Here is a 49,248-nt window from a genome sequence, read left to right as displayed (position 1 = left end):
CCCCCCCCCCCCCCCCCCCCCCCCCCCCCCCCCCCCCCCCCCCCCCCCCCCCCCCCCCCCCCCCCCCCACTACCGGTGCATGACCGGTGCGTGTTCAACGCGGTGGAATGGTTTCCAACGCCGCATCCGGGTCGGCCACCGGCGAAGGCGGACAAGCGGGAATCTCCGAGGGCGTGGCGAGTTCTTCGGCATGCACCGGTGTACTGATCATCTTCGCCTTGCGCCAGCCACCCCAGCGGTAATACGCCAGCGACAGCAGCATCGACACCAGCGAGCCGGCCGGGAAACTCCACCAGATCGCATCGGCACCCCAGTACGGCTGCAGGAATTCGGCGAACGGCACGCGCACGCCCCACAGCGACGCGGCCAGGATCAGCAGCGGCGGCAGCACCGCGCCGGTGGAGCGCACCACGCCGGAGATCACGAAGCTGACGCCGAAGAACAGGAACGAACCGATCACGATGTGGTTCAGGTGCCGCGCGATCTGCAGCGACTCGCTGCCCTGCGGCAGGAACAAGGCCAGCGAATACTGGTCCAGCAGCACCAGCGGCAGGATCAACGCGCCGGTCAGCAGGAAGTTGAACGCGATGCCTTGGCGTGCGGTACCGCGCACGCGATCCCAGCGCTGCGCACCGACATTCTGCGCGGCCATCGACGAACACGCCGCACCGATCGCCATCGCCGGCATCTGCACGTAGTTCCACAGCTGCAGCGATGCACCGTAGGCTGCGCCGGTGTCGGTACCGTACTGGTTGACCATGGTCATCAGCATGATCACCGACAGCGAGATCAGCACCATCTGCAGGCCCATCGGCACGCCCTTGACCACCAGCGCGCGCAGGATGGTCATGTCCAGCTTGAACAGGTGCATGTCGGCGCGGCCCAGCCACAGCGTGTGCCGCTTGTGCCGCATGTACAGCAGCAGGCCGGCCAGCGACAGCGTCTGCGACACCAGCGTGGCCCACGCCGAGCCGGCGATGCCCAGTTCCGGGAACGGCCCCATGCCGAAGATCAGCACCGGGTTCAGGGCGATGTCCAGCACCACCGAGACCAGCAGGAAGCGGAAGGGCGTGCGCGAATCGCCGGCACCGCGCAGCGCCGCACTGAGGAAGGCGAAGGCGTACAGCGTTGGCATCGCCAGGAAGATGATGCGCAGATAGGCCTCGGCCAACGGCAGCGAGGCGGCGGGCGTGCCCATCGCCGCCAGCAGCGGGTGGGCCAGGAACCAGCCGGCGATGGCGATGATCACCGACAGGCCGATGAAGAACGTGGCGCTGGTGCCGACCACGCGTCGTGCCTGGGCGATGTCGCGCGCACCGATGGCCTGGCCGATCAGGATGGTCGAGGCCATGCCGAAGCCGAACACCGAACCGATCAGGAAGAACATGATGTTGTTGGCGTTCGCGGTCGCGGTCAGTGCCGCTTCGCCAAGGAAGCGCCCCACCCATACCGCATTCACCGAGCCGTTCAGCGACTGCGCGATGTTGCCTGCCAGGATCGGCAGCGCGAACAGCAGCAGGTTGCGGCCGATCGGGCCGGAGGTCAGGTCAAGCGGCGCTTTGGCCATGGAGTGGTGATCGATTCCCGGGAGGCGCACACTAGCATCAAGCCGGTTTGCAGGATGTGGCAATGCATCAACCACAACAGGCGATGCGGATGATCGTGGCGGCCTTGATCGCAGCGGCACTGGCCGCATGTTCGTCGGGTGACCGGCTGGGCGATACCCAGGTGCGGCCGACCGACCGCCCCGAGTGCCTGGTCGGCAGCCAGCGCCAGGACCTGGCGGCCGGCACGCCGGCATTGATCGGGGGCAGCGGCTGCCGCACCGACCCCGACAATCCGCGCCCCCTGAACAAGCGAACGGAGTAGTCCCCACCGATGTCCGAGCTTTCCCCGTTGGCGCCCAGCGTCCGTCTGGACATCTGGTTGTGGGCGGCCCGCTTCTTCAAGACCCGCAGCCTGGCCAAACAGGCGATCGAGACCGGCAAGGTATCCGTGGCCGGGCAGCGTCCGAAATCCTCGCGCGCAGTACGCGTGGGAGAGCAGCTGCTGGTCGATCGCGGTGAAGAACACTTCGAGATCCAGGTGCTGGGCCTGAGCGACCAGCGCGGTCCGGCGCCGGTGGCGCAGCAGTTGTATGCCGAGAGCGAAGCCTCCAAGGCCCGCCGTGCCGAACAGCGTGCGCTGCGCATTGCCGCGCGTGATGGCTACCAGGCACCGGAGCACAAGCCGGACAAGCGCGCACGCCGGTTGATCCGTGCATTGGGTGATATCGACGCCCTGTGACGGCGCCGCCCGGGCGCTGGTAGTCGCCCACCTCGGTGGGCGTTGCGCCATGTGCCGACCAAGGTCGGCATCTACCGGGTAAAGACCCCGCAGCGGGGTCGGGTAGTCGCCCACCTTGGTGGGCGCAGTGCCATGTGCCAACCAAGGTTGGCAACTACCATATCCGGTCAACCGTGCAGGTCGTAGCGATCAAGCTCCATCACCCGCGTCCAGGCGGCGATGAAATCCTGCACGAACTTCTTCTCGCCATCGGCACTGGCATACACCTCGGCCAACGCGCGCAGCACGGCGTTGGAACCGAACACGAGATCCGCACGGGTGCCGGTCCAGCGCGCAGCGCCGTCGCTGCGGCCGCGGCCTTCATAGCTTTCGCGACCGGTCGCCTTCCAGGTGGTGCCCATGTCCAGGAGGTTGACGAAGAAGTCGTTGCTCAGCGTGCCGGGACGGCTGGTGAACACGCCGTGCCTGCCGCCGTCAGCATTGGCGCCGAGCACGCGCAGGCCACCGACCAGGGCGGTCATTTCCGGTGCGGTGAGGGTCAGCAGCTGAGCCTTGTCGATCAGCAGCGCCTCACCCGGCACGCTGTAAGCGCCCTTGAGGTAGTTGCGGAAACCATCGGCAGCCGGTTCCAGCACCGCGAACGATTCGACGTCGGTCTGTTCCTGGCTGGCATCGGTGCGGCCCGGAGTGAACGGCACGCTCAGGTCATGGCCGCCGGCCTTCGCTGCCTGCTCGATGCCGACGCCACCGGCCAGCACGATCAGGTCGGCCAGCGACACCTGCTTGCTGCCCGCGCCGTTGAACTCGGCCTGGACCTTTTCCAGCGCGGCCAGCACCTTGGCCAGCTGCTGCGGCTGGTTCACCGCCCAGTCCTTCTGCGGTGCCAGGCGCACGCGTGCACCATTGGCGCCACCGCGCTTGTCCGAACCGCGGAAGGTCGAGGCCGAGGCCCACGCCGTGGACACCAGCTCGGCCACGCTCAGGCCGGTCGCTGCGATCTTCTGCTTCAGCGCGGCGATGTCCTTGGCGTCGATCAACGGGTGCTTGGCTTCCGGCACCGGGTCCTGCCAGATGAATTCCTCGGCCGGAATCTCGGGGCCGAGATAGCGCGCACGTGGGCCCATGTCGCGATGGGTCAGCTTGAACCAGGCGCGGGCGAAGGCATCGGCGAAGGCCTGCGGATCAGCAAGGAATTTCCGCGAGATCTTTTCGTAGGCCGGGTCCATGCGCAGCGACAGGTCGGTGGTCAGCATGGTCGGGCGGTGCTTCTTCGACGGATCGTGCGCATCGGGAATCACTGCGTCCGCATTCTTGGCGACCCACTGGTGCGCGCCGGCCGGGCTCTTGCTCAGCTCCCATTCGTTGCCGAACAGGATCTCGAAGAAATCGTGGCTCCACTGCGCGGGGGTGCGGGTCCAGGTGACTTCCAGGCCGCTGGTGATGGTGTCGCCGCCCTTGCCACTGCCGAAGCTGTTGGCCCAGCCCAGACCCTGGCTTTCCAGACCCGCTGCTTCCGGTTCCTTGCCGACATTGTCGGCCGGGCCGGCACCATGGGTCTTGCCGAAACTGTGGCCACCGGCGATCAGGGCGACGGTTTCCTCATCGTCCATCGCCATGCGGCCGAAGGTGTCGCGGATGTCATGCGCGGCCAGCACCGGATCGGGATTGCCATCCGGGCCTTCCGGGTTCACATAGATCAGGCCCATCTGTACCGCGGCCAGCGGGTTTTCCAGTTTGCGCGAGTGCACATCGCCATCAGCGTCGTCATCGGACACCAGCACGCCGTGGTCCTCTTGTACGCCCTCCGAGCCGTGCTTGTAACGCACGTCGCCACCGAGCCAGGTGGTCTCGCGGCCCCAGTACACGTCCTGGTCCGGCTCCCAGGTATCGGGACGGCCGCCGGCAAAGCCGAGCGTCTTGAAGCCCATCGACTCCAGTGCGACGTTGCCGGTCAGGATCAGCAGGTCGGCCCAGGAAATGGCTTGGCCATATTTCTGCTTGATCGGCCACAGCAGGCGCCGCGCCTTGTCCAGGCTGACGTTGTCCGGCCAGCTGTTGAGCGGAGCGAAGCGTTGCTGGCCACGACCACCGCCACCACGGCCGTCATCGATGCGGTAGGTGCCGGCGCTGTGCCAGGCCATGCGGATGAACAGGCCGCCGTAGTGGCCGAAGTCGGCTGGCCACCAGTCCTGCGAGTCGGTCATCAACGCCTTCAGGTCGGCCTTCAGGGCGCTGTAGTCCAGCCCGTTGAAGGCCTTGGCGTAGTCGAAGCCCGCATCAAGGGGATTGGAGCGTGTGGAGTGCTGGTTGAGCAGATCCACGCGCAGCTGGTTCGGCCACCAGTCGCGGTTGGTCGTCGCATCACCGACGACGGCATGGTTGAACGGGCACTTCGCTTCGCTTTTCATGGGTCTCTACCTGTGGGCTGGCGAATGAGGGAATCAGATCGCTTACCCACCATAGGCATCGCCTAATGATGGGTAAATTCGATTGATTCAACCGATGCGATAGTGGCTGCCTATGGCTGGCGGCGCTTGCATCGTTGTGCGCGATCAGCGCTTGAGCAGGCCCGCGCCGAGCTTGAACAGATCGCTGGCGCCGAACTGGCCATCGCCGTCCTGATCGAGCGCACCGCCGAGCAGGCTGCCGATGCCGCCGCCGGATTGCTGTGCTTCCTGACCCAGGGCCTGGCTGAGCTGGCCGGCGTTGCCGCTCTGGGCAAACCGCTGGGCCAGGAACGACATGACGATGGGGGCCAGGATCGCCAGCAGCTGGCTGGACCTGCCGCTGTCCAGGCCGGTCTTCTGGCCCAGCACTTCGGCCGCCTGTGAGGTCTGCCCACCGAACACGTGGCCGAGGATGCCGGCACCGTTGGTGGCGTTGCCGCCGCCACCGCCCATCACCGCGCCGAGGATGCTGCCGATGTCGAAACCGCCGCCAGCACCGCCACCGCCGCCCGAACCAAGGTGGTCGCGCTGCAGGGCATTGAGGAGGGACTGCGCACCCTGCGGCTCGCTGGCGTTCTGGCCCATCGCGCCGAGCAGCAGCGGCAGCGCGCTGCCGACGGCCTGGGTAGCTTGGCTGCTGTCCAGGCCGAGCTGCTGCGAGACCTGCTGCAGGCCTTGGCCCTGCTGCAGCTGCTGGAAGAGGGATGCAGCAAGGGATTCGGTGTTCATGGCGGTCTCCGGTCTGTGAAGGACGAACCGCCCGAGCATAACGCCGTGTACACGACGGCAATGCGAAGGCTTCATGGCGGGCGTCCGCCGGGCAGGGCCGGCGGAACCTGCGGCCTGCCTTACAGCAGCGCCTTCAACCGGTACAGCGCTTCCAGTGCCTGCTTCGGGGTCAGCTCGTCCGGGTCGATCGCGGCCAGCGCCTCCTGCGCCTTGTTCGGGGGGGCGGCAAACAGCCCGAACTGCTGCGGGGCATCCAGCGCCTGCGGGGCGAGTTCGGCGGCATGGCTTTCGCCACCGCGTTGTTCCAGCTCGGCCAGGCGTCGGCGCGCCTGTGCCACGGTGGCACGCGGCAGGCCGGCCAAGGCGGCCACCTGCAGGCCGAAGCTGCGGTTGGCCGGACCGTCCTTCACTGCATGCATGAACACCAGTGCTTCGCCGTGCTCGACGGCATCCAGATGCACGTTGGCGATGCCGCTGCGGCCGCCCTCGTGCTGTTCGTCCGCCAACGCGGTCAGTTCGAAGTAATGGGTCGCAAACAGCGTGTAACAGCGGTTTTCGTAGGCGAGGTGGCGCGCTACCGCGTCGGCCAGGGCCAGGCCGTCGTAGGTGGACGTGCCGCGGCCGATCTCGTCCATCAGCACCAGTGAATGCGCGGTGGCGTGATGCAGGATGTAGCTGGTTTCGGCCATCTCGACCATGAAGGTCGACTGCCCGCGGGCAAGGTCGTCGCCTGCGCCGATGCGGGTCAGGATGCGGTCGATCGGGCCGATCAGCGCACGGCTGGCCGGCACGAAGCTGCCGATGTGGGCCAGCAGCACGATCAGCGCGTTCTGCCGCATGTAGGTCGATTTACCGCCCATGTTCGGGCCGGTGATGACCAGCATGCGACGGTCCGGGTGCAGGTCCAGGTCGTTGGGCTCGAACGGCTGGTCACGCACCGCTTCCACTACCGGATGGCGGCCGCGCTCGATCTTCAGGCACGGCTCGGCCTGCAGTTCCGGGCGCGCCCAGTCCAGCGCCTGCGCACGTTCGGCGAAGGCGGCCAGCACGTCCAGTTCGCTGAGTGCGGCAGCACACTGCTTGAGCGGCTCCAGCTGGGTGCCCAGCGTGTCCAGCAGCTGCTCGTACAGGTACTTCTCGCGCGACAGCGAACGGTCGCGGGCGGACAGCACCTTGTCTTCGAACGCCTTCAGTTCTTCGGTGATGTAGCGCTCGGCGTTGGTCAGTGTCTGCCGGCGGGTGTAGTGCACCGGCGCACGGTCGGACTGGCCCTTGCTGATTTCGATGTAGTAGCCATGTACACGGTTGTAGCCGACCTTCAGGGTGGCGATGCCGCTGCTCTCGCGCTCGCGCTGCTCCAGGTCGACCAGGAACTGGTCGGCGTGGGTCGACAGTCGGCGCAGCTCATCCAGCTCGGCGTCGAAGCCATCGGCCAGCACGCCACCGTCGCTGAGCTTGAGCGGCGGCATGTCGGCGATCGCGCTGGCCAGCAGGTGGGCGCATTCGTCGTGTTCGCCGAGCGCGGCGTGCAGGGTCTGCAGGCGCGGTGAATCCAGCGGTGCCAGCACCTCGCGTACGGCCGGCAGCAGGCCGAGGCCATCGCGCAGGGTGGAGAAGTCGCGCGGCCGTGCCGAGCGCAGGGCAACGCGGGTGAGGATGCGTTCAAGGTCGCCGAGGCGGCGGAACTGTTCGCGGATATCTGCGTCCGCGCCACGGTCGATCAGTGTTTCCACCGCGTGGTGGCGCTGCACCAGCACCTCGCGCAGGCGCAGCGGCCGATGCAGCCAGCGGCGCAGCAGGCGGCCGCCCATCGGCGTCACCGTGCTGTCGAGCACGCCGAGCAGGGTATTGCGGGTATCGCCGTCGATACGGGTGTCCAGCTCCAGATGACGCCGCGTTGCCGCGTTCATTGCGATCGCTTCGCCGGCGGTTTCCATCGAGATGGACGTAAGGTGCGGCAGGCGCTGCTTCTGGGTTTCCTCGACATAGCCGAGCAGGGCGCCGGCAGCGGCCGTGGCGCGCGGCTTGTCGTCGATGCCGAAGCCGCTCAGGTCATGCAGCTTGAAGAAGTTCAGCAGCTGGCGGCGACCACTGTCGGCGTCGAACAGCCATGGTGCGCGGCGACGCACGCCGCTGCGCTGGCGCAGGAACTCCGGCCAGTTCTCCTCATCCGGCACCAGCAGTTCGGCCGGCTCCAAGCGCGCGAGTTCGGCTTCCAGCGCGTCATCGGTGTCCACTTCGTTGACCAGGAAACGGCCGCCGGCCAGGTCGGCCCAGGCCAGGCCATAGCCGCTCTTGTTGCGCGACAGGGCCATCAGCAGGGTGTCGCGACGCTCGTCCAGCAGCGCTTCGTCGGTGACCGTGCCGGGGGTGACGATGCGCACCACCTTGCGTTCGACCAGCCCCTTGGCCAGTGCCGGGTCGCCGATCTGTTCACAGATCGCCACCGATTCGCCCAGCGCGACCAGTCGTGCCAGGTAGCCCTCGTAGGCGTGCACCGGCACGCCGGCCATCGGAATCGGTGCACCACCGGAGCTGCCGCGCTGGGTCAGGGTGATGTCGAGCAGGCGCGCGGCCTTGCGCGCGTCGTCGTAGAACAGCTCGTAGAAGTCGCCCATGCGGAAGAACAGCAGCAGGTCCGGGTAGTCGGACTTGGCTGCGAAGAACTGCTTCATGAGGGGCGTGTGCTCTGCACTGGCCTTGGATGCAGACGGTTTCGCTTTTGAATCAGTGGTTTGCAATTGAGCTTCCTACGTTTGTAGCGATCGATCCAGGTCACTGACGGCGAGTAACGGGGTTCTTCGTTGCGCCACGGTTGCGGCGGTCACTCAAAGAGCATCAAATCGATGTTGCGACGGATACACGGCGGATCGACCATGGATACGGTTGTTGCGGCGCAGGCAGATGCCCCGCGCCAGCGAGGCACCAAGTTTAAGCTGACCTGCCGCCAAATCTGCGAACTGAGCGTGGCCAAGAGCCCGCTCGACGGCAAGCAGGGGGGGGCATCGCCCCTCGACCACCCGCAGACCCCGGAAAGCCTTACCGCGTCTTGGACGGCAACCAGGGAGCGCCAACTGGCTTTCCGTCTATCTCGCTATGAGCGCGGAGAGCGCGAGCCTGACCATGAGACCCTGTCGATGCTCAGTGAGGCGTGGGCGTGCCACCGGTTTACTTCCATGGCAGTTCGGATGTGCTGGCCGAAGTCATTCTTCTTCTGGCCCGATTGCCCGCAGAGCGTCACATTGGGGTCCTCAATCTCATCAAGAAGCACTTGGATCCGAACGCGACCTAGCGCGGTGTGGTTAGTTGTTCCTTTTCGGAGGCGCGTCGCTGTCTCGTTGCTGTCCGAAAAGCGTGTGCTCCTGCACAAAAACCGTCATTCGGCTGTTCTAGGATGTGCAGGCCCCCAGTGATAGGGGGATGTTCGTTCCGCGCATTAGGGATTGATGTCGGACACAGCCCCTTGGCCGGATTTGCCAACCGCTGTTCACATGGAGTGTGCACCAATGGCGTCAGCCATGCCTCTACGCAGCCACAAGGCTGCCGTGATCGTCTCTTTATGCTTGGCATTGGGGGGGCTATCGACCGCAAGTGCAGCGACCTACTACGGTCCTCCCTACAAGGTTCAGTCGTTCCGCGGGGTTGGGTCGTTTGATAGCGTTGGTGCCGCGGTGAATTTCTTGGTGGGGAAAATCCAGGCTCCCTGCCAACAGGACCCGAAGTGCACCAAGCCGCCTGTTGTCACGGTTCGCTACGGAAACGACGGCTGGGCGGCGCGCATCTACGTGAATGGCAAGGCCAGCGACAGCGTTTTCGCCTCCGAGATCAGCATTGGGCAGCCCCAGAAGAACTTTGGGGGCTGCCAAAAGCGGTGCTCGGCCGGGCTTGGCTCAGCCACGGACGGAACAGGTGCCCGAGGCGCGAGGAACAGCGCTGCCGCAGCCAATGCCCGCGACCCAGGCAGTCCCTTCGAGGGCGACCCGATCAACACGGCGACCGGTAACTTCTACCGGCAGGAAACCGATTACGAGTCCCCTTCTGGACTGACGTTCCGTCGCTTCTACAACAGTTCCCCGCGTGCGCCAGGATCTTCCTTGGGGCCTCAGTGGCGTCACTTGTTCGATAGGCGCTTGGAGTTGTTCGAGTCTAATACCGGCGTGGCTGGCGAGCCCACCTACCTGAGGGCATTGCGGCCTGACGGCAGCTCGGAGTTGTTCACCAAGGTCAGCGGTGGATGGTCGTCGGATCCTGACGTGGCTGACGTGATGGTGGCCGGCCCAGATGGTGTGGGCTACGCGCTGCAGTTGGCAGCCAATCGCCAGACCGAAATCTATGACGCGGCAGGGCTTTTGAAAGAAGTCTTCGTCTCCGCAGGCAAAAAGCTGCTGTCCCTTCAGCATTCAGACGCCGCCACGCCGTCGGAAATTGCACCGGCACCCGGATTGCTGCTAGCGGTAACCGACGAACGCGGTCGCACCATGGGTTTCTCCTACGACGCCGCTTCTCGCCTGAGCAAGGTGACATTGCCGGATGGTGCGTCCCAGACATTCAGCTACACCACGGCAGGGCAGCTTGCATCGGTTGCTTATCCGGATGGCACGAGCAATGGCTATGTCTACAACGAGCCGGCCAACAGCCCAACCGTGGCCGGCACGTCGTTCCTTACGGGTATCGTGGACGAGAAGGGCATCCGCTACGAGACGATCAAGTACAACGCAGGCCACCGCGCCTACTACGCCGAATTCGCGGGTGGGGTAGACGCGACCACCATTGACTACGCCGCCTACATCATGAAAGGCGTCATGCCGGTAACGGTCAAGGGGCCGCTGGGCGCAACGTCAAACTATGGCTTTGTGGACACTGGGAAGGGGCGGATCATGCCGTCAGGCGGCTCTGCGGCTTGCGGCACCCAGTGCAATCAGCCCTACAAGGCCATGACCTATGACGCGAACGGCTACCCGGCGTCGGTCAAGGATTTCAAGGGAATCACTACAAGGACGACGTACACGGCAGACGGGCTGCTGGCCGAACAGGTTGACGCCGCCGATACCCCGCAGCAGCGCACCACGACGACCACGTGGGACGGCGCACTGCGTTTGCCCCTGAGCCGGGTGGTCAAAAACTCTGCGGGCGTCGCCGTTTCCAGCAGTTCATGGAAGTACAACGCGTTGGGCCTGGAGGTCGCGCGGTGCGAGGTGGATCCTGCCATTCCGGCTGCGGTCGGGTATGCGTGCGGAGCTGCGACCAATGCACCAGCTGGGGTTCGTCAATGGACCACCGCCTACTGCTCGGCGGTGGATGCCACCCAATGCCCGCAAGTCGGTCTTGTCCTTACCGAAGACGGGCCGCAGTCTGATGTTCAGGACGTTACCAAGTACAGCTACTACCTCACCGCGGATGAGTCGGGTTGCGGAGTTCTAGGGGGCTCCTGCCACCGTGCTGGTGACCTTCAGTCCGAGACCAATGCTGTAGGTCAAGTGACGACACGGCTGGCCTACGACCGCAACGGACGTGTCACGCGCGTTCGGGAAACGACGGGCACAATCCATGATTTTGGCTATTCCAGTCGAGGCAAGCTCACCTCGATAACCGAGCGGAACAGCGTGGACGGAGCTGCGTCTACCAGCGATCGAGTGACCACCTTGTCCTACGATCCGACAGGCAACGTCGCATCGATTGTTGACCCCGATGGAGTATCCCTCAGCTACACCTACGATGATGCGCACCGTGTCGTTCAGATCAATGACGGGGCCGGGAACAACATCCGCTATACCCTCGATGTGGCAGGCAATCGCACCAAAGAGGAGGTGTTCGACGCAGGTGGTGGACTGAAGCGTTCGCTCTCTCGCGTTTACAACAAGCTGGGGCAGCTGGTGTCTCAGAAGACGGCAGCGGGGAATTCAACCGACTTTACATATGACCTGGCGAACAACGTCCAGCTCATCACGGATGCCCTGAAGCGCAAGACGCAGTTTGATTACGATCCCTATGGAAGGCCCAGCAGGGTGCTTCAGGACGTTTCCGGGTTGGCGGTCGAGACGCGATACGAGTATGACGCAGAGGGCAGGACCACCTCGGTTATTGATCCCAAGGGCTTGGCGACTACCTACGGCTACTCGGGGCTTGGTGATTTGTTGAGCCGCCAGAGCCCCGACACGGGCGCGACCACTGCCAGCTATAACAGTGCAGGGCAGCAGACGAAGCAGGTTGACGCCAATGGCACGGCTAGCAGCTACACATACGATGCCCTGGGGCGCGTGGTGCGCAAGGTTTATGGGGACCAAGCAATTGTTGCGTCATACGTGTATGACCAAGTCGAGAACATATGCTCACCTGGTGAGTCGTTTGCAATCGGGCGGCTCTCATCCATGCAGGATGACGGCGCTAAAACCCAGTATTGCTACGATCGCTCCGGCAATGTGACGCGCAAGGTGCAGACGTCATCGGGGCAGAGTGTAGGCGTCAGCTATGCCTATACCAATGCTGGCCGACTTCGTTCTGTCACCTATCCTGACGGAACGGTGGCGGACTACAAGCGGGATGCAGCCGGCACCGTCACCGAGATCGGCGTGACTCGACCGGGTGCTGCTCGTGTCGTGTTGCTTTCCAGTGCAAAGCGCCATCCCTTTGGCCCCTCTGCGGGCTGGATCTACGGCAACGGGCGTACGCTGTCGCGAGACGTTGACCAGGACTACCGTCCGTCGGCGTTGAACGGCAGTGGCTCGGGTGCGCTGAATGCAGCCTTCTCATTCAGTGCCGTGGGCGAGTTGATCGGCCTCACCGCCGGTGGGACTGGGGCAACGTCTGTATCGCTGACCTACGACGCCTTGAGCCGATTGACTGCTTTCAAGGATGCGGCGACTGGCTCGATCATCGACAGCTACTCCTACGACGCCACAGGCAATCGCACGTCTGCGAAGGTCAATGGAGCTGACCAAGCTTACGTCTATCCGTCGGACAGTCACCGCTTGCAAAGCGTTGCGGGCGTGTCGCGTGCCTACGATACGGCCGGCAACACGCTTTCGATCCAAGGCGTGGAGCGCGAGTTTGCTTACAACGCAATGGGGCGCTTGAGTGCGGTGAAGCGAAACGGCACGGTTGCTGCGGAATACCATTACAACGATCTTGGCCAGCAGGTCATCCGGAAGATCGGAGGGAATTTGGTCCTGAGTCTCTATGACGAGCGTGGGCAGTGGTTGGGGGAATACGGTCAGGGAGGCGTAGCGCGTCAGCAGGTGATCTGGTTGGACGACCTTCCCGTCGGATTGCTGAGCGAGAGTGCCCTTTACTATGTCCAGCCGGATCATCTGGGTACCCCTCGCGTTGTCGTTGACCCAGCCCGTGACGTGGCGGTTTGGAGTTGGGATATGAAGGGGGAGGCGTTCGGTGCAACGGCCCCAAATGAGGATCCTGACCAGGACGGCAGTCTGTTTGAGTTTGCGATGCGCTTCCCTGGGCAGCTCTATGAAGGTGTTTCTGGTCTCAACCAGAACTACTATCGTGACTACGATCCGTCTGCTGGACGCTATGTGCAGAGCGATCCCATCGGAATTGCGGGTGGCATTGGAACCTACGGATACGCCGAGAATTCGCCCATCCAGCTTAGTGACAGATTTGGTCTAGCTAGCTGCTATTACTCGATCCGGGATGAGCGAATGGAGTGCTTCCCGTCGACAGAAGGAAAGCAATACCTTTCGATCAGGGTTGCCTCTGGAAACAATGGGGGCGGGATGCAGTGCAAGAACAACCCGGCTTGTACAAGCCTCCAAGGACGTGGCCCTATTCCGACAGGTAAATGGAACTGGACAAGTACCTGGACCAGCAAGCCCAATGGCCGAGCTTTGGAGCCTGCTCCAGAAACCAATACCTTTGGCCGATCCCTGATAAGGTCGCACAGCTGTGCAAACGCCTTTGGTCCGTCGCTGGGCCCGCACTTCTGTTCCGAGGGGTGCGTGACAGGTGCTGCCGCGGACCTGAAAAAGCTCAATGAGCTAATCGACGATGAGCCAGGGAGTACTCTGCAGGTGATGGATCAGTTTACGCGTCTTCCCCCAAGATTCTGGTGAGCCGATGAAAACCACTGTGCTGATTTCGTGCTTCGTCCTTTGTGTTCTATATGGCTCCTCGGTGTCCGCCCGGCCGCTGGCAGAGAGACTCGCGGCAGACATGGAGATGGCCGAACACTCTATTCTTGCCTCGCTGGTAGTGCACAAGAGTTCCGAGAGCAAGTCACTGTGCTCTCAGACGCCATATGCCTGTGTAGGAGCTGACGGTGCTGAGCTTGGTCTTGCCTTGATAGGGGGCAGTAGGAGTCCGGCTGCCCCTCGGAACTTGGTTGAACTGTCCCGCTTCCGTATGGACGGAGCGCTCTCCGAAGACTACAAGTGCTACGTCGCCGCGCAGGGCAATTCAATGGTTCAGGCTGCGTCGAGGCTGGATGCCAGGAAGCTGGCAGGTCAATGCCTCTCCGAACTTGCTGCTTTCAAGCGTCGGGCGGGCGGGGCGAAATTCGACGTGGCGCCTGAAAACATCTGTAGCTCAGTCGCGGACATCCAGAGTTCCCTGCGTGACGTGGTCAGGCTCGCCAAGGCCGGTAGTGACTGCGATGGCGTCTGAATCGGTCGTTTGACATGTACTACCACAACCGGTCGCGCTGTAACGGTTGGCGTGTTCCGCAGGCGGGATGCCGCAGGGGGGCGCCACTTCAGGCGCACACCAGTGCAACGTTCGGGTGGCTGGCGAAGATCTCCATCACGATGTCGAAGTAGGTCTGCCCCTCGCCACGTTGCAGGGCGTCCAGCTGGCGGCCGATGGTTTCGGCATTGAACGTACTCGGCTGCCGCAGCTTGTCTTCCAGCCACGCGCGCGTGGCCTCCAATCCCAGTGCCTCTCGGCTGCGGTCGATGTCGCGCCAGACCAGCGTGGCGGTTTCGTGCCCGGCCAGCGCGCCATAACCGCCGTACAGCAGATCGTCCAGCCCATCGAGACTGGGCCCGAGCTGCCAGGCTTCGCCGGCCATGAATACCCGGTTGATCTCCGCATAGAGGCTGGGGATATCAACAATGGCGGTGCCATTGATCTGCAGGAATACGGTCATGCGCCGACTGTAGCGTGGGCCGGCGAAAGGCGTTGTGCTGAACGCCGTTGCTTTGCGACGTGGCGCGCGCCCACGCATACTCTGGATCTCTGCCTGCGGTGTTCTGTCCCGTAGTCCTGGGCATTTGAAAATTTCCCTATAGAAATCCTTCGGGCGGCCGATAGCCTATGCGCCACTTCGCGTCGGGCGCGGTGGCATGCCGTTGCATACCCCCGGCGAACCTCGATTCAAGCCATCGGGTTGGCCCTTCTCCTTTCCGGGAGCAGGACCGCTGACGCGTGGCATCAACACGTGGAATTGATTGTGCAAGCAAGGAAGATGTCTGTGCGCGGTGCGCGCCGCAGTGGTGGAGGGTTGGTGCTTCTGGGCATGGCCTTCAGTGTTGCTGCCCAGCAGGTGGGTGACCCGGGCGCGCAGGAGCTGCTGCGCCAGCAGGAACGAGAACGCGTGCTGCGCGAGCAGCAGGGAAGCCGGCCCGATGTACGCCTGGAGAGCAGCCAGGGTGAACAGGGGGAGCGCCTGCCGACGCAGGAGCAGCCCTGCGTGCGCATTGATCGCATCGTGCTGGACGGCGAGGGTGCCAAGGACTTCCAGTGGGCATTGGCCGCAGCCGATCCACGCGAAGATCCCGCCAGCGGCCGCTGCCTGGGCACTGAAGGCATCAACGTGGTGATGAAGCGCGTGCAGAACGCGATCATCGCGCGTGGCTATGTCACCACCCGCGTGCTGTCGGCACCGCAGGATCTGAATACCGGCACGCTGACACTGTCGGTGGTGCCCGGGCGATTCCGCGAGGCGGTGTTCACCGAGGCGGATGGGCGGCATCCGGCCATCGCCAATGCGCTGCCGATCCGCAGTGGCGGCCTGTTGAACCTGCGCGACATCGAGCAGGGGCTGGAGAACCTGCAGCGCGTGCCCACCGTCACTGCTGACATCAAGATCGCACCTGCAGACGGCGAAGGCGCCGCGCCCGGGCAGAGCGACCTGAACATCGACTGGAAACAGCGTTCGCCGGTGCGTGCCAGCCTGACCCTGGACGATGCAGGCAGCCAGGGCACCGGCAAGCTGCAGGCCAACGCCACGCTGTCGTTGGACAACCCGCTGGGCCTGAACGAGCTGTTCTACGTCAGCGCGGGGCGCGGCGTGTTCAATGGCAAAGGCAAGGACACCAACAGCTGGACCGCGCACTACGACGTGCCCTACGGCTACTGGCTGTTCGGCGCCACGGCCAGTGCCTACGACTACAGCCAGACCGTGGTGGGCGCGTACGAAAGCTATGACTACAGCGGCCGCAGCGGCAACGCCGAGGCACGCGTGGATCGCCTGCTGCTGCGCAATGCCAAGACCAAGCTGGGCATCTACGGCCGCGGCTGGCAGCGCACGTCGAAGAACTACATCGACGATACCGAGATCGAGGTGCAGCGTCGCCGTACCTCGGGCTGGGAGCTCGGCCTGACCCACAAGCAGTTCATCGGTGCGGCCACGCTTGATGCCACGCTGGCATACCGGCGCGGCACCGGTGCCTTCCATGCACTGCGCTCCCCGGAAGAGATGGCCCGGGCGTGGGATCCAAGACTGCCGTTGGAAGGCACCTCGCGGATGAAGCTGATCACGGCTGACGCGCAGTTCAGCGTGCCGTTCCAGCTGGGCAAGCAGCGCCTGCGCTACACCGCTGCCTGGCGCGCGCAGTGGAACCGCACACCATTGTCGCCACAGGATCGCTTTGCGATCGGCGGCCGCTACACGGTGCGTGGCTTCGATGGCGAAAGCTCGCTCAGCGGCGAGCGTGGCTGGTCACTGCGCAACGATCTGTCGCTGGGTATCGGCGGCGGCCAGGAGTTCTACGTCGCCGCCGACTACGGCCGCATCGGCGGGCCATCGGCGCAATGGCAATCCGGCCGGGATCTGGCCGGCATGGCATTGGGCCTGCGCGGCGGCTGGCAGCAGCTTTCCTGGGACGGTTTCGTGGGCTCGGCCCTGCACAAGCCCTCCAACTTCCCGACTGACTACACCACCTTCGGCTTCAGCCTGGCGTGGCGCTACTGATCTGGCACAAGGATTCGTGAAATGAACAGCATCTATCGCCTGGTTTTCAACCGCGCGCTGCGCGTGTGGCAGGTCGCTTCGGAACTGGTGAAAGGCGGTGGCGGCCTGGTCGGCCAGGTCGCCGGCCGGCAGACGGCAGCCGTGTCGCCGCTCGGCTTCGCGCTGATGTGCGCGTTGGGATGGGTCAGCCTGGCGCCCGTGGCTGCAGCGCAATCGGTCGGCCACATCGTGTCCGATCCCAACGCGCCCGGCCGTGAGCGCCCCACCGTGGTCACCGCGCCGAACGGTGTGCCGATGGTCAACATCACCACGCCATCGGCCGGTGGTGTTTCGCGCAACCGTTACTCGCAGTTCGATGTCGGCCGCGAGGGCGTGATCCTCAACAACGCGCGTGGCCAGGTGCAGACGCAGCTGGGTGGCTGGGTGCAGGGCAATCCGTGGCTCGCCACCGGCAGCGCCCGGGTCATCCTCAACGAGGTCAACGGCCCGGCCAGCCGGCTCAATGGCTACGTGGAAGTGGCCGGACAGCGCGCCGAGGTGATCATCGCCAATCCTGCCGGCATCCAGGTCAACGGTGGCGGTTTCCTCAATGCCAGCCGCGTCACGCTCACCACCGGCACGCCGGTGTTCAGCGGCAGCGGTTCGCTGGAAGGTTATCGGGTCAGTGGTGGGGCAATCGAGGTCAACGGCGATGGCCTTGATGCCAGCCGCGCCGACTACACCGACCTGATCACCCGATCGCTGAAGGTCAACGCCGGCATCTGGGCCAACCAGCTGCAGGCGACCCTCGGCAACAACGTGGTCAGTGCCGACCACAGCCAGGTCAACGCTGCGACGGCCAGCGGCGAAGCGCCGACCTTTGCGCTGGACGTGGGCGCGCTGGGTGGCATGTTCGCCAACAAGATCTGGCTGGTCGGCAATGAACACGGCGTGGGCGTGCGCAATGCCGGCAGCATCGGTGCCCAGGCCGGCGAACTCGTGGTCACGGTGGATGGCCGGCTGGAGAACACCGGCGCGCTGCAGTCACTGCAGAACGTGCGCGTGCAGGCGAGCGGCGATCTGGCCAATGCCGGCACCATCGCTGCCACGCATGAAGCTGCGATCACCTCCGGTGGCACGCTGGACAACAGCGGCGGCAAGCTCAATGCACAGCGCCTGCAGCTGCAGGCACAGGCCCTGCGCAACCGTGGCGGTGCCATCGAGCAGACCGGCGTGCAGGCGTTGAGCCTCACAGCAGGCAGCGTGAGCAATCGCAGCGAAGGCCTGATCGGTGCGCTGGATGCGGTGGCGTCGGGCGGCTCCGGCGGTACCCCCAGTGGCACCTCGCCGGGAAGCGGCGGAACGCCAGGTACCGGTGCACCCGGAACCGGCACGCCCGGCACGGGTACCCCGGGTACACCGGGTACCGGCACTGGCGGCGGTACGCCGGTGACGCCGGCTGTTCCGTTGGCCGCCGGTGTGCTGGACATTGCCGGCACGCTCGACAACGACGGCGGCAGCATCAGCAACGGCGGTCGTGTTTCGCTGGTTGCGGGCAATGGTCTGGACAACAACGGAGGCCGCCTTGGTGTGGCCTCGCTGCGCGCCACGGGCGATCTGAACAACGATGGCGGCACACTGCAGGTGCACGGTGACGCTGCGCTGCAGCTGGGGGCGCTGTCCAACCAGAAGGGCGCGCTGAGTGTGGCCGGTGCGCTGCAGCTGCAGACACAGTCGCTGGACAACCGGGCAGGCGAGCTGCGCCATGCCGGCAGTGCCGAGTCGGCATGGACAGTGCAAGGCGCGTTCAACAACGAGGGCGGCCTGCTGGCGACCAATGCCGAGCGCCTGACGCTGGGGGCAGGTCGGGTCTTCAACGCCGGTGGCCGCATCGAGCATGCCGGTAACGGCGGCCTGTTGCTGACCACGGGCGACTGGACCGGTGCCGGCGGTCGCCTGAGCACGCTCGGTCGCCTGGACTGGACGGTGGGCAATGCGGACGTGCGCAATGGCACGCTCACTGCAGCGCAGTTCCAGATCGTCGCCGGCACGCTGGACAACCGCGGCGGCAGCCTGCTGTCGCTGGGCAACCAGGGCAGCATGCTGCGCGCCGGTACGCTGGACAACAGTGCTGGTGGCACCGTGGCCGGCAATGGCGAGCTGACCGTCTCGGCGGGGACGCTGGACAACAGCAAGGGCCTGCTGCAGCAGGCCGGCAACGGCGCGTTGCGTGTACACGCCGATACGCTGCGTGGCAGCGAGGGCCGCCTGCTCAGCAACGGTGACCTGTCGCTGACCGGTGGCCAGCTGGATGTGAGTGGCGGCACCACCTCGGCGCAGAGCGTGCAGATCCAGGCCGACGGCCTGCGCAACGCCGGTGGCCACATCGTGTCGCTCGGCAATTCCGAGTTGGCGCTGGATGTACGTGGCACCTTCGACAACCAGGGCGGGCAGGTGCTTGGCAACGCGGGCCTGCGCATCGATGCGGGCCGCATCGACAACCAGAAGGGCACGCTGCAGTCGGCCGGTAGCCAGGGCGCGACACTGACCGTGCGCGACGCACTGGACAACGGCGCCGGTGCGATCTCTGGCAATGGCCAGTTGCAGCTGCACGTCGGCAGCCTGCTCAACCAGGGCGGCAAGGTGCTTGCGGCGGGGAACGGTCTGTTGCAGGTGCAGGCCCGCGAACTGCTGGACAACAGCAACGGCGGCCGCCTGGCCGGCACGGGCGACGTGCTGCTGCAGGCGGCGCGGCTGGACAACCGCAGCGGTGCAATCGAGCACGCCGGCAGCGGCTCGCTGCAGATCCGTGCCGATGCGTTGCAGGGCGCAGCCGGGCGGATTCTCAGCCAGTCGTCGCTGATGCTTGACGGCGGCGAGCTGGTGCTGGGCGCCGGCAGTACCACCCAGGCAGAGCACATTGCGATCAATGCCGAACGCTTGGACAACGCCGGCGGCAATCTCAGCGCCACCGGCAGCGATGCACTGCAGTTGCGCGTGGCACAGACCGTGGACAACAGCGGCGGCACGATCGCAGGCAACGGCGCCCTGGATGTGCGGGCCGGTGAACTGCTCAACCGCAAGGGCACGCTCAGTGCTGCCGGTGCAGCCGACAGCACGTTGCAGGTCAACGGTACGCTGGACAACCATGAAGGCACCATCGCCAGCAATGCCAACCGGCTGACCCTCACTGCCGCACAGCTGGACAATACCGCCGGTGCCATCCGCCAGGCCGGCAACCAGGGCCTGGATATCACCACGGCCCGCCTGGATGGAAGCAAGGGCACGCTGGTCTCTGCGGCTACGCTGACCCTGCGCGCGGATGAGGTAGACCATCGCGACGCAACGCTGGGGGCTGATCGCTTCGACCTCGAGGCCGGAACGCTGGACAACACCGGCGGCCGCATCATCGCAAGTGGCGAGGGTGCCAGCCGCATCCATGCCACCACGCTGGGCAATGCCGGCGGTACGCTGGCCAGCAATGGTGACCTGACGCTGCAGGCGCAGACGCTGGACAACAGCGCAGGCAAGATCCAGCACGCCGGCAGCGGCCAGTTGCAGGTGCTCGCACAGACCCTGCTGGGGTCGGGTGGCAGCGTGCTCAGCAATGGCACGTTGGTGCTGGAGGGCAAGACCCTCGATCTGTCGAAGGCGACCACCTCGGCGCGCCGCATCGATATCGACGCCGATAGCCTGACCACCGCCGGCGGTGCGCTCACTGCCACCGGCGAAGAAGCACTGCGCCTGCGGGTGCAGGGGCTGCTGGACAATCGCGGCGGCTCGCTGGCCAGCAATGGTGTGCTCGACGTTTCCGCGCAGCAGCTGATCAATGCGCAGGGCACCCTGCAGGGTGCCGGCAGCGGCCGTTCCACCCTGGCCATCGGCCACGCACTGGACAACCAGAGCGGGCGCATCCTGCTGGGTGGCGCGGGCACGATCAATGCCGCCAGCCTCGACAACCTCGGCGGTACCGTCCACGCCGGTGGCAGCGAGCTGGTACTGGGCATCGACGGTCGCCTCGACAACGGCAGCCAGGGCCTGCTGTCCAGCGCCGGTGCGATGACGCTGGACGCTGCCAGCCTCGACAACCGGCATGGCACGGTGGTGGCAGGCAAGAACCTGCTGCTGACCACGGTTGCAGGCGTGGACAACAGCGATGGCGCGATGCAGGCCGGCGAGCTGCTGCAGCTGCAGGCCACTGGCCTCGACAACCAGCGCGGCACGCTGCTGGGGGGGCGGCTGACCGTCGATACCCGCGGCCAACGGCTGGACAACAGCGCAGGTACGCTGGGTACGCAGAAGGGTGCGCTGACCGTGCACAGTGGCGCGCTGCTCAACCAGGGTGGCCGGGTGCAGTCGGCCGCCGATCTCCGAATCGATACCGCTGGGCAGACCATCGACAACCGGGACACCGCCAGCAGTGGTGGCCTGTTGGCGGCGGGCACACTGCAGCTGGACGCTGGTGCGCTGGACAACCGAGGTGGCACGCTGAACGCACAGGGCGATGCGCGGCTGGTGCTGGCCAGTGCCGACAACAGCGCCGGCGGTACGCTTGCCAGCGCGGCGGGCCTGTCGCTGCAGGCGACGACGCTGGCCAACGGCGCCGGGCGCGTGCAGGCCGGGCGCAATCTCGACCTGACCCTGAGCGGGCACCTGGACAACACTGCCGGCGCGATCGCCGCCGGCCAGTTGCTGACCCTCACCGCAGCCAGCGTCGACAACCGCAACACCCGCGGCGGAGATGGCACCCGCGGCCTGCAGGCAGGCCAGCTGCAGTTCGGAACGCAGTGGCTGGACAACAGCCAGGGACAGATCGTCACCGATGGCGGCGCGCGGTTGCAGGTCAACGGCCAGCTGCAGAACAACGGGGGTGTCATCACCACCGGCGGCAACCTCGACAGCAGTGCCGACAGTGTTGCCAACAGTGGCGGCCTGCTGCGGGCCGATGGCAGCCAGACCCTGGTGGCACGCGCGCTCAGCGAGGACGGCCAGGTACACGCCCAGCGCGACTTGAGCCTGACCCTGCAGCAGGGCCTGAGCAACCGCGGCGAATGGGTGGCCAACGGCACGCTGGCCCTGCATCTGTCCGGCGACCTGGACAACCAGGGCGTACTGCGTGGCGGCAACCTCGATCTCAACGCGCAGAACATCACCAACGCGGCCAACGGCGAGATCTCCAGCGAAGGCATCACCCATCTCAATGCACGCGGCCAGCTGACCAATCGCGGCCTGATCGACGGCAAGGTGACCCACCTCGAAGCCGACGTGCTGGACAACCTTGGCACCGGCCGCATCTATGGCGACCACGTGGCGATCTCGGCCGGCGTGCTGAAGAACCATGCCGAGGATGCCAACGGTGCCACCCGCGTCGGCACCGTGGCCGCGCGCGAGCGCCTGGACCTGGGCGTGCGCGAACTGCAGAACACCGGCAAGGGCCTGATCTACAGCGGCGGCGACGCGGCCATCGGTGGATCGCTGGGGGCTGATCGCATTGCCGCGGGCACGGCCGGCAGGATCGACAACATCGGTTCGATCATTGATGTAAGCGGCAACCTGACGATCGATGCGGGCGTGATCAACAACATCCGTGAGAACGTGTCGGTCGTTTCGACAAAGACGATCGACACCACCGCGAGCATGACGGTTGCGTCGTGGCAGAAGAACAGCAAGAACACGGCGGGAACGGTCAGCGACACCAGCAACTACAAAGCATGGGAGTTCTACTACATCGCGCCGGAAGACGTGCTGCAGGATGAACCCTTCATTGCCGCCGACGGCACCCGGCTGGGCAAGGCGGTGATCCGCCTGACTGCGAACACCTCGCGCTTCTTCTTCGGCTCCGGCGGCTTGGGCTATGACGTGCGTGGCGAGCGCTGGCGCATGGATCCGGTGAACGGGACGGTCACGATCTACTACGTAAGCAAGGGTACTGCCGCCAATCCGGACCAGGTGGCAGGTGGCGATCCCTTCGATGTGCTCAAGTCCAAGGAGAAGTTCACCTACCAGACCGACCGTCTGACGTTCTCCAACGCGTACGGAACCTGCAGTACCACGTGCATCCAGTTCATCACCCCCGCCGGCTTCAACAACCCAGACGCGACCATCTTCGGGCGGCGCCAGCACACCCAGGAAACCAGCCTCAACGAGCAGAACCGCCTGGCGCACCATGTCGCCTACGAGGACCAGCTGCAGTCCGGCGTCGGCGCCGATGCGGTCATTCGATCGGGTGGCAACATGCGCCTTTCGGTAGATGATCTGAACAACCTCTACGCGCAGATCGCTGCCGGCGGCAATATGCAGATCGTTGGCCACGGCGCGGACAGCCGTGTGCGCAATGAAGGCGTGGAGCTGTTTCGAACGCATACGTTCAACAACACATCGATTGCCTACAACGGCACCCGCACGCAGTGGGAAGCAGCACCCATTTCCGAAAAGATCGGTCAACTGGGCGGGCAGATCACTGCCAACGGTACGCTCAGCATCGACGTCGGCGATCTGAGCAACCTCAACCAAGGGCGCAACGCACCCAACGTGCAGGATGGCGCGGCTATGGCCAACCTCAACGTGCAGGGGCCGAAGACGCTGCCGGACGGCCCTGGCCATAACGGTGCGCAGGGACCGGGCCACAGCGGAGGGACGGGGGCGGAACGCGCGCTGGCACAGGCGGCAGATGCCGCTGGCATGCAGCAGGGCGGCACGGTCGGGGGCATCGCCGGCAATGGCGCCGCATCCGGGGCGCGCGTGGTCGCCGCCGCCGGCGGCTCGCCGGACCGCATTGCGATGGGCGCGCCGGACACCCGTGCACCCACGGCCAGCCTGTTCAACGTCAACCGCAACGGCGGCAACTATCTGGTTGAAACCGATCCGCGTTTCACCGACCACAAGACGTGGCTGAGCTCGGACCACCTGCTGGGGCAGATGGGCTACTCGCCCGATACCGTGCAGAAGCGGCTGGGTGACGGCTACTACGAACAGAAGCTGGTGCGCGAGCAGATCGGCGAGTTGACCGGACGCCGCTTCCTGGACGGTTACGCCAGCGACGAGGCGCAGTACCGCGCGCTGCTGGAAGCCGGCGCTACCGTGGCCAGCGAATGGGGCCTGCGCCCCGGCGTGGCGCTGACCGAGGCGCAGATGGCGCAGCTGACCAGTGACATTGTCTGGCTCGTCGAGCAGACCGTGACGCTGGCCGACGGCAGCACCACCACCGCACTGGTGCCGCAGGTCTACCTGCGCCTGCGCCCGGGCGATCTGGATGGACAGGGGACGCTACTTGCAGGCGCCAACGTCGATATCAAGTTGGCCAATGGCCTGGTCAACACCGGTGACATCGCTGGCCGCAAGCTGGTGACCATCGATGCCGGCAACATCGAACACCTGGGCGGCAGCATTTCCGGACAGTACGTCGGGTTGGCGTCGGACAAGGACATCCGCATTGCCGGCGCGACCGTGACGGCGACCGATGCGCTGTCGGTGCAGGCGGCGGGCAATGTCACGGTGGCCTCGACCGTGGAGACCCTCGGCGCAGGTGGAACGCATGCGTTCGAGATTACCCAGCTTGATCGTGTCGCCGGACTGTATGTGACCAACCCAAGCGGCGATGGCGTGTTGTCGGTGGTGGCCGGCGGTGACATCAGCCTGCAGGCCGCGCAGATCCGCAATGCGGGCATCGATGGTTCTGTCCAGTTGGCTGCTGGTGGCAATCTGGCTCTGGGGGCACAGACCCTGAGCCGAAGCACCGACAGCACCTTCGATGACCGCAACCATGTCCGCACCAGCAAGACTACCCATGCGGTGACCTCCATCGAGGCGGGGGGCGACGTCGTGCTGGCCGCGGGCAAGGACATCAACCTGGCTGCGGCCCAGGTGCAGGCTGGTGGCGACATGGCGCTGCAGGCGGAGGGCGACATCACCAGCCAGGCACTGGTAGACAGCGAGAGCCGTGACTTCGCCAGTGCGGGCAAGCGTAGCTCGCTGCAGGTCAGTCAGAGCGACGAGACGGTGCGCGGGAGCCAGTTGCGGGCGGGGGGAGATATCGCTCTGAGTGCAGGGCGTGATCTCACCCTGATAGCAGCTGGCGTAAGGAGCGACCAAGGCATGCTCAGCATTGGTGCGGAGCGGGACGTCAATCTGCTTGCCGCGCAGGAGTCGCACACCTGGGAAAAGGATGCTCAGAGCAAGAAGCGCGGGCTCACATCAAGCACCCGAACCGCAACGCATGACGCCACGCAGGACGTCCTGGGAATCGGCACCACGCTCTCGGGAGAGAAAGTAATCATTGGAGCCGGCCGGGACATTACTGTTGAGGGGGCCAAGGTAGCGGCGACCGCCGACGTTCTGATGGCAGCCAAGGGCAATCTCAGCATTCTGGCTGCCGAATCAACTCATTCCGAACAACACAGCAGCGACCGCAAGAAATCTGGCCTTCTGGGAGGCATGAACGGCAGCTTCGGCGTGACGTTTGGGAGCCGTAGCAACGGAAACAGCAACTCGTTGACTGAAACGCTCGCCGAAGGAAGTCTCATTGGCAGCGCGCAAGGGAGCGTGACGCTCTCTGCCGGGCAGACCTTGCACCTGGGGGGATCGGATGTGCTGTCCAAGACGGGCATCACGATGATTGGCAAGGACGTGCTCATTGATGCTGCCGAGCAACAAACGACATACACCGACAATAGCTACTTCCGCCAGTCCGGTCTGAATATCGCGTTGGGCGGTGCCAGCGTTGATACCGCGCAAAGCGCGAGGGCGGTCTATGCGACCGCCAAGAGAGCAGATGAAGTCGAAGATGATCGCCTGAAAGCACTTTATGCGTACAAAGCTGCTCAAGGAGCGATAGCCGTCGCCGAAGCGGTTGGCCAGCAGTCGGGCAACGGCGAGGGCGGTGCCGGCTTGAATGTCAGAGTGACGGTTGGCAGCCAGCGGTCCCGCTCTGAGAGCGTGATGGAGCAGACAACGCACCGGGGCAGCCTGCTGAAGAGCGAGGGCGACGTTGTTGTTGCTGCGACCGGCGGCGACCTGACGATTGTCGGCAGCCAGATTTCCGGCCGCAATGTCGATCTGGCTGCAGCCAATGACCTGATCATCCGTAGCAGTGAAGATCGCTACTCTCAGGAGAGCCGAAACCAGTCGCTGGGCGGGGAGGTGGGCGTTGCCATCAGTGGCAGCAGTGGTGGAGGTGCCGCCATCGGTGTTTACGTGGGCGCGAACGCTGCGCGCGGCAAGGCGGACGGCGAGGGCACCCTCCACAACGAGAGCATCATCCAGGCCGGCGACAGGCTGACCTTCACCAGTGGCGGCAATACCACCTTGCAAGGCGCACAGCTCCTGGCCGACCAAGTGGTCGGACGTGTAACCGGCGATTTGACGTTGCGCAGCGAGCAGGACACAGACCGCTACAAGACCGAACAGCTGGCTGCGAAGGGCGAGGCGACCATCGGCTACGGCTTTGAGGGCAGCGCCAGCGGTAGTGCCAGCATGATCGACAGTGACTATCGCAGTGTTCGCGAGCAGACAGGAATCGCAGCGGGTAGCGGCGGATTCCAGCTGCAGGTTGGGGGCAATACCCACCTCGCTGGCGCTGTGATCGGCAGTACGGCGGATCCGTCGAAGAATCAGCTGTCTACGGGCAGCCTGTCGTTCGAGGAGCTGAAGAATCGTGCCGAGTTCCTTTCTGCGTCCGTCAGTGGCGGTACAAGCGGCGGTGGCAATCCCTCGGATGGCTTCTCGTTCGATCCGTCACTGGTGCCCGGTCTGCCGACAGGGGACAGCAAGAGTTCCACAACTCGCAGTGGCTTGGCAGATGGAACGGTCGAGATCCGCAGCGGTGACGACTCCGCACTGGCAGGTTTGCAGCGTGGCGTGACGGGCTTGGACAACGCCAATGGCTTTGCGCCGATCTTTGACGAGAGAAAGGTGCAGGAGAGGCAGGAACTGACCCAGATGCTGGGGGCAATCGGCTTTGAAGTGATCGGCAACTTGGCCGCAAACAAAACTGCCCAGGCAAATGCAGACCTGGAAGTGGCCCGTGCCAATGGCGATGCCGAGGCCGAGGCCGATGCGCTTCGCCGGATTGAGCAGTGGGGTGAAGGTGGACGCAACAAGGTGTTGTTGCACGGCCTGACCGGCGCAGCGGTGGCGGCATTGAGCGGTGGAGATATTGGTGGCGCTGCAGCTGGCGCAGCCGGTTCCGAGCTGGCCAAGGACGCGATGATCAGGTTCCTCACGGGGCAGGGAATGGATCCACGTAGTGCTGAGTTCAACAGTTTGATTGAGATCGCCAGCGCTGCCTTGGGGGGCGTGATAGGTGGCAGTGATGGTGCAGCGGTCGCGTTGCTGGGAGACCGGTTCAATCGTCAGTTGCATCCCGATGAAGTGGTGTGGATCAACACTCACGCGGCAGCGTTTGCCAAACAGGAAGGAATAAGTGAAGACGAAGCTCGCCGCAGGCTGATAGTTGAGGGGGCTTCACGCGTTGATGCAAGAGTCAATAAATTGATTGGTAATGAGAACGTGGATGACGCAGCCACAGCGTTCCTTAGCACCATGGGGGGGAGGTACGGGTTCGGCGCGACGGAGGTCGAGTACAACAATTTCAATCTCTATGGGAACGAGCTGCTCAAGGACGACGCGCTGTACCGGCAGGTCTTTAACTCCTTGCTCGCTGCTGGTGTCTCCAGAGATGATCTGAACTACACCTTTTTTGATCTGAATAACCTGAGAGGTACAGTTGGGCGCGGTCGTGACGGCCAGATGATGCTTGAAGGTTTCAGCGGTGATGTTGGGGCTGCAGGCAGCATGATTGCCAGCCTATCGCGGGGAGATGGCAACGGTGCCGCAATTACCGCCGCAACGTTCTTGATTCCGGTACGCATGCCTGGAGCGAAGATCGTTAGCGAAGTGGGCGTGGAGATCGCAGGATCTGTCGCGAGGGAGGCAGGGCGCCGATCGGATGAGATTCTCAAGTCAGTATTGAATGCGACCGCCGATTCGGCCTTGAAACGCGGCGCCGCAGCGTCGGAGGTTCCGGCTCGATCGCTGGAGCAGCTGCTTCCCAATGGGAAAGTTCCCAGTGTTCGAAATGGAGAGTTCAATCGTTGGTTCGATCAGCTTTCTTCTACGGAATTAGAAGTCCTTTGGGGGAATAAGGGAGTTCGAGACGCTATAGAAGCCCGCATACGTCAACCTGGCGGACTGCACGAATGGTGCATGGTCTGTAGAGCTCCTGATTTCAAAAAATGGGGTGTTTCTATGGAGGAGATCAAGAGGTTCAGAACCAAGACAGAAGAGCTGAGATGGACCAATCCTGCTGATGGAAAGCTGGGTGGTCATGGTGGTCACGGCTCTGGAACTTTCCATAATGAGTTGGGGCGGATAATTGACGAAAGTAAGTCGCTCGAAGAATTCAATTCGAGTATTATAATTCTGAGGGATCGGTGGAAGATTGATCCCGGCCTGCTTCCGCCGCTTCCGAAATCTGGAGGGATGTAGATGTGAGTACGCTTTTGTCTGACTGGTGCGCGTTCTGTGAAGGGGTCGCTGTGTTCGATAAGTCTCATTTTTTGGGTTTGTTGAAAGAACATGGGAGCGATTCTGAGCTTCGAAAGATATTTAGTTATTTCTCGTCCTCGGCGGATTTGCATGAGCGCGCGATTAAGGTTATTTCTTCCGGTAGATTGGACGGATCGTTGTACCTGCTTCCACGGTTCTCCACGTCCAGGGAGGAAATTGTTAGGCTTGGGAGCGAGTGGCTAAGAGGGCAGGAGGAAATATGTAGGAGGATCGGTGAGGTCGAAATTGAAGGAATTTGCAGGCGTGCGGAGGTAGTTTTTGTCGCCGGGAGTGATCTGGATTCCGTGCTTCGCATGGATATTCCTCAATATTGGCTATTTGACGGAATTGGTGACTCTGTAAGGGGGAGTAGAATATCTGAATCCGACCAGGTGTATGCGCTGTTCGAGGCGCTTTATGGCTTGGCTGCCGATTATTATTTGGCATGGTACATCGGTAGTTCTCTGTTTGAATTGGATGTGGATTTTGATCCCTATTTTGAATTTTGGCGAATGGGGGGGCGGTGCGCACTGACTGAGTCAGAGTTTCTGGTTTCTAATCAGTAAGTGGTGGCGGTGCATGTGTTCATCTTTTGGTGCACATTTGGAAAATAAACTATTTACTGGCATCCTCTCTGGTGATGCGCCGAGTCGCGTACTAAACGCCGTCCTTGTTCGTCGCCCTGATCTGGATAAGTATGATTTGGCCAATTTATTATTGGTTGAGTATGATTTGTTGGATAGTAAGATTCTCCCGTTGATTTGGAATTGGAGGAGTGTCAGGTCAGTTAGGGGGATTGGCGACGAGGAATTTGATCGTGCTGTCATTGAGCATATGAGAATTGCCGGTTACGATATCTAATTTGTAGCGGTGATTTTGGCGAGGTGGCTATCTGGGGTGAGTTGATGTAGTTCTGCGCAATGAGGTGGGTGCTGAGGCGGATATTGGGTTTATTGCCAGTCGTACTAAAGAAGTGCAGCAAAATTATTTAGTTGCAAGGCTGGAGGTCTGAATGCGGGATATCCTGTGAGAGGCAGGTGGTGATGGCCCGATTACCAGATGATTTGCGGGGTAGCTTGGTGCTGCTGCTTGCTGCGGTAGCTCCTGATGACGGTGGCAGGGGTGTTGTTGAGGCGCTGCTGCAATGGATGGCAAAGTGCGGAAACGAGGTCCGCAGAGAGCCGTTCCTGAGTTATGGGTTTAATTCGATCGCGGATATGACGGGGCGTGCAAGCGAATATCCTCTCGCAGACATTAGTGAGGCAGATGTTGATCGTATATCTTCGCGAGCGTCCCGTCTGGAAAATGCGAGTGATGAAGTGATTGCTCAATTTGTTCGCGACTTGATGGAGGAGTTGATTGCAGTTGAGTTTGATCGGGTCTGCTGCCGCTGTGGCGAGACATATATGCGAGCGTACATTGGAGTGTCCAGGTCTTTGCCTGCATTCCAATGTGACACTTGCGGATATGGCGAATTCTTGGATGGATCGTCGCTGAGTGGAGAGAGTTTGAAGTTTATCAGCTTGAAAGAAATGGACGCCTATGGGCTTCATTCTTGAGCGGCGGGCTGGCCCCTTGTGCGCGCCTGGATTGAGGATTGGGAGCCGCCGGGAAAAATGAGGCTGACTCGGAGTGGCTCCTCTGAGCTGTTGAAGGCGGAGGGTGACACCACCCTGCGTGGCGCGACCGCGACGGCTGACCGCATCGACGTCAAGACGGGCGGCACGCTGACCATCAAATCGCTGCAGGACATAGCCGAGAGCATGTCCAAGAACAGCCAAGTGGGCGGCAGCGTGCAGGTGGCCTTCGGCAATGCCTGGAATGCCGACGGTTACGTCAGTGCCGGCAAGGCCGAGGGCAGCTACCAGGGCGCGGGCCAGCAGAGTGGCTTGTTTGCCGACAATGGCGGGTACCACGTTGATGCCGGGCACGTGAACCTGATTGGTGGCGCGATTGCCAGCACGAACGCGGGCAACAGTGAACTGACCGCACAGACGCTGACCTTCAGCGACCTGCAGAACCAGATGGACTACTCGGCTGAGGCCATGCAGATACTGTCGCACGCACTGCTGGGAGCATTGTTGGCGGAGGCCAATGGTGGCTCGGCGGGGAGTGGGGCGCTGGCGGCGGGTGGGGGTGAGCTGGCAGCGAAGTTCCTTGGCGACTACTACGCCAAACAGAATGGCGGGCAGTTGACTCCAGAGCAGGAGCAGCAGGTCAAGGCGCTGGGTCAGGCCGTGGGCGCACTTGCAGGGGGCATCGGTGGTGACGGCGTGATGGGGGCGGCGTTGGGGGCGACGATCGCGAAGAACGCCGTCGAGAACAATTACCTCAACCACGCCGAGCGCATGCAGTACCTCAACGCGATGCTTAGCTGTGCCAAGGAGGGCAAGAGCTGCGCGGAAGAGAAGCAGCTTGCCGCGCTGTCAGATGCGCGCAACAGCGCGCTGATCGCCGCATGCAAGGGGGCGTCGGACTCGCCCGCCTGCAAGGCCGAGCAGACCAAGCTGGGTGACGCGTACTGGTCGCTGTCGATGAACGAGTCCACATACATCAAGTGGATCAAGGACAACGGCGCAGAACTGGCTGCAGCCGCATTGAAGAATGGTAATAGCGGACAAATTGCCGGTGATTTCCTTACGCACACTTCTGGATTGGACGCGCGCTACAAGCTCACCTGCGCAGAAGCGGGGCGGTGCGATCCTTTCACCACCGGATTTCTCTTCCTCAACGGAAGAGGCCAAGAGTCTATTGACAATGCTCTGCTGAATCTGGTGTTCAACCAAGGCGGACAGATTGCGGGCGCGGGCACCAATGTGGGCGGCTTGGTGATGGCTGTTGCCAACATGAACCTCTACAACAGGGTCATCAACGAAGTCAAAGGGTCAATCGCTGACTACCAGAGGGCTCAGGAAATTGGCGGTTGGGGCGTATTGAAGGAGAGGGGGCAGGCGTCTGGTCCGGAGTTTCTGGCTACTTTGGCGACGGTTGGGACGCGACAACCTACCAGCTTGGCTTCAATCAGAAGTGGAACCTGGCGGACGTCGCCGGCAATGGCTTCATCAAGGGGGACATAGGGCTTGATGCAGCTCTGGCGCTGGTCAGCATGGGCGATATTGCGACGTTGAGGGCTGCTGCCAACGCAAAGAAGCTTGTGGCTGTCGAGAACAGAATTGCGAGTTCGGGGGGGGGGGGGGGGCAACTGCTAGGCCAGTGGAGGGAGCGGGAGGCAAGGCTGGTGTCGTGGATAGTCGAACCGGCGAGGCTGTCGGCAAGCTGGAGCCAGGTAATCCTGAAAGCTCAAGCACTCCGCGCTTTGGCGATAGAACGTTGATCGATCAAGGGCAGCTGCCGACTTGCGGTCCGACATCGTGTGCCATGGTGCTCGATACAGCCGGGAAGACGGTGGATGTAGGAGCGATCATTTCGCAATCTAACGTCACCCAGCGGGGAACCACTATGCCAGTGCTTGCCCAGGTTCTAAGAAACAATGGACTTGGCGCGACAAGAGCAATGCGGGTTACCATCAAAGAGCTTGCAGAGGCAACTGCAAATGGCAATCCAGCAGTCGTCCGGATGAGTTTGGATCGTGGTGGGCATGCAGTCGTCGTAGACGGTGTCACGATGCGGAATGGACAGTACGTAGTTGCAATTCGTGATCCCGCTATGGGTAGGCAGTACTTTACTCCGGTTGATGAGTTCAAGAGAAAATTCTCTGGTGAAGCTATTTTCACTAAAAAGTAGGTGATTTCATGAGCAAGGTTATTGATTTGTTTTCCTGTGACGACAATTCGGATTTTTTCAATAAGAATGCAGTTGTCAGTGGTTACTTGGTTATTCGAGGTCGGGAGTGCTTTCTTGTAGGTGAGTCGCGGTATCCATTTCCTGATTCCCGTGTTGAAATCTATTGCCCGGGCCTGGAGGCTTCACTTGACAGCATTGTAGGGGGGTGGGTTGGTGGGGTGGCTTCATATTTTGATGAAGTTACTATTCATGGAGTTGTGGGGCCGGGCACGACGTGCAGGGATGTGGCGTCCATTTCAAAGATATCTAAGATCGCTCTCATTCGTGACGAGTGTGAATACGAGATCATCCCTGACGTAGGTGTGTAACAGCCAGGAGGGTGGCCGCGTGCAGGTGGCGTTCGGCAACGCCCGAAATGCTGACGGCTATGCCAGCGCGGGCAAGGCCGAGGGCGGCTACCAGGGCATGGGCCAGCAAAGCGGGCTGTTTGCCGGCAACGGCGGTTACCACGTCGACGCCGGACACGTGAACCTGATCGGCGGCGTCATTGCCAGTACCAACGCGGGCGACAGTGAGCTGACCGCGTAGACGCTGACCTTCACCGATCTGCAGAACCAGATGGACCACTCGGCCAGCTCGGGCAGCATCAGCGGTGGTGCGGGCGGGCAGATGAAGGTTGGGACCCGAAGGCGGGCACTACCGCCCCCCGCGGCGGCCCAGGCATGTCGATGACGGAGAACGGCAGCGACAGCAGTTCAACGCTTGCGACGCTGACCGAAGGCAACATCACCATCGGTGGCAAGCAGGCCACGGCGGCGGAGCTAGGCATTAATACCGATGCCAGTGCAGCGCATCCAGCGGCGGGGATCTCGGTAGTGCGACCACCGTTTGGAAATATAGTCACTGATTTTCCGGGTGTGTGAATATGAATATGGATTTGACCGCGAATAGTGCGAATAGGCTGAAATCAACAAGTGGCTGGATTAATTCCCCGGACGGGAATTTGATCAGGAAGCGGCTTCTCGCGGAATTGGGTGCCTTCCAAACCGTCGTGGTTCTTCATCATCACTTTGGTCAGGCGGAGGAGTGCTTTGTTTTGATGGTGGATCGCTCATCAATCGTCGAAGTGGAAGTTTCGTCGAATGGTGTCGAAGACTTCTCGGTTTTCTCGATAGCTGATTATTTAAGAATGAACAGAAAATTACCCGCTTCGTTTAGGTTTGATATCGAGGTTGCTCGCACTATGAGTTGATAGTGTCATCGTGCTGCTGGAAGCGGGCAAGGCACACGTGGCAGACCGCAGCAAGAGCAGCAATGCCGGCGCCGAAGTGGGCGTTGGCGTTGTCGTGGGCGCGCAGACGGGCGTGTATGTGTATGCCGAAGCCAGCGTGGGCAGCAGCAAGGCGAACTCGGACAGCAACACCTGGCAGAACACCACGCTGACCGGCCAGAACATCTCGCTGAAGGCCGAGGGTGACACCACGTTGCGCGGCGCGACCGCCACGGCCGACCGCATCGACGTCAAGACCGGCGGCACGCTGACGATCGAATCGCTGCAGGACATTGCCGAGAGCATGTCCAGGAACAGCCAGGTGGGTGGGCGCGTGCAGGTGGCCTTCGGCAACGCGTGGAACGCCGATGGCTATGTCAGTGCAGGCAAGGCCGAGGGCAGCTACCAGGGCGTGGGCCAGCAGAGTGGCTTGTTTGCCGGCAACGGTGGCTATCACGTGGATGCTGGACACGTGAACCTGATTGGCGGCGCGATTTCCAGTACCAACGCGGCCAACAGTGAACTGACAGCACAGACTCTGACCTTCAGCGATCTGCAGAACCAGATGGACTACTCGGCCAGCTCGGGCAGCATCAGCGGTGGTGCGGGCGGCAAGATGAACGGTTGGGACGCGAAGGAAGGCACTACCGCTCCGCGCGGTGGCCCGGGTACGCCAATGACGGAGAGCGGCAGCGATAGCAGTTCCACGCTTGCAACGCTGACTGAAGGCAACATCACCATCGGCGGCAAGCAGACCACGGCGGCGGAACTGGGTATCAACACCGATGCCAGTGCGGCGCATCGTGCGCTGGAGGCGTTGCCTGATGCCAGCAAGCTGCTGGCTGATCAGCAGGCGATGGCGGCTGCTGCGGGGACGGTAGTTAGCGCGGGTCAGCAGATTCGCGGAGAAATAAACCAGTTAATCGACGAGGCAAAGCAACGCAAGGAGGATGCAAAGGCGATCCTCTCCGATCCAAGTCGGAACTTGTCGCTCAGCTTGGACGATAGGGCAGCACTAATCGCGATGGCACTTGAGTCGGACAGAGATATCGAACGTTTGCAGAAGGTCGGAGTTTTGGTCAGCTCAGTTGCTGGTGGTCTGGCCGCTTCGACCGGAGGGGCCGGAGAAGCTCTAGCAGCGACTTTGGCGCCTGCGATCTCCTATCAGATCGGGCAGTATTTCAAACAGAATGCGAGTAAGAATGCCGTGGATGGCGGCAATCGAGGCGAAGAAGGCAGTGCGACTCACATACTTGCGCACGCCTTACTTGGAGCGGCAGTTGCCTCCAGCAGCGGTAACAACGCGCTTGTAGGGGCAATAGCGGCGGGAGGTGCGGAGGCCGCGGCACCTGCGGTCGCCAGATTCCTGTACGGCAAGGACAGCAAGGAGCTGGCCGCGGATGAGCGGGACGTTGTCAGCGCTATTCTTGGTGCGGGAGGATCGATCATCGGGTCTTTCAACGGTAGTTTGATCGGCGTTGCTGCAGGTAGCGGTGCGGCGAAGAATGCTGTGGACAACAATTGGGGGGAGGTCGGACACTACTCCACAATGGCAACTATTATCTATCTGGCCAACTTCAGCGAACAGGATGCTAAGGCATTGGCACTAGCAGCATGGTCGCCGGATACTGATGTGCGAAATGCCATTACACAGGACAATGTTGTAAATGGCGGTTCCTCGGCAGGCTATCAACAGACCCATCATCTGCTCACCGGTGAAAAGGATCCTGAAAAAGTTCTGGCGCTGCAGAAGGAGTTGGGCCAGAAGGTCAAAGAAATATTGGTTGGGCTCAGGTATTACCATGACAATCCCACGGTGAAAGCTAATATCCTTTCGGATCCAGAGAATCAACGTATTCTTCATGCATTTGGTGATTCCTTTGCACATGTGAAGTCCGATGGGACGCACTATGGGAGCGTAGATGGCCATCTCTGGGATGGAACAAGTCCTGATGAGCCCAATAATCACCCCAAGGCGTATGCTGCTTTTGTTTCAAGTCTCTATGAGATAGCTTCGTCAGTGAGCGGTTCGGGAGGTGATGGCAAGGCGCTCAACGAATTGTCGGCTGCAGTCATCGCTGGAAGCTCAGAAGGCGCGCAGAAAAGAGCTCTGGCAGCGGCAGCCAAAGCGAAAGGAAGTCGTGATGCCGGCCTTGTGGAGTCTCCTATAGCGGGATGTGAGATTTGGAGCCGATGTAAGGGTAATACGGCTAACGCTGAGATTGATCGGATATACGGAGTTCTTCGCCCTGTGGCGCCTGTCGTCGACTGGTCAAAGTTAGTTGTTCCTGTTGAGTGGAATAGAAGATGATTTTTCTATGTATTTTTTCGATTAATAGTGGAGTGTTGATGTTGTGAGGGCTTTGTACCTATCTGTTTGGGCTCTATGTTTCGTTGCATGGTTGCTCATTTCTCTAAATTTCATACTTCACATAAGCTTCATTGGTTGTGATGAGGTCTATGGGGTTGCTCGCGCCACATGTAGTCTTTTTGTAGAATGGATTAGGTTCATATTTTATTTTGGACTGATATCTTTGCCGGTGTTGAGTGTTTTTGCGATTCTGCGTTTTCTGCTAAATCGACGCTGGGAGAATATCGAGCTCTGCTTTGTTGTCGCGTCGTGGATACTCTTTGGGTTGTCCGCGACACATTTCACTTCCCATTAAAGGAATTGAAGCGCGCGCATCGAAGGGCTGTGACGGCTTTGGACGAGAGGATTAGGCGAAATTGGTTGGAAAGATTGATTTCTACAAGGAAGTTGAGGTTGTGGCCGCCGGCTCGGCCTACTTTGACCTTCCTCAGCCTTTCGAACGATTATCAATGTGCCTTGTTTTTGGATGAAGAATCAGTGCGAATGAAGATCGAGCCCACTTTCGGTAGTGCAGAGGGTGGCGCGGAGCGAGACGCAGACTCGGCCGCTGACGAGTCAAGTGAAAAGAGTGCGCTGGCGATTGTGGTTGGGGACCGGTTCTCCACCTATTGCCATTTCTGGAGGCTGGACGACGCAGCCGGCAGGGCGCCGAGACGGTGGCATTGTCCGGCGTTCCTGTTTTCATCATTGTGGTTCTTCTTCCGACGCATGCCTGTATGGGGCACGATCTGGTTCATCGTTCCGCCTTTGGCGATGACCACGTTCACTCAGATGGGTCTGCCATGGTTCGCGGTAGTCGTCTTCGTGGTCTGCCGCGTGCTTGCCGGAATTCTGGCGAATTCCCTGTACCTGTCTCATTGCCGGAGGATTGCCCGCAAGGTGCTTGCCGGGCATGGAGGCGCGCATCGGCGGCGTGCCGAACTGCAGAAGGCCGGTGGTGTCAGCTACACCGCTTTGGTGATCGCCTTGGCGGTAACGGCCTCACAGAACACCCTGATCAATCTGGCAGTTCGTTCGATGCCGAAGGCAGCGCCCAGGCAGTCTTCACTGCACCTCCCGGCGAACCGGCCGGACCCGGATCTCGAATATGCGGAGAGGGAGGTGTACCAGGAGGAGCTGCGTGCGATCGCGATGACGGCGTGGCCGGCGGGTGTCCCAACGGACAACAATGTCTGCATTGTCGAGCTACGTCTGACGCCACCGGGTACCGTGCTGGATGCCAATGTTCTGGAGCCTTGCACGTTGGACGAAGCACAGCGCGAGCAACTGCTCGTCGAAATCAGGCGTGCCGATTTCACGGTCGAGGGGAAAATGCGGTTCTTCACCCGCCATACCGTCATCGGCTTGCGTGGCTGATTCCCCGCCACGGGCCTGATTTCCTCACGGTGAGATTCTGCTTGAACGCGTTTATGTTAACGCGGCGTTGTTTCAATAACTGATCTTAAAGTTTCCCGCAGTCGTGCCGCCACCGATATAGGGCCACGATCAAGGGAATTGAGATGCTCGCCTTACGCAACCTCCGTGTGGGATCCCGGCTTTCTGCCGGCTTCGGTCTGCTGTTGCTGTTCATCCTGGCCATCGTCGGCCTGGTGTTGTACGGAAACCATTTGAAGTCCGCCCAGTTCGAGAAAGTGGTGGGCGTGAACATGGTCAAGATGCGGTTGTTGAACGACATGCTCGATACCAACAACGCGGTGCTGATGCATCGCCGCCTGATGGTGATCAAGCGCGGCGAGGAGTTCGACAAGGATTACCAGCGGGCGCAGGAACTGAGCCGCACCTACGATGGAATCTGGGACAAGTACGTCAAGATTCCCCGCGATGCCACCGGCGATACGCTGGTGGCGCAGATCGCGGCGGCGCGCAAGGCCACCGACGTCTCCACTCAACAATTGCACGAGCGGATGAAGGCGGGCGACTACGACGGTGCAGCTACCGAGCTGCTGGCCGAGCACGGTCTGGCCACGGCCTGGAATGGAGCGATCTCCAGCCTGCTGCGGCACCAGGAAACCCTGACCGAACGCAGCCGTGAGGAATACCGCGCCACGGAAGCATGGACGGGAACCCTGTCCATCGCCTTTGGTGTGCTCAGCCTGATTCTCGGCGCACTGGCCGCATGGGCGATCACCCGCAGCCTGACCCGCCCTTTGGCGGGCGCGGTGAAGTTGGCCGATGGCATCGCCAACGGTCGTCTGGACAACGTCATCGATGCTTCGGGCAATGACGAGGTGACCCAGTTGCTGAAGTCCATGCAGCGCATGCAGGGGCAGCTGCAGGCGGTGATGGCCGCGCAGGGCGAGATGGCGCGGCAGCACGATGATGGCAGCCTGGGTTATCGCATGGACGAGAGCGCCTTCCCCGGCGACTACGGGCGCATGGTGCATGACACCAACGCGCTGGTGGGCTCGCACGTGCACGTGCAGAACCGCCTGATCGAGGTGATGAAGCACTACGCGCGCGGCGACCTGTCGGTGGACATGGATCGCCTGCCGGGCGAGAAGGCGGCGATCACCCAGGCCATGGACGAGACCAAATCGAGTCTGTCGGCCATCAACGGCGAGATCCGCAGGCTGGCCACAGCCGCGGCCGCGGGCGACTTCAGCCTGCGCGGTGACGAAGCACGCTTTGAGCATGATTTCGGCGAGATGGTGACCGGGCTGAACCGGTTGATGAAGACCACCGACGAGAACCTGGTGCAGGTGTCGAGCCTGCTGCAGGCGATCTCGCGCGGCGATCTGACCGTACGCATGCAGGGCGATTTCCACGGTGTGTTCGCCCGTATGCGCGACGACTGCAATGCCACCGTCGAGCAGCTCACCCAGATCGTCGGCCGTATCCAGGCCAGTGCATCCAGCATCAATCTGGCGGCGGGGGAAATCGCCTCGGGCAATACTGATCTGTCGCGGCGTACCGAGCAGCAGGCGGCCAACCTGGAAGAGACGGCAGCGTCGATGGAGGAGCTGACCTCCACGGTGAAGCAGAACGCCGAACACGCGCGCCAGGCCAACCAGCTGGCGATCGGTGCACATGGGGTGGCCTCGCAGGGCGGCGAGGTGGTCGGCCAGGTGGTGACCACCATGAGCGCCATCGAAGCGTCGTCGAAGAAGATCGCCGAGATCATCAGCGTGATCGATGGCATCGCCTTCCAGACCAACATCCTGGCGCTCAATGCCGCCGTGGAAGCCGCGCGTGCGGGTGAGCAGGGCAGGGGCTTTGCGGTGGTGGCCAGCGAGGTGCGCACCTTGGCACAGCGCTCGGCGGGTGCGGCCAAGGAGATCAAGGGCCTGATCGAGGAGTCGGTGGGCAAGGTGTCCGACGGCTCGGTGCTGGTGCGTCAGGCCGGCACGACGATGGGCGAGATTGTCGCCTCGGTGCAGCGGGTGACCGACATCATGGCGGAGATCTCTGCAGCCTCGCAGGAGCAGAGCTCGGGCATCGAGCAGGTCAACCAGACCGTGATGCAGATGGACGAGACCACCCAGCAGAACGCCGCGCTGGTGGAAGAGGCCAGCGCTGCTGCGCGGTCGATGGAAGAACAGGCCAACCTGCTGGCCGAAGCGGTGTCGGTGTTTCGCACCGGCGCTTCGGTGGCGGCGGCAGCGGTCCGTCCGATGTTGGCAGCGGTCGCTGCAAGCGTGCCGCCGGTGCGTCGCGCGACCGGCCTGCCGCCGCGAAATGCCCCGTCGCTCGCTGCCAACACGGGTGGGTGGGAAGAGTTCTAAGCCGGGTGGGAGACGGCGCCCATCGCGATGGCTGGTCGCGATGGGCGCATTTTTGTTTCCTGAACCGATGATGGCCGTTGAGCGCCTGGAGACGTGGATTTCACCTGCAGTTGCCACGTGCAGGCAGACACTTGCGCCATACCGGAGCACAGGAGATGGCCATGAAGACCTCGACCCGATTGATGGTGCTGGGCACCCTGCTGGCGGCCTCGTCCGTTGCTGGCGCACAGAATTACGGCCCGCGTGATGAAGGGCGCAAGTTCAACGATGGCAGCCGCGTGGTCTGCAAGAACGTGGAAGTGCAGCGCAATACCCGCGATCCCAACCGCATCACCGGTACCGCTACGGGCGCCGTGGTCGGCGGCCTGTTGGGCAATCAGGTAGGCGGCGGCAACGGCAAGAAGCTGGCGACCGTCGCCGGTGCCGTGGCAGGCGGTGCAGCTGGGCGGCAGATCCAGGGCAACCATCAGCAGAAGACCGGCGACCGCGTGGTCGAGCGCCGTTGTGAGCGCGTCTATCGCTGATACCTCCATGCGATAGCCCCTTCCACACTGCTGTACCCCGAACGCCGGCCCTGTGCCGGCGTTCTCCGTTTCCGGACCGGTTCCGTGGGGCAGGGCGCATGCCTATACTGCGCCGACCTCCAGGGATGAATCGCCAGTGAACAAGTCGAGCGCTGTAGACCGTCGGGAACCGTCAGATGTTGCTGATGCAATGCCTCGCACGACAGCCAGCTACTCCCGCGTGCGTGACCGCACCGACGAGCTGGAGCTGTTCATTTCCGGCCTGCTCGCCTTCGCACTGCTCGCTGTGCCGGGCTACCTGTTCGATGCGTGGGCGCGCAGCAGCCTGCATACCGAAGGTGTCTATTTCCAGGCGCTGTGGTTCGCCTTCAGTATCGGCGTCGGCATGTGCTACGTGCTGGCGGTGGCCTTGATCATCCACTTGGCGGTGCGTGGCTACTGGATCGGCCTGATCGGCCTGAAATCGCACTTCCCCAAAGGCATCGACTGGGATCGACTGACAATGTTGGGGCCGTTCTCACGTGCGTTCCTGAAGCAGCGCGACGGTGGGCTCGACGGCACCATCGAACGCGCAGACCGGCTTGCCACCATGCTGTTCTCGAGCACGCTGCTGTGCGTGCAGACCCTGGCCGGCACGCTGGTGGTGGCGATTGTCTCGCTGGGCGTGGCGATGGCCATCGGTGCCGCCTTCGGCGATGTCGATCGCATCACGCTGGCGATCGTTGCGGTGCTGATGGTTGGCCTGCTTGGCCTGGCGATGGTGCCGATGCTGCTGGAAAAATCGATCGCGCGGCGCCACGCGCGGGGCCTGGACACCGCACGGCAGGAGAAGCGGCTGCAGTCGGTGCTGGCTGGCCTGCAGCGGGTACCGATGCTGCGCCTGCTGCAGACCATGCAGTGGACCCTGCAGAGCAACCTGCGCGGTCGCTCGTTCACCGTGATCTATATATCGGCGGTAATGCTGGCGATGGTGCTCGCCGCGCTGCAGGTGTACGGCTCGATGAAGTTCTCGCTGTTCAACCGCTACAGCGTGATGACCGAAGAAGCGGTGGACCACGGCATGCTTGGCGCGCACTACGAATCGCTGCGCTCGGCGCATGACCAGCTGCTGCCCTATCCGATGATTCCGGCCGATACCATTAGTGCATCGCGGTTGCGGCTGTTCATTCCGCACCGTCCGCAGCGTGACAATCCGGTGGCACGGCAGCGCTGTGCGGGCGGTGCCCGCAACGAAGCGCAGGGTGCACAGGCGGCGACGGCAGCGGTGAACTGCATGGCGCTGCTGTGGACGGTGCAGCTCGATGGCGGCAAGGTCGACCTGCATGATTTCGTGCCGATGGAGCGCCGGGACCTGGATATGCGCGGGCTGGTGGGCTACTTGCCGATGGCGGATCTGAAGCCGGGCCGGCATGACCTGCGACTGGTCTGGAACGCCGACGGCGGCGAACGTGGGCCCAGCCGCCGTCGCGAATACAGCATCCCGTTCTGGTACGCACCGGAACCGTAAAAGGGGACGGAGGGGATCAAGTCGGTTTCTCCCCTTCGCGCCGATTACGACTTAATCCCCTCCGTCCCCTTTTTGCTGTGCAGACGCCAGAGGGCGAGGGCGCCGTACAGCACCAGCAGCACGGCCAGGGTGATCAGTTCGCGGCTGACCTCGGCCAGGCTGGCGTCCATCTGGTTAAGGCGCACCATCAGGTTGATGCCGGAGGTGGTCGGCAGCAGTTGCGCCAGCCACACCAGCGGGCGCGGGGTCATCACCGCCGGCCACGACAGGCTGGCCAGGAAGAACAGCGGGATCGAGGTAGCGATGATGTACTGGAAGGCGCGTTCGCGCGTGCGGAAGAAGCTGCCGACGAACAGGCCGAACGCCACCGTGACAGCGATGAACAGGGTGCCGCCGAGCAGCTGGCCGAGCGGGTTGCCGCCACGCGGATAGTCCTGCACCCAGGCGGTGAAGCCGGCGTACCAGAACAGCCCGAACAGCCCGATCAGGCCGAAACCGAGGGCCATGCCGGTCAGGGTGGGCAGGTCGAACTGCAGGCGCCGGCCCAGCACCAGCCGGCGGCCACCGAGCAGCACGCCGATGCCCATCAGCAGCGTCTGGTGCACGATCAGTTCGGCCACGCCGGGGACGATCGCGCTGCCATAGCCTTCCTGCGTGTTGAACAAGGGTCGTTGCACGAGGGTGACCGGTGGTGCCTGTGGCGCGCCCATGAACGCGGCCTGGGTGACAGCCGCTTCACGGCCGAACGCTCCCAGCGCATCGGCCACGCTGCCCAGTACCCAGCTGGCTCGGCCAAGATAGGCGCCGTTGCCGAGCAGCACCAGTTTGGCCGGATGCCCGCGCAGGATGTCGCGTTCCAGGTTGGCCGGGATCAGCACGATACCTTCGGCATGGCCGGCCTCCAGCTGTGCGCGCGCTTCCTGCAGGTCGGCCGGTTGCCCGACCACATGGGCCACGCGCAGCGAATCGAGCTTGCGCAGCAGCTCGCGGCTGGTCGCGCTGTGGTCTTCATCGACCACCAGCACGGGCAGGTTGCCGGCCACCTGATGGCGATAGGCGGCGGGGTAGAAGAACGAGTACAGAATCACCGCGCCGACCATCACCACGATCGCGTAGCGATCGCAGAGCACGGCCAACAGGGTCTGTCGCAGGCTGTGCCAGATCCGGCTCATGCGCCTGCCCCGGCCGGTTGCGCGGCCTGCGGCGTGCGCGCGAACGCCAGCAGGCGCCAGCCGCCGATGCCGCCAGCAACCGCGATCATCAGCAGCAGCGTGGCCAGCGGCCATAGCGATACCGCCAACGGCGAGCCGATGAACTGCTGCTGGGTCTGCAGCTTGATGTAGGCGCTGAGCGGCAGCAGCAGGTGCCAGACGCGGGTGAACAACGGTGCGTCGATCACCGGGAACGTGGCGCTGGAGAACGCCAGCGCCGTGCCGATGCTCAGGCCCACGGCGGACAGGGCCGTGCCCATATCACGGGTGACGCCGACGAAGAACAGGGCATAGGCCGCGGTGGCCAGGTAGAACAGCGGCTGTGCGAGCAGCAGCAGAAGCACGCTGCCAGCGATGCCGTCGCCACGCAGCCAGGCCAGGTAGGCCGCGCCCAGCGCGCCGTACAACGAGAACAGCAGCACGTAGGGCAGCACCTTGCCGGCAATGGCCGACCATGGTGCATGGCCCAGCCAGGCGGGCAGGGTACCGTCGCGGATCTCACGGCCGAGGCTGCCGGCCACGGCCAGCGCCAGTACCAGCGACAGTACCGCCGGGAAGATCAGTGGCAGCAGGAACAGCTCGTAGCTGCGCGCCGGATTGAACAGGATGTCCGACTGCACCGCGATGGGGGCGGCACGCAGCTTGCCCGGCCCGACCTGCAGGCCGATGCGTTCGCGCAGCAACCGCGCGTTCCACGCAGAGACCGCGTCGCCGATATCCCGCGCGGCGGACTGGCCGGTGGTCATGTAGGTGGCGTTGTAATAGGAAAACACCGTGCCCTGCCGGCCGCGAAGCGCCTGGCGGGTCACATCGCGCGGCACCAGCACCACCGCGAACACCTCCAGCCGACGCAGCTGCGCGCGCGCCTCATCCATATCGACCGGTTGGCTTGCGATGCGCACGCCGGGGCTGGCGTCGAGCATGCGCAGCAGCAGGCGGCTGTCGCTGCTGTGGTCAAGGTCGACCACGGCAATCGGCACATCGCGCATCACCGATGCGGAGAACATCCAGGCCATCACCACCAGCATCAACAGTGGCAGCACGGTGACCAGCGCCAGGTCCGCACGGCTGCTGCGCAACCGGCGCAGTTCGCGCTGCCATGAGCTGCCGAAGCTGCTGCGGCTGGTGTTCAGTGCTGCGGCCATGCGAACAGCACGCTCATGCCGGGGCGGAAGCCCTCGATGCGGCGTACCGGGCGCACCCGCACTTCGAAGCTGCGCACGTCATAGCCCGATGACTGGCGGGTCGTGCGCCAGGTGGCGTAGTCGCCTGCGGGATTGATGAAGTAGACCTCGAACTCACCGTCCTTGCCGAGTGCCGGCACGCTGCCCTGCAGCTTGCTGCCGACCTTCAGGCCCTGCATCTGCGATTCGCGCAGGTTCATCGACACCCACATGCGGTCGATGTCGACCAGGGTGAACACCGGGTAGCCGGCTGGTACCAGTTCGCCCGGGTCGGCCATGCGCTTGTTGATCTCGCCGGCCACCGGCGCGCGGCCTTCCACTTCAACGCGCGCGGCGTTGACCTCCGCCACCGCGCCCTGGGCCTGCTGCACCTGGCCCTGCGCGGCACGCTTGTCCTGTTCGCGCGCGCCGGTCAACGCCATGTCGTACTGGGCGCGTGCGGCGCGGGCCAGTTCGCGCGAGCTGGTGGCCTGGGCCGCCGCTTCATCGCGCTTCTGCCGGGTCATCACCCCTTCGTTGAACAGGTTCTGCACGCGCCGGTAGGTGGCATCGGCAAGGGTCGCACCGGCCTCGGCGCGCTTCCAGTTGGCTTCGGCTGCGCGGATGTCTTCGCTGCGTGCGCCTTCGGCAGCCTTGTCGGCCACCGCCTGCGCCGCAGCCAGTGCGCCGTGCGCCTGCTGTTCCTTGGCTGCTACTTCGGGGCTGTCGAGCAGGAACAGCACCTGCCCGGCCTGCACGCGATCGCCCTCGCGGACCTTCAGTTCGGCCACGCGCGCGGTGATCTTGGCGGACACGTTGAGGGTGTCGGCGTCGGCCATGCCCTGGATCTGGTCGGCGGGGCTGCGCCAGGCCAGCCACAGGCCCAGCACCACCGCCACCAGCAGCACCACCAGCAGAACCGGCCCCAGCCGGCGCTTGCCCGGGGGCGTCGTTGCTTCGTCGTGCAACACATCACTCATGATCAATTACCTCGTCTGCACGCCGCCGATGGTCTTCGAAGCGGTCCATCTGTCCACTCACCTCGAGCAGTTGTGCCAAGGCGATATCGTATTGGTAGGCGGCCTGCGCACGTTCGACGCGGGCACCGCCAAGACCGAGCCGTGCGTCGATCACGTCCAGCGAGGTGGCCTGGCCTTCGCGGAAGGCCAGCTCCTGCAGGCGCAGGTTCTCGTCGGCCTGGGCGATGCTGCTGTCCAGCAGCACGAACTGCTGGCGTGCGGTTTCCAGCTCGTTCCAGGCCTTGCGCACACCCAGCGCGACCTGGTTCTCGGCCTCGCGCAGGCCGGCCTCAGCCTGTTCCTGCTGCGCGCGTGCCGCACTGATCTGTGCCGGCCGTGAGTTCGGCGACAGGAACGTGTACTTCAGGCCGATGCCGAACGCCCAGTCCGGATCGGTCAGCATTTCGTCGCGGCGGCGGAAGTCGTACTGGCCGAACAGGAATACCGTTGGCTTCAGCTTGGCCTGCTGCACGCGCACGCCCTGTTCGGCCTGCGCCACGATCGCCCGCAGGCGGGCGATCTGCGGCTGCCGTGCCTGCGCGGTACGCTCGAAGGTGGCGACCGGTTCCAGCGGCGCGCGCTGCACGAACAGCGGCGACAGCGGCTGCACATCGCCGCCACTGCGCAACAGCGTGGCCAGCGCAGCCTTCAGCGTGGCCAGATCATTGAGCGTCTTCTGGTACTCGCGCTCGGCCTTGTCGCGGGCGACGGTGGCCTGCAGGCGCTGCGCACGCGTGGCGAAGCCTTCGCGTTCCAGTTTCTCGGCATCGGACAGGTGGCGGTTCAAGCCATCGCGCACGTCGCGGCGCACGACCACTGCCTGTTCGGCCAAGCGCTGACCGAAGTAGGCCTGGGCCAGTTGCACGGTCAGCGACTGCCGCTGCGCTTCGCGCTCGGCGCTGGCCTGTTCGCTGGCCGCGCCGGCAGCACGCTGCGCGGCCGGAATCAGGCCGCCGGTGTACAGCGGCAGCACCGCAGTGACCACCGGCCGTGTGCGCCAGTCGCGCTCGGTGAACGACAGCGGTGAGTCGATGCCAAAGGCTTCGGCCACCGGCGCCAGCGAGCCCAGCGGCAGGGTCAGGGTCTTCTGGAACTGCAGGCGCCGCACTTCGCCGGTGATCTCCGGCAGGCGCAGCAGGCGAGTGGCCTCGTGCAGTTCTTCCTTGTTGCGCACGCCGGCATCAGCAGCGGCCAGCGCGTCGGAGACCTGTTCCAGACGCTGCCGCGCCTGTTCCCATTCCAGTGCGGGAGGCGCGCTGGTCTGTGCCGCTGCAGCCAGCGGCAGGCTGGCCAGCAAGGCCAGGCCGGCAGCGCCGAGCGCGCGATGCATCCTTGTCCGTGGGCAGCTCAGGCGCATGCCGTTCCTGTAGTGAAGAAGTGGGCAAACGGTAGTGGTCCGCGCGTGAAGCCGGGGTCTGCGGTGGTCTGGATCATGCTCTTTTCAACGTAGGGTATTGCCCGCGGCGGTACGCAGCGCGTGGGTGATGTGTTGCAACGTGCTCGAGCGCACGGCGGCATGCTGCCAGAACAAGGGTACGTCGAGCCAGCGACGCGGTTCCAGCACCACTATCTGCCCGGACTCTGCCGCTGGCGTGACCAGGGCCTCCGGCGCCAGGCACCAGCCCAGCCCACGCGCGGCAGCATCGACGAAGCCGGTGGAGGAGGGCAGGTAGTGTACGGGCGGTTGCATTCGCGCGCGGGTGAGCCTGCGCAGGAAACGCCATTGCAGTTCATCCTTGCGGTTGAACACGATCATCGGCGCCGAGGCCAATGCTTCGGCCTGCATGCCCGCGCTGAAGTGGCGGCGCGCAAATGCCGGTGAGGCGATGGCGCGGTAGCGCATCGCGCCCAGCGGATGCACGTTGCAGCCCTTCAGCGGCCTGCGCTCGGCGGTGACCGCGCCAAGCACGCTGCCGGTGCGCAGCAGTTCCAGGGTGTGGTCTTGGTCGTCCATGCGCAGGTCGAACAGGTAGCCGTGGCGCTGGTGCAGCTCGGCGATGGCGGCGACGAACCAGGTGTCCAGCGAATCGTCGTTGACCGCCAGCGGAATCGGCGTACGGGTGGCATCGCTGCCGCGTTCCGGCAGCAGTTCGGCAAGCGCTTCGGTCTGCAGTGCCTGCATCGGCCGCACCCGCCGCAGCAGCACTTCGCCGGCAGCGGTAGGCCGGCACGGGGCCTGGCGCACCACCAGCACCTGGCCCAGCCGGTCCTCAAGCGCCTTGATCCGTTGCGACAACGCCGACGGGCTGATCGACAGGCGGCGTGCGGCGGCCTCGAAGCTGCCTTCTTCGAGCACGGCGGTGAAGGCGCTCAACTGCGGATGTACCAGGTCCACGCGGTGCCTCTTCAGTTTTTCTGCACAGGATAAAGAAAAACCAGCTGGCCTTAACGAGCCCGTTGGTCGCACCCTGCGTCTCTTCTCAAGGTGGAGAGCGTCGGATGTGGATTGCTGCGGCCCTGGCCGGTCTGTTTGCAGGTGCTGGCCTGATCATCGCCATCGGCGCGCAGAACGCCTTCGTGCTGCGGCAGGGGCTGCAGCGCCGCTACGTGGGCATGGTGGTACTGGCCTGCATGGGCGCGGACATCGCGCTGATCCTGGCCGGCGTTGGCGGCATGGGGGCGCTGGTGCTGCAGTGGCCGTTGCTGTTGCAGGTGCTGCGCTTCGGCGGAGCCGCCTTCCTGCTGTGCTATGGGCTGCAGGCCGGGCTGCGCGCGTGGCGCGGTGGCAGCGCGCTGGCCGCGGCCGATGCCAGTGGTGGCAGCCGGCGGCAGGTTCTGCTGGCCTGCCTGGCGTTCACCCTGCTCAACCCGCACGTCTACCTGGATACGATGGTGCTGCTGGGCAGCCTGTCCACGCGCTACCCAGGTGACCTGCGCTGGGCGTTCGCAGCGGGCGCCTGCGTGGCCAGCGTGCTCTGGTTCTGCGGGCTGGGGTTCGGCGCCCGGTTGCTGCAGCCGGTGTTCCGCAACGCGGCAGCATGGCGGTTGCTGGATGCAGGCGTGGCGGCCTTCATGCTGTGCCTTGCGCTGCTGTTGCTGCTGCGCCCGCTCTAGGCCGCATCCACCGCGCACAACGGGGTTTCACGAGGGCGCAGGGTCAGCACGCGCACGCCGCTGCCGGTCACGGCCACGGTGTGCTCGAACTGCGCCGACAGCTTGCCGTCGCGGGTATACACCGGCCATTCGTCCGGCTGCTGGCGGATGGCAGGCTTGCCCTGGTTGAGCATCGGCTCGATGGTGAACACCATGCCTTCCTGCAGCTCCATGCCGGTGCCGGCATGGCCGTAATGCAGGATCTGCGGTTCCTCGTGCATCTCCTGGCCGATACCGTGGCCGCAGTACTCCTTGACCACGCTGTAGCCGTGGCTGCGCGCGTGGCGGGCGATGGCGTGGCCGATATCGCCCAGGCGCGCGCCGGGCCGCACGGCGGCGATGCCTTTCCACATGGCCTGGTAGGTCACCTGCACCAGCTTGCGCGCGGCGTAGTCGGCATCACCCACAACATACGTGGTGCTGGAATCGGCAATGTAGCCGTTCTTCTCCAGCGTGATGTCGAGGTTGACGATCTGGCCATTGCGCAGCACGTCATCGGCCGACGGCATGCCGTGGCAGATGACGTTGTCGATCGAGGCGTTGAGCACGTACGGGAACCCGTACTGCCCCTTGCTGGCGGGCCGCGCCTGCAGCTCGTCGACGATCATCCGCTCGACGATGTCGTTGATCTCCAGCGTGCTGCGACCCTGCAGGGGCAGGGCGTCGAGCATGGCGAAGACCTGCGCCAGCAGTCGTCCGGACTCGGCCAGGCGGTCGATCTCGTCGGGGCGCTTGATCATGGCCATCGGCTCAGGCCCGCCCGGGGGCAAGCAGCTGCGGCTGCACACCGGCGGCGCGCAGTTCACTGGCGACGACGTCCTGGAAGCTCAGGGTCGGGTTCATCTCGCACAGCATGCCGACCCGGATCCAGAACGTGGCCTGGGCGTTGATCGAGCGGTTGGAGACGGTGCAGGCACGGCGCAGCTGGTCGTGCAGGGTGTCATCGATGTTGACGATGCCCATGGGCGTTCTCGATTGGGAATATATGAAGCGTATACGAAGCGTATATTTCCGTTCAAGCGCGTGGCATTCAGCCAGCGTCGGTGGCGAAGCGCAGGCGGTTGCCGTCCGGGTCGATGATCAGCATCTCGCGGCTTCCCCAGTCGGTATCGTGTGGCGGCTGCTCGATGGGTACGCCCGCAGCGCTGAACGCGCCGTGCAGGCCATCGACGTCGGTGACGATGAAATACACCGCACCGCCCACCTCGCAGTCGCCGGTGTGTTCGGTCAGGAAGATCGTCTGGCCTTCGCGGCTGAGCTGGGCGAACAGCGGAAAGCCGGGTTCGAAGCGGTGCTCCCAGTCGACGATGAAGCCCAGGCCCTGCACGTAGAAGGGCAGGCTGGTATCGGCATGGCGCATGCGCAGCTGCGGGATGACGGTCTGGGGCATGGCGAGGGTTCCTGGGGCAGACGTCCAGTGTAGTGGGGGGGGGGGGGGGGGGGGGGGGGGGGGGGGGGGGGGGGGGGGGGGGGGGGGGGGGGGGGGGGGGGGGGGG

At 63.5% G+C, this 49,248-nt stretch carries 33 protein-coding genes; 20 read left to right on the top strand and 13 right to left on the bottom strand.

Translation table 11 applies throughout. The features are described 5' to 3' along the window. Positions 1 to 94: 94 nt before the first annotated feature. The gene (locus AC3WTC_RS16710; RefSeq protein WP_025873814.1) at positions 95 to 1,567 is read right to left on the bottom strand and encodes an MATE family efflux transporter; all 1,473 of its coding nucleotides are present in this window, start codon (positions 1,565 to 1,567) and stop codon (positions 95 to 97) included. A gap of 62 nt (positions 1,568 to 1,629) precedes the next feature. Here AC3WTC_RS16710 and AC3WTC_RS16705 point away from each other — a divergent pair, with 62 nt between their 5' ends. After that, positions 1,630 to 1,869, top strand: a complete 240-nt coding sequence (locus tag AC3WTC_RS16705) for a hypothetical protein (protein ID WP_025873813.1) — start codon at positions 1,630 to 1,632, stop codon at positions 1,867 to 1,869. 9 nt (positions 1,870 to 1,878) lie between these two features. Continuing rightward, complete coding sequence (locus AC3WTC_RS16700) at positions 1,879 to 2,286, top strand: RNA-binding S4 domain-containing protein (RefSeq protein ID WP_025873812.1); 408 nt, start codon at positions 1,879 to 1,881, stop codon at positions 2,284 to 2,286. Between the two features lie 167 nt (positions 2,287 to 2,453). On the opposite strand, the gene katG is transcribed toward AC3WTC_RS16700, so the two are convergent. From katG to mutS, 3 genes are all read right to left on the bottom strand, one after another. Beyond that, positions 2,454 to 4,694: a catalase/peroxidase HPI gene (gene katG, locus AC3WTC_RS16695; RefSeq protein ID WP_140227525.1), complete on the bottom strand. Its 2,241-nt coding sequence runs from the start codon at positions 4,692 to 4,694 to the stop codon at positions 2,454 to 2,456. A 144-nt stretch (positions 4,695 to 4,838) separates the two neighbouring features. Beyond that, positions 4,839 to 5,462 carry a DUF937 domain-containing protein gene (locus AC3WTC_RS16690; RefSeq protein ID WP_025873810.1) on the bottom strand — a complete coding sequence of 208 codons (624 nt, stop codon included), beginning with the start codon at positions 5,460 to 5,462 and terminating at the stop codon, positions 4,839 to 4,841. A 119-nt stretch (positions 5,463 to 5,581) separates the two neighbouring features. After that, a complete protein-coding gene (mutS, locus tag AC3WTC_RS16685; RefSeq protein ID WP_492712007.1) occupies positions 5,582 to 8,203 on the bottom strand; it encodes a DNA mismatch repair protein MutS in 2,622 nt (873 codons plus the stop codon). 777 nt (positions 8,204 to 8,980) lie between these two features. Between mutS and AC3WTC_RS16680 the strand changes: the two genes are divergently transcribed. Both AC3WTC_RS16680 and AC3WTC_RS16675 read left to right on the top strand, forming a co-directional pair. Next, on the top strand, positions 8,981 to 13,528 hold the full coding sequence (locus AC3WTC_RS16680) for an RHS repeat-associated core domain-containing protein (RefSeq protein WP_492712005.1): 4,548 nt from the start codon (positions 8,981 to 8,983) through the stop codon (positions 13,526 to 13,528). A 4-nt stretch (positions 13,529 to 13,532) separates the two neighbouring features. Beyond that, positions 13,533 to 14,078, top strand: a complete 546-nt coding sequence (locus tag AC3WTC_RS16675) for an Imm57 family immunity protein (RefSeq protein WP_108723607.1) — start codon at positions 13,533 to 13,535, stop codon at positions 14,076 to 14,078. Between the two features lie 88 nt (positions 14,079 to 14,166). Here the strand turns inward: AC3WTC_RS16675 and AC3WTC_RS16670 are convergent, their stop codons facing one another. Beyond that, complete coding sequence (locus tag AC3WTC_RS16670) at positions 14,167 to 14,559, bottom strand: barstar family protein (protein ID WP_248149846.1); 393 nt, start codon at positions 14,557 to 14,559, stop codon at positions 14,167 to 14,169. Positions 14,560 to 14,928: 369 nt separating this feature from the next. On the opposite strand from AC3WTC_RS16670, the gene AC3WTC_RS16665 reads away from it, so the two are divergent. From AC3WTC_RS16665 to AC3WTC_RS16595, 15 genes are all read left to right on the top strand, one after another. Next, entirely contained in the window at positions 14,929 to 16,605 is a 1,677-nt protein-coding gene (locus tag AC3WTC_RS16665; protein ID WP_492712011.1) for a ShlB/FhaC/HecB family hemolysin secretion/activation protein, read from the top strand. A gap of 21 nt (positions 16,606 to 16,626) precedes the next feature. Further along, positions 16,627 to 28,068: a hemagglutinin repeat-containing protein gene (locus AC3WTC_RS16660; RefSeq protein WP_492712002.1), complete on the top strand. Its 11,442-nt coding sequence runs from the start codon at positions 16,627 to 16,629 to the stop codon at positions 28,066 to 28,068. Between the two features lie 2 nt (positions 28,069 to 28,070). Continuing rightward, a complete protein-coding gene (locus AC3WTC_RS16655; protein WP_080149388.1) occupies positions 28,071 to 28,694 on the top strand; it encodes a hypothetical protein in 624 nt (207 codons plus the stop codon). 477 nt (positions 28,695 to 29,171) lie between these two features. Next, positions 29,172 to 29,687: a hypothetical protein gene (locus tag AC3WTC_RS16650; RefSeq protein ID WP_492712000.1), complete on the top strand. Its 516-nt coding sequence runs from the start codon at positions 29,172 to 29,174 to the stop codon at positions 29,685 to 29,687. An 18-nt stretch (positions 29,688 to 29,705) separates the two neighbouring features. Then, entirely contained in the window at positions 29,706 to 31,205 is a 1,500-nt protein-coding gene (locus tag AC3WTC_RS16645; protein ID WP_492711998.1) for a VENN motif pre-toxin domain-containing protein, read from the top strand. A 166-nt stretch (positions 31,206 to 31,371) separates the two neighbouring features. Then, positions 31,372 to 31,872: a cysteine peptidase family C39 domain-containing protein gene (locus tag AC3WTC_RS16640; protein ID WP_492711997.1), complete on the top strand. Its 501-nt coding sequence runs from the start codon at positions 31,372 to 31,374 to the stop codon at positions 31,870 to 31,872. An 8-nt stretch (positions 31,873 to 31,880) separates the two neighbouring features. Then, the gene (locus AC3WTC_RS16635; protein WP_133119322.1) at positions 31,881 to 32,240 is read left to right on the top strand and encodes a hypothetical protein; all 360 of its coding nucleotides are present in this window, start codon (positions 31,881 to 31,883) and stop codon (positions 32,238 to 32,240) included. 19 nt (positions 32,241 to 32,259) lie between these two features. Beyond that, positions 32,260 to 32,460: a hypothetical protein gene (locus AC3WTC_RS16630; RefSeq protein WP_099783293.1), complete on the top strand. Its 201-nt coding sequence runs from the start codon at positions 32,260 to 32,262 to the stop codon at positions 32,458 to 32,460. Positions 32,461 to 32,600: 140 nt separating this feature from the next. Further along, the gene (locus AC3WTC_RS16625) at positions 32,601 to 32,795 is read left to right on the top strand and encodes a hypothetical protein (RefSeq protein WP_133119323.1); all 195 of its coding nucleotides are present in this window, start codon (positions 32,601 to 32,603) and stop codon (positions 32,793 to 32,795) included. 2 nt (positions 32,796 to 32,797) lie between these two features. Next, entirely contained in the window at positions 32,798 to 33,124 is a 327-nt protein-coding gene (locus AC3WTC_RS16620) for a hypothetical protein (protein ID WP_223482142.1), read from the top strand. A gap of 10 nt (positions 33,125 to 33,134) precedes the next feature. After that, the gene (locus AC3WTC_RS16615; protein WP_492711995.1) at positions 33,135 to 35,453 is read left to right on the top strand and encodes a hemagglutinin repeat-containing protein; all 2,319 of its coding nucleotides are present in this window, start codon (positions 33,135 to 33,137) and stop codon (positions 35,451 to 35,453) included. A 543-nt stretch (positions 35,454 to 35,996) separates the two neighbouring features. After that, on the top strand, positions 35,997 to 36,869 hold the full coding sequence (locus AC3WTC_RS16610) for a DUF2628 domain-containing protein (protein ID WP_492711993.1): 873 nt from the start codon (positions 35,997 to 35,999) through the stop codon (positions 36,867 to 36,869). A gap of 143 nt (positions 36,870 to 37,012) precedes the next feature. After that, positions 37,013 to 39,235: a methyl-accepting chemotaxis protein gene (locus AC3WTC_RS16605; RefSeq protein ID WP_492711992.1), complete on the top strand. Its 2,223-nt coding sequence runs from the start codon at positions 37,013 to 37,015 to the stop codon at positions 39,233 to 39,235. Between the two features lie 155 nt (positions 39,236 to 39,390). Beyond that, entirely contained in the window at positions 39,391 to 39,759 is a 369-nt protein-coding gene (locus AC3WTC_RS16600) for a glycine zipper 2TM domain-containing protein (RefSeq protein WP_025873797.1), read from the top strand. Between the two features lie 190 nt (positions 39,760 to 39,949). After that, positions 39,950 to 41,266, top strand: a complete 1,317-nt coding sequence (locus tag AC3WTC_RS16595) for a hypothetical protein (RefSeq protein WP_492711990.1) — start codon at positions 39,950 to 39,952, stop codon at positions 41,264 to 41,266. 44 nt (positions 41,267 to 41,310) lie between these two features. On the opposite strand, the gene AC3WTC_RS16590 is transcribed toward AC3WTC_RS16595, so the two are convergent. From AC3WTC_RS16590 to AC3WTC_RS16570, 5 genes are all read right to left on the bottom strand, one after another. Further along, on the bottom strand, positions 41,311 to 42,438 hold the full coding sequence (locus AC3WTC_RS16590) for an ABC transporter permease (protein WP_492711989.1): 1,128 nt from the start codon (positions 42,436 to 42,438) through the stop codon (positions 41,311 to 41,313). Then, on the bottom strand, positions 42,435 to 43,622 hold the full coding sequence (locus AC3WTC_RS16585; RefSeq protein WP_059063526.1) for an ABC transporter permease: 1,188 nt from the start codon (positions 43,620 to 43,622) through the stop codon (positions 42,435 to 42,437). Before AC3WTC_RS16585 ends, AC3WTC_RS16590 begins: the two co-directional genes overlap by 4 nt. After that, the gene (locus tag AC3WTC_RS16580; protein ID WP_229291083.1) at positions 43,607 to 44,620 is read right to left on the bottom strand and encodes an HlyD family secretion protein; all 1,014 of its coding nucleotides are present in this window, start codon (positions 44,618 to 44,620) and stop codon (positions 43,607 to 43,609) included. Before AC3WTC_RS16580 ends, AC3WTC_RS16585 begins: the two co-directional genes overlap by 16 nt. After that, positions 44,613 to 45,989, bottom strand: a complete 1,377-nt coding sequence (locus tag AC3WTC_RS16575; RefSeq protein WP_177176982.1) for a TolC family protein — start codon at positions 45,987 to 45,989, stop codon at positions 44,613 to 44,615. Before AC3WTC_RS16575 ends, AC3WTC_RS16580 begins: the two co-directional genes overlap by 8 nt. Positions 45,990 to 46,100: 111 nt before the next feature. After that, entirely contained in the window at positions 46,101 to 46,994 is an 894-nt protein-coding gene (locus tag AC3WTC_RS16570; protein WP_492711986.1) for a LysR family transcriptional regulator ArgP, read from the bottom strand. A 104-nt stretch (positions 46,995 to 47,098) separates the two neighbouring features. Between AC3WTC_RS16570 and AC3WTC_RS16565 the strand changes: the two genes are divergently transcribed. Then, positions 47,099 to 47,713 carry a LysE/ArgO family amino acid transporter gene (locus AC3WTC_RS16565; protein WP_049465142.1) on the top strand — a complete coding sequence of 205 codons (615 nt, stop codon included), beginning with the start codon at positions 47,099 to 47,101 and terminating at the stop codon, positions 47,711 to 47,713. Here AC3WTC_RS16565 and map read toward each other — a convergent pair. From map to AC3WTC_RS16550, 3 genes are all read right to left on the bottom strand, one after another. Continuing rightward, entirely contained in the window at positions 47,710 to 48,492 is a 783-nt protein-coding gene (gene map / locus AC3WTC_RS16560; protein WP_492711985.1) for a type I methionyl aminopeptidase, read from the bottom strand. The two genes, AC3WTC_RS16565 and map, sit on opposite strands and share 4 nt — an antisense overlap. Before the next feature lie 10 nt (positions 48,493 to 48,502). Next, complete coding sequence (locus tag AC3WTC_RS16555) at positions 48,503 to 48,715, bottom strand: ParD-like family protein (RefSeq protein WP_025873788.1); 213 nt, start codon at positions 48,713 to 48,715, stop codon at positions 48,503 to 48,505. Positions 48,716 to 48,782: 67 nt separating this feature from the next. Beyond that, the gene (locus tag AC3WTC_RS16550; RefSeq protein ID WP_492711984.1) at positions 48,783 to 49,142 is read right to left on the bottom strand and encodes a bleomycin resistance protein; all 360 of its coding nucleotides are present in this window, start codon (positions 49,140 to 49,142) and stop codon (positions 48,783 to 48,785) included. Positions 49,143 to 49,248 lie beyond the last annotated feature (106 nt).

It is taken from the genome of Stenotrophomonas sp. FW305-C-20-S1 (assembly GCF_058783335.1).
Note: the sequence above shows the minus strand (reverse complement) of the source record. Positions and strands in the feature narration are given on the sequence as shown.

Coding starts and splice junctions, on each gene's coding strand:
- AC3WTC_RS16680 (WP_492712005.1), top strand. CDS start 8,981: ATGCCTCTACGCAGCCACAAGGCTGCCGTGATCGTCTCTTTATGCTTG.
- AC3WTC_RS16665 (WP_492712011.1), top strand. CDS start 14,929: ATGGCCTTCAGTGTTGCTGCCCAGCAGGTGGGTGACCCGGGCGCGCAG.
- AC3WTC_RS16555 (WP_025873788.1), bottom strand. CDS start 48,715: ATGGGCATCGTCAACATCGATGACACCCTGCACGACCAGCTGCGCCGT.
- AC3WTC_RS16700 (WP_025873812.1), top strand. CDS start 1,879: ATGTCCGAGCTTTCCCCGTTGGCGCCCAGCGTCCGTCTGGACATCTGG.
- AC3WTC_RS16635 (WP_133119322.1), top strand. CDS start 31,881: ATGAGCAAGGTTATTGATTTGTTTTCCTGTGACGACAATTCGGATTTT.
- AC3WTC_RS16650 (WP_492712000.1), top strand. CDS start 29,172: ATGGCCCGATTACCAGATGATTTGCGGGGTAGCTTGGTGCTGCTGCTT.
- katG (WP_140227525.1), bottom strand. CDS start 4,694: ATGAAAAGCGAAGCGAAGTGCCCGTTCAACCATGCCGTCGTCGGTGAT.
- AC3WTC_RS16660 (WP_492712002.1), top strand. CDS start 16,627: ATGAACAGCATCTATCGCCTGGTTTTCAACCGCGCGCTGCGCGTGTGG.
- AC3WTC_RS16585 (WP_059063526.1), bottom strand. CDS start 43,622: ATGGCCGCAGCACTGAACACCAGCCGCAGCAGCTTCGGCAGCTCATGG.
- AC3WTC_RS16710 (WP_025873814.1), bottom strand. CDS start 1,567: ATGGCCAAAGCGCCGCTTGACCTGACCTCCGGCCCGATCGGCCGCAAC.
- AC3WTC_RS16575 (WP_177176982.1), bottom strand. CDS start 45,989: ATGCATCGCGCGCTCGGCGCTGCCGGCCTGGCCTTGCTGGCCAGCCTG.
- AC3WTC_RS16610 (WP_492711993.1), top strand. CDS start 35,997: ATGAAGATCGAGCCCACTTTCGGTAGTGCAGAGGGTGGCGCGGAGCGA.
- AC3WTC_RS16625 (WP_133119323.1), top strand. CDS start 32,601: ATGACGGAGAACGGCAGCGACAGCAGTTCAACGCTTGCGACGCTGACC.
- AC3WTC_RS16600 (WP_025873797.1), top strand. CDS start 39,391: ATGGCCATGAAGACCTCGACCCGATTGATGGTGCTGGGCACCCTGCTG.
- AC3WTC_RS16605 (WP_492711992.1), top strand. CDS start 37,013: ATGCTCGCCTTACGCAACCTCCGTGTGGGATCCCGGCTTTCTGCCGGC.
- AC3WTC_RS16580 (WP_229291083.1), bottom strand. CDS start 44,620: ATGAGTGATGTGTTGCACGACGAAGCAACGACGCCCCCGGGCAAGCGC.
- AC3WTC_RS16550 (WP_492711984.1), bottom strand. CDS start 49,142: ATGCCCCAGACCGTCATCCCGCAGCTGCGCATGCGCCATGCCGATACC.
- AC3WTC_RS16620 (WP_223482142.1), top strand. CDS start 32,798: ATGAATATGGATTTGACCGCGAATAGTGCGAATAGGCTGAAATCAACA.
- AC3WTC_RS16595 (WP_492711990.1), top strand. CDS start 39,950: ATGCCTCGCACGACAGCCAGCTACTCCCGCGTGCGTGACCGCACCGAC.
- AC3WTC_RS16565 (WP_049465142.1), top strand. CDS start 47,099: ATGTGGATTGCTGCGGCCCTGGCCGGTCTGTTTGCAGGTGCTGGCCTG.
- AC3WTC_RS16670 (WP_248149846.1), bottom strand. CDS start 14,559: ATGACCGTATTCCTGCAGATCAATGGCACCGCCATTGTTGATATCCCC.
- map (WP_492711985.1), bottom strand. CDS start 48,492: ATGATCAAGCGCCCCGACGAGATCGACCGCCTGGCCGAGTCCGGACGA.
- AC3WTC_RS16705 (WP_025873813.1), top strand. CDS start 1,630: ATGCATCAACCACAACAGGCGATGCGGATGATCGTGGCGGCCTTGATC.
- AC3WTC_RS16590 (WP_492711989.1), bottom strand. CDS start 42,438: ATGAGCCGGATCTGGCACAGCCTGCGACAGACCCTGTTGGCCGTGCTC.
- AC3WTC_RS16675 (WP_108723607.1), top strand. CDS start 13,533: ATGAAAACCACTGTGCTGATTTCGTGCTTCGTCCTTTGTGTTCTATAT.
- AC3WTC_RS16690 (WP_025873810.1), bottom strand. CDS start 5,462: ATGAACACCGAATCCCTTGCTGCATCCCTCTTCCAGCAGCTGCAGCAG.